The 57,671-nt window shown below is 61.3% G+C and carries 53 protein-coding genes and 3 tRNA genes (2 of these 56 only partly in view); 24 read left to right on the top strand and 32 right to left on the bottom strand.

What is annotated here, in order from left to right:
* On the top strand, nucleotides 1-330 hold the 3' portion of the coding sequence (locus tag WDU96_RS01570; RefSeq protein ID WP_337336725.1) for a bifunctional lysylphosphatidylglycerol flippase/synthetase MprF. Its footprint begins 1,767 nt before the window's first position; 330 of the gene's 2,097 nt are visible here — the last part of the coding sequence; its start codon lies off the left edge, out of view; the stop codon is at nucleotides 328-330.
* On the opposite strand, the gene WDU96_RS01565 is transcribed toward WDU96_RS01570, so the two are convergent.
* The 5 genes from WDU96_RS01565 to WDU96_RS01545 are packed head-to-tail and all read right to left on the bottom strand — an operon-like array spanning nucleotide 307 to nucleotide 6,369.
* The gene (locus tag WDU96_RS01565; protein ID WP_337336724.1) at nucleotides 307-2,388 is read right to left on the bottom strand and encodes a glycosyltransferase; all 2,082 of its coding nucleotides are present in this window, start codon (nucleotides 2,386-2,388) and stop codon (nucleotides 307-309) included. The genes WDU96_RS01570 and WDU96_RS01565 overlap by 24 nt on opposite strands.
* Nucleotides 2,385-2,954, bottom strand: coding sequence for an acyltransferase (locus tag WDU96_RS01560; protein WP_337336723.1), 570 nt, complete (start codon nucleotides 2,952-2,954; stop codon nucleotides 2,385-2,387). The genes WDU96_RS01565 and WDU96_RS01560 overlap by 4 nt, the downstream gene beginning before the upstream one ends.
* Nucleotides 2,951-4,297, bottom strand: coding sequence for a wax ester/triacylglycerol synthase domain-containing protein (locus WDU96_RS01555; RefSeq protein WP_337336722.1), 1,347 nt, complete (start codon nucleotides 4,295-4,297; stop codon nucleotides 2,951-2,953). The genes WDU96_RS01560 and WDU96_RS01555 overlap by 4 nt, the downstream gene beginning before the upstream one ends.
* Nucleotides 4,290-5,213: a glycosyltransferase family 2 protein gene (locus WDU96_RS01550; protein ID WP_337336721.1), complete on the bottom strand. Its 924-nt coding sequence runs from the start codon at nucleotides 5,211-5,213 to the stop codon at nucleotides 4,290-4,292. Before WDU96_RS01550 ends, WDU96_RS01555 begins: the two co-directional genes overlap by 8 nt.
* Entirely contained in the window at nucleotides 5,197-6,369 is a 1,173-nt protein-coding gene (locus WDU96_RS01545) for a glycosyltransferase family 4 protein (protein ID WP_337336720.1), read from the bottom strand. The genes WDU96_RS01550 and WDU96_RS01545 overlap by 17 nt, the downstream gene beginning before the upstream one ends.
* Before the next feature lie 241 nt (nucleotides 6,370-6,610).
* On the opposite strand from WDU96_RS01545, the gene WDU96_RS01540 reads away from it, so the two are divergent.
* The 5 genes from WDU96_RS01540 to WDU96_RS01520 are packed head-to-tail and all read left to right on the top strand — an operon-like array spanning nucleotide 6,611 to nucleotide 12,463.
* Entirely contained in the window at nucleotides 6,611-7,624 is a 1,014-nt protein-coding gene (locus WDU96_RS01540; RefSeq protein WP_337336719.1) for a YveK family protein, read from the top strand.
* A 12-nt stretch (nucleotides 7,625-7,636) separates the two neighbouring features.
* Nucleotides 7,637-9,199 (top strand): O-antigen ligase family protein, encoded by a 1,563-nt coding sequence (locus WDU96_RS01535; protein WP_337336718.1) that lies wholly within the window; start codon nucleotides 7,637-7,639, stop codon nucleotides 9,197-9,199.
* A 38-nt stretch (nucleotides 9,200-9,237) separates the two neighbouring features.
* The gene (locus tag WDU96_RS01530; RefSeq protein ID WP_337336717.1) at nucleotides 9,238-10,080 is read left to right on the top strand and encodes a glycosyltransferase family 2 protein; all 843 of its coding nucleotides are present in this window, start codon (nucleotides 9,238-9,240) and stop codon (nucleotides 10,078-10,080) included.
* Entirely contained in the window at nucleotides 10,077-11,573 is a 1,497-nt protein-coding gene (locus WDU96_RS01525) for a lipopolysaccharide biosynthesis protein (RefSeq protein ID WP_337336716.1), read from the top strand. The genes WDU96_RS01530 and WDU96_RS01525 overlap by 4 nt, the downstream gene beginning before the upstream one ends.
* Nucleotides 11,570-12,463, top strand: a complete 894-nt coding sequence (locus WDU96_RS01520) for an SGNH/GDSL hydrolase family protein (protein ID WP_337336715.1) — start codon at nucleotides 11,570-11,572, stop codon at nucleotides 12,461-12,463. The genes WDU96_RS01525 and WDU96_RS01520 overlap by 4 nt, the downstream gene beginning before the upstream one ends.
* Here the strand turns inward: WDU96_RS01520 and WDU96_RS01515 are convergent.
* The 8 genes from WDU96_RS01515 to WDU96_RS01480 all read right to left on the bottom strand — a co-directional run bounded on the left by WDU96_RS01515 (nucleotide 12,452) and on the right by WDU96_RS01480 (nucleotide 20,196).
* The gene (locus WDU96_RS01515; protein WP_337336714.1) at nucleotides 12,452-13,402 is read right to left on the bottom strand and encodes a glycosyltransferase; all 951 of its coding nucleotides are present in this window, start codon (nucleotides 13,400-13,402) and stop codon (nucleotides 12,452-12,454) included. The two genes, WDU96_RS01520 and WDU96_RS01515, sit on opposite strands and share 12 nt — an antisense overlap.
* A 12-nt stretch (nucleotides 13,403-13,414) precedes the next feature.
* Nucleotides 13,415-14,890 carry a sugar transferase gene (locus tag WDU96_RS01510; protein ID WP_337336713.1) on the bottom strand — a complete coding sequence of 492 codons (1,476 nt, stop codon included), beginning with the start codon at nucleotides 14,888-14,890 and terminating at the stop codon, nucleotides 13,415-13,417.
* A 187-nt stretch (nucleotides 14,891-15,077) separates the two neighbouring features.
* Entirely contained in the window at nucleotides 15,078-16,262 is a 1,185-nt protein-coding gene (locus tag WDU96_RS01505; protein WP_337336712.1) for a glycosyltransferase, read from the bottom strand.
* Nucleotides 16,259-16,492, bottom strand: coding sequence for an acyltransferase (locus WDU96_RS13605; protein WP_420063936.1), 234 nt, complete (start codon nucleotides 16,490-16,492; stop codon nucleotides 16,259-16,261). Before WDU96_RS13605 ends, WDU96_RS01505 begins: the two co-directional genes overlap by 4 nt.
* A gap of 323 nt (nucleotides 16,493-16,815) precedes the next feature.
* Entirely contained in the window at nucleotides 16,816-18,066 is a 1,251-nt protein-coding gene (locus tag WDU96_RS01495) for a polysaccharide pyruvyl transferase family protein (RefSeq protein WP_337336710.1), read from the bottom strand.
* Nucleotides 18,063-19,310 (bottom strand): hypothetical protein, encoded by a 1,248-nt coding sequence (locus WDU96_RS01490; RefSeq protein WP_337336709.1) that lies wholly within the window; start codon nucleotides 19,308-19,310, stop codon nucleotides 18,063-18,065. Before WDU96_RS01490 ends, WDU96_RS01495 begins: the two co-directional genes overlap by 4 nt.
* A 212-nt stretch (nucleotides 19,311-19,522) precedes the next feature.
* Complete coding sequence (locus WDU96_RS01485; RefSeq protein ID WP_337336708.1) at nucleotides 19,523-19,729, bottom strand: cold-shock protein; 207 nt, start codon at nucleotides 19,727-19,729, stop codon at nucleotides 19,523-19,525.
* A 383-nt stretch (nucleotides 19,730-20,112) separates the two neighbouring features.
* Nucleotides 20,113-20,196 (bottom strand) — tRNA-Leu (locus WDU96_RS01480).
* Between the two features lie 169 nt (nucleotides 20,197-20,365).
* On the opposite strand from WDU96_RS01480, the gene WDU96_RS01475 reads away from it, so the two are divergent.
* From WDU96_RS01475 to pknB, 7 genes are read left to right on the top strand one after another with little or no spacing between them, the layout of a single operon-like run.
* The gene (locus WDU96_RS01475) at nucleotides 20,366-21,109 is read left to right on the top strand and encodes a DUF3662 and FHA domain-containing protein (RefSeq protein ID WP_337336707.1); all 744 of its coding nucleotides are present in this window, start codon (nucleotides 20,366-20,368) and stop codon (nucleotides 21,107-21,109) included.
* A complete protein-coding gene (locus WDU96_RS01470) occupies nucleotides 21,106-21,633 on the top strand; it encodes an FHA domain-containing protein FhaB/FipA (protein WP_337336706.1) in 528 nt (175 codons plus the stop codon). Before WDU96_RS01475 ends, WDU96_RS01470 begins: the two co-directional genes overlap by 4 nt.
* Nucleotides 21,634-21,651: 18 nt before the next feature.
* Nucleotides 21,652-22,890: a PP2C family protein-serine/threonine phosphatase gene (locus WDU96_RS01465; protein ID WP_337336705.1), complete on the top strand. Its 1,239-nt coding sequence runs from the start codon at nucleotides 21,652-21,654 to the stop codon at nucleotides 22,888-22,890.
* A complete protein-coding gene (locus WDU96_RS01460) occupies nucleotides 22,887-24,284 on the top strand; it encodes an FtsW/RodA/SpoVE family cell cycle protein (protein ID WP_337336704.1) in 1,398 nt (465 codons plus the stop codon). Before WDU96_RS01465 ends, WDU96_RS01460 begins: the two co-directional genes overlap by 4 nt.
* On the top strand, nucleotides 24,285-25,742 hold the full coding sequence (locus WDU96_RS01455) for a peptidoglycan D,D-transpeptidase FtsI family protein (protein ID WP_337336703.1): 1,458 nt from the start codon (nucleotides 24,285-24,287) through the stop codon (nucleotides 25,740-25,742).
* Nucleotides 25,739-27,484 (top strand): serine/threonine-protein kinase, encoded by a 1,746-nt coding sequence (locus WDU96_RS01450; protein ID WP_337336702.1) that lies wholly within the window; start codon nucleotides 25,739-25,741, stop codon nucleotides 27,482-27,484. Before WDU96_RS01455 ends, WDU96_RS01450 begins: the two co-directional genes overlap by 4 nt.
* Nucleotides 27,481-29,178, top strand: coding sequence for a Stk1 family PASTA domain-containing Ser/Thr kinase (gene pknB / locus WDU96_RS01445; protein ID WP_337336701.1), 1,698 nt, complete (start codon nucleotides 27,481-27,483; stop codon nucleotides 29,176-29,178). Before WDU96_RS01450 ends, pknB begins: the two co-directional genes overlap by 4 nt.
* Here pknB and WDU96_RS01440 read toward each other — a convergent pair.
* The 3 genes from WDU96_RS01440 to WDU96_RS01430 are packed head-to-tail and all read right to left on the bottom strand — an operon-like array spanning nucleotide 29,160 to nucleotide 30,782.
* Nucleotides 29,160-29,807, bottom strand: a complete 648-nt coding sequence (locus WDU96_RS01440; protein WP_337337634.1) for an anthranilate synthase component II — start codon at nucleotides 29,805-29,807, stop codon at nucleotides 29,160-29,162. The two genes, pknB and WDU96_RS01440, sit on opposite strands and share 19 nt — an antisense overlap.
* Nucleotides 29,808-29,820: 13 nt before the next feature.
* Nucleotides 29,821-29,976 (bottom strand): hypothetical protein, encoded by a 156-nt coding sequence (locus WDU96_RS01435; RefSeq protein WP_337336700.1) that lies wholly within the window; start codon nucleotides 29,974-29,976, stop codon nucleotides 29,821-29,823.
* Nucleotides 29,976-30,782 carry a class E sortase gene (locus WDU96_RS01430; RefSeq protein ID WP_337336699.1) on the bottom strand — a complete coding sequence of 269 codons (807 nt, stop codon included), beginning with the start codon at nucleotides 30,780-30,782 and terminating at the stop codon, nucleotides 29,976-29,978. The genes WDU96_RS01435 and WDU96_RS01430 overlap by 1 nt, the downstream gene beginning before the upstream one ends.
* Nucleotides 30,783-30,836: 54 nt before the next feature.
* On the opposite strand from WDU96_RS01430, the gene WDU96_RS01425 reads away from it, so the two are divergent.
* Complete coding sequence (locus WDU96_RS01425) at nucleotides 30,837-31,076, top strand: cell division protein CrgA (protein WP_337336698.1); 240 nt, start codon at nucleotides 30,837-30,839, stop codon at nucleotides 31,074-31,076.
* Between the two features lie 133 nt (nucleotides 31,077-31,209).
* Here WDU96_RS01425 and WDU96_RS01420 read toward each other — a convergent pair whose 3' ends face one another.
* Together WDU96_RS01420 and WDU96_RS01415 are read right to left on the bottom strand one after the other, a co-directional pair.
* Nucleotides 31,210-31,863, bottom strand: coding sequence for a rhomboid family intramembrane serine protease (locus WDU96_RS01420; protein ID WP_337336697.1), 654 nt, complete (start codon nucleotides 31,861-31,863; stop codon nucleotides 31,210-31,212).
* A gap of 246 nt (nucleotides 31,864-32,109) precedes the next feature.
* Nucleotides 32,110-32,682, bottom strand: a complete 573-nt coding sequence (locus WDU96_RS01415) for a peptidylprolyl isomerase (RefSeq protein WP_337336696.1) — start codon at nucleotides 32,680-32,682, stop codon at nucleotides 32,110-32,112.
* Between the two features lie 95 nt (nucleotides 32,683-32,777).
* On the opposite strand from WDU96_RS01415, the gene WDU96_RS01410 reads away from it, so the two are divergent.
* Nucleotides 32,778-33,338 carry a DNA helicase gene (locus WDU96_RS01410; protein ID WP_337336695.1) on the top strand — a complete coding sequence of 187 codons (561 nt, stop codon included), beginning with the start codon at nucleotides 32,778-32,780 and terminating at the stop codon, nucleotides 33,336-33,338.
* A 235-nt stretch (nucleotides 33,339-33,573) separates the two neighbouring features.
* Here the strand turns inward: WDU96_RS01410 and WDU96_RS01405 are convergent, their stop codons facing one another.
* From WDU96_RS01405 to dnaA, 10 genes are all read right to left on the bottom strand, one after another.
* Nucleotides 33,574-34,653, bottom strand: a complete 1,080-nt coding sequence (locus WDU96_RS01405; RefSeq protein WP_337336694.1) for a linear amide C-N hydrolase — start codon at nucleotides 34,651-34,653, stop codon at nucleotides 33,574-33,576.
* Between the two features lie 308 nt (nucleotides 34,654-34,961).
* A tRNA-Ala gene (locus tag WDU96_RS01400) sits at nucleotides 34,962-35,034 on the bottom strand.
* 16 nt (nucleotides 35,035-35,050) lie between these two features.
* Nucleotides 35,051-35,124 (bottom strand) — tRNA-Ile (locus WDU96_RS01395).
* An 87-nt stretch (nucleotides 35,125-35,211) separates the two neighbouring features.
* The gene (locus WDU96_RS01390; protein WP_337336693.1) at nucleotides 35,212-35,616 is read right to left on the bottom strand and encodes a DUF3566 domain-containing protein; all 405 of its coding nucleotides are present in this window, start codon (nucleotides 35,614-35,616) and stop codon (nucleotides 35,212-35,214) included.
* Nucleotides 35,613-38,171, bottom strand: a complete 2,559-nt coding sequence (gene gyrA, locus WDU96_RS01385; RefSeq protein WP_337336692.1) for a DNA gyrase subunit A — start codon at nucleotides 38,169-38,171, stop codon at nucleotides 35,613-35,615. The genes WDU96_RS01390 and gyrA overlap by 4 nt, the downstream gene beginning before the upstream one ends.
* Before the next feature lie 43 nt (nucleotides 38,172-38,214).
* Nucleotides 38,215-40,251, bottom strand: coding sequence for a DNA topoisomerase (ATP-hydrolyzing) subunit B (gyrB, locus tag WDU96_RS01380; protein WP_337336691.1), 2,037 nt, complete (start codon nucleotides 40,249-40,251; stop codon nucleotides 38,215-38,217).
* Nucleotides 40,252-40,374: 123 nt separating this feature from the next.
* On the bottom strand, nucleotides 40,375-40,866 hold the full coding sequence (locus tag WDU96_RS01375) for a DciA family protein (protein ID WP_337336690.1): 492 nt from the start codon (nucleotides 40,864-40,866) through the stop codon (nucleotides 40,375-40,377).
* Nucleotides 40,859-42,016 (bottom strand): DNA replication/repair protein RecF, encoded by a 1,158-nt coding sequence (gene recF, locus WDU96_RS01370; protein WP_337336689.1) that lies wholly within the window; start codon nucleotides 42,014-42,016, stop codon nucleotides 40,859-40,861. Before recF ends, WDU96_RS01375 begins: the two co-directional genes overlap by 8 nt.
* 50 nt (nucleotides 42,017-42,066) lie before the next feature.
* On the bottom strand, nucleotides 42,067-43,218 hold the full coding sequence (dnaN, locus tag WDU96_RS01365) for a DNA polymerase III subunit beta (RefSeq protein ID WP_337336688.1): 1,152 nt from the start codon (nucleotides 43,216-43,218) through the stop codon (nucleotides 42,067-42,069).
* A gap of 428 nt (nucleotides 43,219-43,646) precedes the next feature.
* On the bottom strand, nucleotides 43,647-44,960 hold the full coding sequence (dnaA, locus tag WDU96_RS01360; protein WP_420063935.1) for a chromosomal replication initiator protein DnaA: 1,314 nt from the start codon (nucleotides 44,958-44,960) through the stop codon (nucleotides 43,647-43,649).
* Between the two features lie 427 nt (nucleotides 44,961-45,387).
* Here dnaA and rpmH point away from each other — a divergent pair, with 427 nt between their 5' ends.
* From rpmH to WDU96_RS01315, 9 genes are all read left to right on the top strand, one after another.
* The gene (rpmH, locus tag WDU96_RS01355; RefSeq protein WP_013584598.1) at nucleotides 45,388-45,525 is read left to right on the top strand and encodes a 50S ribosomal protein L34; all 138 of its coding nucleotides are present in this window, start codon (nucleotides 45,388-45,390) and stop codon (nucleotides 45,523-45,525) included.
* 8 nt (nucleotides 45,526-45,533) lie between these two features.
* Entirely contained in the window at nucleotides 45,534-45,869 is a 336-nt protein-coding gene (gene rnpA, locus WDU96_RS01350; protein WP_337336686.1) for a ribonuclease P protein component, read from the top strand.
* The gene (gene yidD / locus WDU96_RS01345; RefSeq protein WP_337336685.1) at nucleotides 45,866-46,222 is read left to right on the top strand and encodes a membrane protein insertion efficiency factor YidD; all 357 of its coding nucleotides are present in this window, start codon (nucleotides 45,866-45,868) and stop codon (nucleotides 46,220-46,222) included. Before rnpA ends, yidD begins: the two co-directional genes overlap by 4 nt.
* Nucleotides 46,223-46,230: 8 nt before the next feature.
* The gene (yidC, locus tag WDU96_RS01340) at nucleotides 46,231-47,382 is read left to right on the top strand and encodes a membrane protein insertase YidC (RefSeq protein WP_337336684.1); all 1,152 of its coding nucleotides are present in this window, start codon (nucleotides 46,231-46,233) and stop codon (nucleotides 47,380-47,382) included.
* A gap of 19 nt (nucleotides 47,383-47,401) precedes the next feature.
* Nucleotides 47,402-47,911 (top strand): Jag family protein, encoded by a 510-nt coding sequence (locus tag WDU96_RS01335; RefSeq protein WP_337336683.1) that lies wholly within the window; start codon nucleotides 47,402-47,404, stop codon nucleotides 47,909-47,911.
* 30 nt (nucleotides 47,912-47,941) lie between these two features.
* Nucleotides 47,942-48,577, top strand: a complete 636-nt coding sequence (rsmG, locus tag WDU96_RS01330) for a 16S rRNA (guanine(527)-N(7))-methyltransferase RsmG (protein WP_337336682.1) — start codon at nucleotides 47,942-47,944, stop codon at nucleotides 48,575-48,577.
* Nucleotides 48,578-50,462: 1,885 nt separating this feature from the next.
* Nucleotides 50,463-51,395, top strand: coding sequence for a ParA family protein (locus WDU96_RS01325; protein ID WP_420063922.1), 933 nt, complete (start codon nucleotides 50,463-50,465; stop codon nucleotides 51,393-51,395).
* Nucleotides 51,395-52,381: a ParB/RepB/Spo0J family partition protein gene (locus WDU96_RS01320; protein WP_337336680.1), complete on the top strand. Its 987-nt coding sequence runs from the start codon at nucleotides 51,395-51,397 to the stop codon at nucleotides 52,379-52,381. Before WDU96_RS01325 ends, WDU96_RS01320 begins: the two co-directional genes overlap by 1 nt.
* Before the next feature lie 29 nt (nucleotides 52,382-52,410).
* Nucleotides 52,411-52,758 (top strand): tryptophan synthase subunit alpha, encoded by a 348-nt coding sequence (locus tag WDU96_RS01315; RefSeq protein ID WP_337336679.1) that lies wholly within the window; start codon nucleotides 52,411-52,413, stop codon nucleotides 52,756-52,758.
* Nucleotides 52,759-52,836: 78 nt separating this feature from the next.
* On the opposite strand, the gene trxA is transcribed toward WDU96_RS01315, so the two are convergent.
* The 4 genes from trxA to WDU96_RS01295 form a co-directional block, all read right to left on the bottom strand.
* Nucleotides 52,837-53,217, bottom strand: a complete 381-nt coding sequence (gene trxA, locus WDU96_RS01310; protein ID WP_337337633.1) for a thioredoxin — start codon at nucleotides 53,215-53,217, stop codon at nucleotides 52,837-52,839.
* Nucleotides 53,218-53,235: 18 nt separating this feature from the next.
* Complete coding sequence (gene trxB, locus WDU96_RS01305; protein WP_337336678.1) at nucleotides 53,236-54,219, bottom strand: thioredoxin-disulfide reductase; 984 nt, start codon at nucleotides 54,217-54,219, stop codon at nucleotides 53,236-53,238.
* 152 nt (nucleotides 54,220-54,371) lie between these two features.
* On the bottom strand, nucleotides 54,372-55,985 hold the full coding sequence (gene murJ / locus WDU96_RS01300; protein WP_337336677.1) for a murein biosynthesis integral membrane protein MurJ: 1,614 nt from the start codon (nucleotides 55,983-55,985) through the stop codon (nucleotides 54,372-54,374).
* Nucleotides 55,982-57,671 carry the 3' portion of a DUF6049 family protein gene (locus WDU96_RS01295; protein ID WP_337336676.1) on the bottom strand. Its footprint extends 557 nt past the window's final position, so 1,690 of the gene's 2,247 nt are visible here — the last part of the coding sequence; its start codon lies off the right edge, out of view; it ends in the stop codon at nucleotides 55,982-55,984. The genes murJ and WDU96_RS01295 overlap by 4 nt, the downstream gene beginning before the upstream one ends.

Here is a 57,671-nt window from a genome sequence, read left to right as displayed (position 1 = left end):
TCTTCTGCAAAGCTGTTCTCTGAAGAGGGAGCCCAGATCATGTCGCTGTCTGGTGCACCGCTCGCCCATGACTACCCGGCAGACGCCGGCATGATTGCCGCACTGAGCAAAAAGCTCGCTGACGCTCTTGAACCGGTCTACGGCTTTGCATCACTGCACCGCTTCAAGCAGAAGTTCCACCCCCGCTACGAAACGATGTATCTGCTCTTCCGCGATGAAGCCGACCTCACCCGTGTCGGCGGGGCCCTCACGCGTGCGTTCCTGCCCGACGCGACCGTGCGCCAGTTCGCGGGGGCAGGATTCGAGCTACTGCGGGGAGAGAAGGACTGAGCCGGTACCGCTCGCGCGCCACGACTGTGACAAGCGCCGCCGGTTTCTTTGCCTTGTTGCCCGAAACAGTCGGTACGCATCAAGAGTGTGCTCACCGATAACATCCCACTCCAACGGCGCGAGGTTGGGGCGCGCATCCTGACGAGAGGTCGTCGCCCATTCGATCGCGGCCTTGAGATCTTCGGCGGTGAGTTCACCGTCGAAGAGCTGAACCCATTCCTCGCCGAGTTGAGTTTGCAGCTCACGCATTGCACCAAGGTCGGGCACGAGTACCGGCCGGTCTGCCGACGCGGCGAGAATGGCTGAACCGGAGTTCTGGATGCGACTGTAGGGCAACACCACCAGATCGCTCGCGGCCAACACGACGGGAATATCCTCGTCTGGCACGAACCGCAGATCGAGAACAACGCGCGGGTCGTCGCCCGCGGCCTCGCGGATCTGCTGCTCGAGTTCTATGGGCGACGGCTTGCCTGCAATCAACAGGGTCGCGTCGGAGTCCAGCGAACGGAACACCTCAATCAAATGCGGGATGTTCTTGTATGGGCGAAGTTGACCGATGGCGACTATGACCGGGCCGTCAGCGGGCAGGTTGAGAGACTTCCGCGCTTCGTCGGGCCGCACTGCGAAGTCATATTCGTTCCGATAATGGCCATGTGCAGTCACCGCCGCGGGCACGTCGACGAGCTGCGGATACGCTTGCCGCGCAGCGTCGATCCCTTGCTCTGACAGCGCGATGATGCCGTCAACGTTGCGAATAAGCAGCCCTTGCGCCACTCGGCGAATGTGCGGCGAAGATCGCTCTTCGTGCGACGTGACGTTGTGCACCGTCCACACGAGCACCGTGCCGCGAAGCCGCGCAAAAGCCAAAGCTGAATAGAACAACGCCAGCCGAACAATATGCAGACTGCAGCGCGAACCTGACAAGAATGACAACTCGGGCCAGTGCAGATGCACGACATCGGTGCGGTGGGTGACCAGTCGCCAGTATTGGAGATCACGCACGTGCGCGCCGTGAACTTGGATCGAGCGATACAAGCTGCCGTTGTAGGGATTTGCCCCCTCCGTGCGAAATGCGGGTTCGGCCTGCACCCGAAGCTGCCGCGACACCAGACGCGGCTGGCGTCCGAAGAGAGTTCGCTCCGCGCTCGGGTAACCCTTGCGCCACGCCCGGCGGTTCGCCCAGACGTCTCGCCATGTACGTTTTGCGCTTCGAGTGGCCACTTCGAGACCGGCCCGCAAGCCTGCCCCGGCTTGCAGCAAGAGCACTCCAGCGAGCGCTGCTGGTGCAGTCCACACACACCAGAGATACGTCACCTTGCCCGCCATCACCATCGCCATCTTTCGACCGGTCGAGCCCGTCGAGCCGCCGACATCGTGCTGGATCACGGCCTCTGGGACGATGACGGGTCGATACCCCGCGGCGCGGGCTCGAGCCGAAAACTCGGCGTCTTCTCCGTAGAGGAAGAAGCGCTCGTCCATACCGCCGATTCTCTGCCAATCGGCCCGGCCGACCAGAAGCAGGCATCCGGTAACGACGGGGACCTCGCGGACCGTGTCGCGCGCCCATCCCCCCAACGACTCGGGGTCTAGCGCAGCAGACTGCTTGAACGCGGTGCTTGCCCCTGTCGCGAAGCACGCAAGGGACCAGAGCGTGGGAGCGCCCCAACACGACGAAGGATCGAGTGAGCCATCCTCGGTGACCGTGCGCCCACCGTAGATGCCGTACTCCGGGTTGAGTTCTGCAAAAGCGACCAGCGCTTCCAACGAACCTGAAAGAACAGTCGTGTCGGGATTCAACAGCAGCACGTACACCGCATCGGACTCCGCAACTCCGCGATTGACCCCGCGCGCGAATCCTATGTTCTCGCCGACATCGATGATCTTCACGTCAGGACACGCTGCGCCGATCCGTTCGACGCTGCCATCACTGGAGCCGTTGTCCACCAAGATCACTCGAAAGGCAGAATTCGCGCCACGCGGCACCGACTCGATGCACTCGATCGTGCGCTCGCAGGTGTTGTAGTTGACGATGATGACGTCAACTCGTGGAGCGCTCACGGTTCTGTCCGAGAGGTAAGGGAGTCGACGGTCTTGGCTGGCAGCGCATCGGGGCGCCAGCCAAGCACCCGTGCCGGAACTCCACCCGCGATGGCGTTGGCGGGAACGTCCTTGGTCACGACCGCGCCAGCAGCGACGATCGCGTCGTCTCCGACGGTCACTCCGGCCAGAACTACCACGTTCGCGCCCAGCCAGGTGCGTGCACCGATCACAATGTCTTGTTCGAGCTTTTCTTGGTCCATCGGTGCCGTGCCCCTCACGATCGCGTAGTTAGAGGCGGTGAGCGTCACGCGCGGTGCTAGAAGTGCCTTTTCTCCCACAAAGATCTGTCCGCTTGAGTTTCCGGCCCAGAGGGTCGAGTGCTCTCCGATGTGGGTTCCGCTGCCGAGGTGGATTCGCTCAGCATTTCGAAACGACACGTTCGGCGCGAACGAGACGTTGTCGCCGCGATCGAGCTTGCGGACCTGGCTCACGTAGGAGTAGCCGTAGAAGTGCAGAACTCGCAGCCCGTGCAGATATGTGCGCGGGTCAAGCACCGAGGCGATAGCGCGCAGGATTCGGGTCATGCTTGTGAAGTCCTGTCTGCTTGGTTGCCACCCGGCATCTCGCTCGTGGCTCCTGCCTCAGCAGAAGCAGGTGCCAATGCGTCGCGAACACGATCTGCCATCGCGTCGACGTCGAGCTCAAGACGCGAAACCACTGTGACAGAGAGCGTGTCGCCGTAGACGGTGCCGAACACCGAGACCTCGCTGCGCGGATCACCTGCCGGAAGAATGACGACGCGATCGACCTTTGCCTCACCAAACCACACCGGCTGCTCTGCCAACGGCATCAGCGTGGCGTAGCCAACCAACCGGCCTGGAGCTATGTCGTCGTCGCTCTCGCCGCGGACGATCTTGCGCACGATCGAGCGCACCGCGGCGACGCGCGTCTTGAGATCGGATTCGGGTTCTGCGTGAGCCCTCACCATCGACACGTGGTTGCGTGCATCGACGCCCGCGTTGCCGCGCCGATGCGACACCGGCACGAGAACATCCACACCGCGATCGTCATCATCGACAGCGCCCATCGCTGCGGCGACGAGCAAGTCGGTCAACGATCCGCGCAGCTTTGCGGCGCGGCGCACGGTCGACGACACTTCGACGTCGAACAGCGCGAGGTGAGTTCGCGGCAGCATGCGTGCGCGAAGGCCGGTGCGACGGATCCAATACTCCTTGGCGAATCGGGCATTGCGAGCGGCCAGCCGCTTGACGCGCTTGCGCATCGGCTTGCGCCAGTATTCATGCCACACACCGCGTACCGAGTCGCGGGACTTGACCAGTTCACGTGCGGCGTGCACTGGAATGGCAAACGAGCTCGCGGGGGCCCTGCCGAGCGTCAATACTTCGCGCTCTGCGTCAGCGGGCTCAGCCTGCGCTGTCGTGAACCGACGGATCACGCTGAAACCCCACTCGCCGTCGCCGACGGCGTGGTGCATGCGCGACCCGAGCGCAATCTGACCCGTGGTCAACACGGTGAAGCGCACATCCCACAACGGACGATCGTCGGGCAACACTGCCTCACCGAAACCCGCCACCTGAGCGACAGTGGCTGCCGAGAGGTCCGTTGGGGTGTCGTCGAAGGTCACATGAGACTCAAGTGCGAAGTTCGCATCTGGTACCCACGCGGGTGTGGTGAGCCCCAGCGGTGAAGACATGAGCTTCAGGTGAAACTCCGGCACACGATCAATCGCGCGTGCCAGCTGCTCAAGAACCTTGGGACGATCGATGCCGCCATCCGCCCTCAGGTATGGCGCGCCGTCCATCACAAGCACCGCTCCGGTATGCATTGCCTCGAACGCGATGCTGGAATTGATGTTCTGCTCATCGAGCGTGCGCATCAGGTCGATCTGTAATGGCGGCTTACTCATCGGAAACTCCGTCTGCTCTCAGAGTCGGCAGCCCATCAGGCGACCATGCGGGCACGAAACGTTCTCCCAGCAGTGGAATCGCACGCGCCTCCCGGATGCCTTCAAACACGCCCGTGATGAGCGCTCGATCCTGCGGCGAGGCACGACCGCCGCGTTTGGCGCGCGCGATCCGCGCCAGCGACCTGCGCAAAAGAGTCCAAAACACGCGCACCCCGAACAGAAAGTCGAGCCGAAGCCACTTTCCAACCAGCGCGCCGAGTCCGAGTCCGTAGCCGTGATGCAAGTGGACATACGCCTCACCCACGCGCGTGTTTGCGTGGGTGACGACACACGCGCCGTCATGCACGATCGTTGCCCCCGCGCGCAGAATTCTTATGAAGATATCGAGGTCTTCGGCGCCGGCCAGTCGCTGTCCGGCACCCATCACATCGTCAAACCCGCCGAGTCGCAACAGAACCTCACGACGAAACGCCATCACCGCCCCGTGGCCGGCGTCGAGTCCACTGAGTGGCGCGTCGTACCGCCGAGGCCGAGCGTATGGTGTGTCAGCACTCACCGTGTGATCCAGCATCCGCCCGGTCACCGCGGCAACTGATTCGGAGTCGAATCCCGAGAGCAGATGCTCTATCCACCCCGGGGAAGGCAAGCAGTCGTCGTCGGTGAAGACCACAATCGGACGCGCCGCCGTGGTGATGCCGACATTGCGGGCGATGCTCAGTCCTTTTCCTGATCGCGCGTAGTGAGCGTTGCGTTCCAGTGCGACCTGGCGCGTGTCGTCGGTGTCGCTTGCGCTGTCGACCACCAAGACTTCGATCTCTGGCGGTGACGTCGTACTGATCGCGGCGAGCGCGTCGGCGAGCATGTCGGCGCGGTTACGCGAGCAGACGATCACAGTCGTGTCACTGGCCGACGGCATCGGATCTCCCCGCCATCTGAACGGCAACCTGATAGGCCGCCAGCAACTCGATGGCGGCCGCGTCCCACGTCAAGTGCGACGCGTGCTCAAGCGCTGCTTTGCTGAGGCGCGCAAGTACAGCGCGATCGCTGGCAAGCAGATCGAATTGACTGGTGAGCGTTGCCACATCACCCGGCGTGTGGAGCAACCCTTGCACGCCATCTTCGATCACCGCCCCCGCGGCGGTCGAGACAAGCGGAACGCAACCCATCGCCTGGGCTTCATACGTCACGAGAGCGCTGCCTTCTTCGACTGTCGGCAAGACCAGCGCATCGGCCGAAGCGAGAGCGGCTTCGACGTCGTCGCTGAAACCGACAACGCGGACGCTCGGCTGGGCGAGATCACTAGCGATCGCGCGGGAGTACGCGGGAAGCATGCGTCCGATGACCGTGAACGTGCCATCCACGCTGGCGCGCGATGCGCGCCACGCCTGCAGCGCATGGTGAAGCCCTTTTCTGGGCTCTCCGAGACCCACATAGACCACGCGAAGTGGTCTCGGATCCGCTGAACGAACACGCGGCCGTCGCGTTCCCGGGCGGTATCCGTAGCGGTGACGCAACACCCTCTCAGGCGAAAAACCTTCGGCAACGAACGAATCCCGCACGGCCTGTGAAGGGGCGAGGATGGCTGTGGATGCAGCCCATTCAGCGCGCTCCATCCGGAGGTGGCTGGCAGAGGGGGTGTGCGCGGTGGGCTCGGCCACGATGCCGAGCCGGTGCGTCTCAGCACCGACAGTTCGCCATGCTCGCTCGGTGTGGGTATTCGGCGCTTCTCGCACCACCGCGACCCCCGATGCCCGAGCAGCGGCTGCCGTCAGTCCCTCGCCCAGCGGCCACAGGTGCGCAACATCGACCGGGGTGCGCGCCAAGGTGCGGCGAGCCTGCAGGTCGTGCCAGCGAAATGCGCGCTCTCGACCGATCGCACGATGCGGCACACGCAAACGACGAGCCGACAGCGTCGTGGTGACAGATGCCGCGCCAACGATCGGACGCCCGACACTCGCCGCCACCACGTGGACTTCGTGTCCTGCTCTGATCAGTGAGTCCGCCTGATTCCAGGCAGACCAGCCAATCCCCGTCGCGCCGAGCGAGTGCGGGAAAGAAATCAGTATCCGCATCCGCGACCCCCCAAAAGTCGTCAATCCGGGTAAGAGCTAAGGTCGCCTGCACTCAGGCCACGCCCAGTCCCCGCCACCACTTTGCGGCTTCAGACAGTGTAGGGGCAAGCAGTCGATGGCCCTCGCACCGAATCGTCGCGCACCATTAACATCCTGGCAACATGCGAACGACCTTCCGCGCCCACTATGGTCATTGGGTGCCGACTTCGCGTTCAGCGGATTTCGTTCCGAAGAGCGGCGCATGCAATCGATCATTGCCCGCTGGGGTGGGCTGGGGGAGCGAACGATGGATGTACCTAGGTATCTGCAGGTGCTGTGGGAGAGCAAGTGGCTGCTGATTGTGGGAGCCGTGGTCGCAGCGGTCGTGGCATTTTTCGCCGGTTTCACAATCACCGATGGAGAGGTGAAGTCCCGCGCGACTGTTGAGTACTCCGCAGAAACAACGCTCCTGCTCTCTAATCCGACCGCCGATATGTTCCAAGCGGTCATTCCGGGCCAGCAGCTTGTTGAGGGACAAACACAACCTGAACAAGTCGACCTGCCCTCCAAAGCGATTCTGTTCGCATACATTCTCAGCAGCTCGCCCGTGCAGAGCGAAGTAGAGAGCCAGATAGGCGAGTTCTCTGACACCGAGAGCCTTCGCGCGGTGAGGCGCACGACGCAGCCAGGCGGAAGCGAAGCGTTTCCCGGTCAGTATTCACTGCCCCTCATCGGCGTCATCGGTCTAGCCACCTCTGAAGAACGAGCCGAAGAGATCTCGGCGACAGCTGCCAACGTCTTCATCGACGACATGATCACGCAGCAGGATGAGGCCAACATCCCGGATTCTGATCGTGTGGTCGTGAGCGTGCTCGACACCCCCGTCGCAACAGAGCTCGAGGGAAGCAACCCTGCAATCCCCGTAGCCGTCGCATTCTTGGGCGTTTTCCTGCTCTTCGTCGTAGCCGCCTTCATCATTGGCGGCGTGCGATCATCACGCTTGCAGAAGAGGGATGCCGACGATGAGGCAACGTCGAACGAGTCGCACGGCGATCACCCCGCGGCGCCCGCCGACACGAACGAGGCCATCGATGACGCCGAAGAAGAGACTATCGATGACGCGCCAGAAGAGACCGTCGATGACGCGGATGAATCTGTCGATAGCGAGGTTCATTCAGGCTCTGTGAAGGGCCGGCGCGCGCGACGGCCGAAGCGCGCCACAACCCACGCACCAACCGCGGAAGATCCGTCGCTCGCCAGCGAACCTGCACCCTAAGGTGCGGGCCGCATGAGCATTTCTTTGCCACCGCAGCGGAGTAGTCCCGATATCGAGCGGGATGAATCAGACACGCGCGCGCCGATTCCGGTGCGTCGCCAGATTGTCGCGGCATTGATCGTCGCGGCGATCGGGTTCGCGGCAATCTTGCTACTGCCCCCGCTGGCGGCGGCCGGAATGCTGGTCTTCGTGTCGATCCTGTACCTCGCCCGGAGGCTGGTCTTCACCTGGGTCGCCGGCCTCACCATGCTCGTCGCGGTCATCATGTTCATACCCGTGCGGCGATACGCAGTTCCGATTCCGCTGCCGTTCGAGCTCGAGCCGTATCGCATCATGCTCGTGTTGCTCGTGCTCGCGTTGGTTGCCGCGCTGGTGCTCGATCGCAATCGGGTCTGGCAACCCGTAGCATTCGGTTGGCCGATTGGCATCTTTGTAGCGTCGCTCGTCATTTCCATCGTGGCCAACGGCACAAGCCTTGTCGAAGACGGCCTCGCCTCATCGGCTGTCGGCGCGCTCATCAACGTGTTGCTGCTGCTTTCGACGTTCTATATCGTGCGTCAGCTGCTCACTACCGAACGCATCGTCACAGGACTGCTGCTCGGACTGGTGTGGAGCGGTGTGGCAGTCGCCGTCATGGCGATGTTCGAGCGCGCCACGAGAGTCAACCTCTTTTGGCGGTTGAACACGATTCTTCCGCTCGAACTGCTCACCGACGAAAGCGAATCATTTCGCGCAGGCGGCTATCGCGCATACGCATCGTCGCAGCATCCCATCGCCCTGTCTGTGATGTTCTGCATGCTGATTCCGCTCGCCATCTACTTGGCGCGCTACGGCAAGCGGCCGATGAACGAGATATCTCGACGAATCGTCTACGGAGCCGCCGTGCTGGTGTTGCTTGGCGGCGTGCTTTCTGCTGTGTCACGCACCGCCGTGATCGTGCTCGGGGTCATGCTCTTGCTCACGATCGTGCTGCGCCCCAACCTGGGTATCGCGCTCTTACTGCTTGCAGTTCCCGGCCTTCTCGTCGGCCTGGTCGCATTGCCTAAGGTGTTCGACACGCTCGTGCTTTCATTTCTCGATATTGACGGCCTCATTGCTTCCCAGCAGACGTCGCCAGGGTGGGGTGGAGCCGGGCGACTTGCCGACCTCGGGCCGGCGATGGCCGAAGCGCAGATGAGCCCATTCTTCGGAACGGGCATCGGAAGCAGAATCGTCGTCGGTGACGACAGCAATGCATTCATCTTGGACAACCAGGTGCTCGGCACTCTTCTTGAAACCGGTGCGGTGGGGGTGCTCGGCCTTGCTGTATTCACGCTGGCACCGGCGAGCATGCTGCTTCGCTTTGCATTCACCACATCGAAGGACGACACCCGATTCGCTCTCCTGGCGTTCGCGGTCGCAGTGTCGATGAGTGGCTACATCGCCGCCCTGTTCTTCTACGACGCCTTCGGGTTCTATCAAACGTTCTTCATCTGGTGCCTGCTCCTGGCGATCGGAGCATGGCTGCTGACCGCTAGTCCTCCCGCTCTGACCGCACGAAGCGCCGTTTCGCGCAACCGATCCGTGAACGTATGAGTGCCGATAAGCTGCATTTCTCGCCGACGCGCCCGACGATGAGCATTGTCGTCCCCGCGCACAACGAGGGCGCGCTCGTCGCGAAAACGCTGCGTTCCTTCCTGAACGATGCATCCGTGGGAGAGTTCGAAGTGATCGTGGTGGCCAACGGCTGCAGCGATGACACCGCATCTCAGGCGCGAGCAGTGCCGGGCGTTCGAGTGATTGAGATCGCAACTGCCTCGAAGATCGCCGCGCTCAACGCGGGAGACCGCGTCGCCACGAGCTTTCCGCGCGCGTACATCGACAGTGACGTGAGCGTGTCTGCATCGGCGGTGCGCGAACTTCGGCACGCCCTCGCCTCAGAAGATCGTGCCCGCGTTGCATCCCCCCAGATGGTCGTCGACTCGACGAAGAGCACCTGGCCGGTGCGCGCGTACTATCGCGTCTGGGAACAGTCCGACTACCTCACTGACGGCCACATCGGCTCAGGAATCTATGCGGTGAACGCCAGCGGCCGTTCCCGATGGGACGAGTTTCCTGACCTGATTGCAGACGATCGATTCGTTCAGCAGCGATTCACCGCTGAAGAGCGAATCAAGCTCGACGACGTCTTCGTCGTGACCGCCTCGCGCAGCATGAGTGCCCACATCCGCCGCGGAGTGCGAATTGAACGCGGCAACCAGCAACTTCCTTCCCATGTGCAGCGTGCGTCGCAGAAACCCGCTGCAAGCCGCTACCTGAGCCTGCTGCGCAAAGTGGGTGCCCGACCCGCCCTCTGGCCCAGCCTGCCCGTGTATCTGTTCGGATTCGCCTCGGTGAAGCTGCGCGCGCGACGCGACCGCCAGCGACCAATCACCTGGGCTCGCGATTCGTCGTCGAGGGAAGCCGTGACCCGATGAGCGACAGCTCGACCAACAACCTCAGTCACAAGGCGTCCCGCGGGGCCGCGGTGACGGCGGGCGGACTCTGGCTCAAGACCTTGATCCAGCTTGGGTCGACGATGCTTCTCGCACGCCTGCTTGATCCAGCAGACTTCGGGCTCGTCGCGATGATCATGGCGATCGTCGGAATCGCCGACCTCGTTCGTGATTTCGGGTTGACAGGGGCGATCATTCAGGCACGCGATCTCACGAGCAAGCAGTGGTCGGGCCTGCTGTGGTTTTCGACGTTGTTGGGCGCCGTGCTTATGGTCGCCGTTGCGGCGTCGGCTCCGCTGATCGCAGCTCTCTACGATGAGCAGCAACTGATCGTGCTCACGCTCGCGATCGCGCCGACACTGCTCGCCAACGGCGTGGCCATGCCCATGCAGGCGGCGGTGCAACGACGCATGCAGTTCGGCACGCTTGCACAGATTGATGTGATGGCGATGGCGATCGGCGTGGGGCTTTCGGTGCTTGCCGCACTCGCTGGCTGGGGGGTGTGGTCACTGATCGTTCTCGCTGGCGCCGGCCAGGTGTACCGACTCATCGCTCTCTGGGTCGCGGCCAAGCCCAAGTTCGGGCGCCCGTATATCGGTCGAGACATCCACCCCTTCGTGAGCACCGGCGGAAGCATCTTCGGCGTTCAACTGCTCAACTATGCGGTGCGCAACCTCGACAACGTCATAATCGGTCAGCAACTCGGCCCGGCCGCGCTCGGGCAGTACACACGCGCCTATGCCCTATTTCTTCTCCCCCAGCAGCAATTGACCGCACCCCTCGGGCGTGTGGCCTTGCCCGTCCTATCTCGACTGCAAGACGATGCCGAGCGCTATCGCCGTTATGTGCGTAGTGCGCTCACCGTCATCGGCTACCTGGCACTGCCCACCTACGCCATCGCCGCCGCCGTGGCGGAACCCCTCATGCTGGTGTTGCTTGGTCCAGGGTGGGATGCTGCGGCGACGATATTCGCGCTGCTCGCGATCGCGGGCGTGGCGCAGGCCGTGGGCAACGTTCAAGGGTGGCTGTACATCAGCCTCGGGCGAGCGCACCGGCAACTCGTTTACTACATCGTCACCCGGCCGTTCGTCATCGCGGCATTCTTCGTCGGAATCTGGTGGAACGGAATGGACGGACTGGCGCTGCTCTATGGGCTGGTCACGATGGTGTTGCTGGTGCCCGGATTCGCCGTTGCGATTCACGGCACATTCCTTCGCGGATGGCACGATATCGCGGCGCCGCTCGTGCGCCCAGTCCTGCTGGCGATTCTCATCTTTGGCGTCGCGCACACCACCGCGTCTCTCGTCACGGCCTGGCCGGCAATCTTGCAGATCGTCACCGCAACGCTCGCAGCCGCCGCCGTCGCAGCTGCTGCCGCGGCTATTCCCGCTGTTCGCCGCGACTACGCGATGATGATTGACTTCGTCAAGCGGGCCCGCAAGCCTCGAACCGCCCCAACCCCGGAGCAACAATGATGAGCTATCCTCGCACCCTCGTCGGCGCCATGACCGGCTTTATGATTCTCGCGCTTTCGGCGTGCTCAACGCCTGAGCCCACGCCTACAGCTGAGCCGGTCGTGACCGAGACCGTAGAGACGCCGAAAGCAGAAGTAGCGGACTCTCTGGCAGTCATCGGCGACTCGATGTCTCTGGCAGTCGCCGCATGCGACACCGCCAAGGCATGCGTAGAGGCCTCGTGGGCGGTCGGCACCGACCCAGAGGTGAATTCGATCGCGGAGCGCCTCTCGGCGGTGACCGGCAAGCAGCCGCAGACGACCGCGGTCGCCCGCATCGGAGCTGGAGTCGCTTACGCCGAACAGGCGGTGCTGTCGATCCGCGCCACGAAGGCCGACATCGTGCTCGTTCTGCTCGGTGCCAACGATGCGTGCGCCGCATCCACCGATGATGTCACCACGCCAGAGGAGTTCGACGCCTCATACAGCGAACTGCTCTCAGGCGTTCACAACGAGCTTCCCGATGCAGAACTGGTCGCATACTCGGTGCCCGACCTGTTGTGGCTGTGGCAGCTTGGCCGCGATGACCCCGAGACGGTCTCACTGTGGGGCCAGAGCCCTTCGTGCCGATCCCTGCTGGCCGACGCCGATTCGGACGAACCCGAAGACGTAGAGCGACGTGACGCAATCGACGCGGTGATTGACGAATACAACGCATCAATTCAGGAGGCCTGCTCACTTATCGAGCGGTGCACGTTCGACGACTACGCGGTTCACGACGTCGAGTTCACCGCGGAGGATGTGTCGCCGCTCGATCACTTCCATGCGTCGTTGTCAGGGCAGGCAACGTTGGCAGAAGCTGCCTGGCCGGCCGCCGAAGTCGCTCTGGAGAAATGGGACTCACGCCGATAGCTCCATGGGTGAGGGATGGACAGTGCTCACCGCACGGTTTGCCGCATTCAGCAGCGTTCGCGGCGTGATTGATTCAGGTGTGCGCATGAACGCGAGCTTGCGCCTTTGCATCTCGCGAGCGATCTGCACCTGATGATCGTCGACGTGTTCGCGGTAGCGGGCTAGCCGCGGAACAAGAATCGGGCACTTTCCCTGCTCGAAGGCGGTAAGCGCCGAGCCCGTGCCAGCGTGGGAGATCACCACATCGGCTTCACGCATGGCGGCGCAAAGCTCCTCGTGGGGCACCCGGTTTCGTCCCTCGATTCCCCAGCGCGACGTGTCTTGAGGTCCTACCTGCCAGAGCACTTCGTCGACGTCATGGAGCAGCGGAACAAGTGCATCAAACAGCCGGTCGAAGCCGTAGCCCTCTTGAGTGCCCACAGTGACGACCGCTCTGCTCACCCGCCTCGACGGCACCACTGCGGGCGCGTTCGGCACAAACTCATCGAAGATCGAGCCCGCATACGACCAGCGTTTGCTCTGCCAGGCCGGATACTGCGTGTAGGTCTGCACGGCGGGTAGCTGCTGCAGGATTCGGCCAGTCATGCTGGGACCGTCCGCGCGCGCGGCGCTCTCTATGTAATAGGTGCGGGCGCCACTGCTTGCGGCCATGGGAAGCACCGCGACCGCTGGGCTTGAACCGGTGCTGAATGCCCTGTCATAGGTGTGTGCTTTCATCACCTTTCTGGCCACGGAGTACAGTTTTGCGAGATTGACGAGGTCGCGTGGTGCGACAAAAGGCGCATAGTGCACCTCCCGATCGGCCAGCAACGAAGACGATAAACCATTCTCGAACGTCACCCAGACTTGATCCGCTGGGTCGACTCCCAGTCGACTCGACAGTGTATAGAGCTGCTTGAGATGGCCGCCCCCAGAGCAGACCATAAGTGTTTTCGCCATTTCATTCCCCAATTAGTAGGCGCCATCGTGCTTGAACATTTGAACGAGCGTTCTGCCGATAATCAGCAGATCCCCGGTGAGTGACCAGTTCTCGACGTAGTACAGATCGAGTCGAATGCTCTCGTCCCAACTGAGATCACTGCGGCCACTCACCTGCCAGAGACCCGTGATACCGGGTTTAGATATCAGACGTCGAGTCTCGTGACCCTCGTACTCCTCTACTTCGCTGGGCAGCGGCGGTCGCGGGCCGACCAAGCTCATCTCTCCGCGAAGCACGTTCCATAGCTGAGGCAGCTCATCGAGTGAGTAACGCCGAAGAACTCGCCCCACGGCAGTCACGCGCGGATCATCCTTGACCTTGAAGAGCACGTCGTTGCCGAGGCGCTTGCTTTCAAGGAGTTCTCGTTGCGCTTCGGCATCGACGACCATGGAGCGAAACTTCAGCATGGTGAAGGTCTTGCCGCCTACGCCAATTCGTTGCTGCCGAAACAGCACCGGGCCGTCGTCGCCAGCGCGGATCAGGATCGCGATTATCGCGAGAACAGGGGTGATGAGCAGGAGGCCGCCGAGAGTGGCGACAACATCGAAGAGCCTCTTGACCGAGTGCGCAAAGCCAGAGTACTGGGGCAGCTGCACATGGACCATCGGCAAACCCGCTACCGGACGCAGATGGATTCTCGGGCCGGCCACATCGGTCAGTCGTGAGACCAAGATGAGTTCAGCGCGGGAGTTCTCCATCGCCCACCCGAGCTTCCGGATCTGGTCGCGCCCGCCGGGAAGTTCGCCCGCGATCATCACCGCTCTGATCCGTGAAATGCGTGCGGTTGACACAGCGCTTTCGTACGACACGCGCGGAAGCGAGTCGAGGATCGCTTGGTCGGACGGCGAGGCCTTGTGGAGGGGCGAACTCAGCGAGACCGCCACCGGCCGATAACCGGCCGCGAGATTGCGCCGCAGCTCGACAACCGTGCGGGCAACGTCGTCAGGTGCGCCAACCACCATGACTCCGGTGGCACATCGACCGCTACGCCGAAGCAGAATCAGCACCCTGCGCCACGCCAGCCGGCCCACAAGAAGCAACACGATCCCCACGGGGAGCGCGACCGCGACGTAGCCGCGAGCGAAGTCGATCTGCGCCACGTAGCAGACGACCGCCACCGAGCCGAACGCGACAAGGGTGCCGTTGATCACGCGGGCGTACTCGGTGAGGCCCTCACCGAACAAGCGCTTGGCGCGACTTCTCACGGCCCACAGCGCGATCAGCCACACCAATCCGATCGCAGCCGCCGCGATCGCGAAATACGCGTCGATTGGTTCACGCCAAGTCGGGATCACCCCGAAGCGCACGGTGCTCGCCAGCGCCAGAGAAGCCATGATCGCCAGTACGTCGCCAATCAGCACGCCCGCGGCGAGGCGCTGATACCACCCGGGTGAACGCGGCTGGCGCGGAACCACGTCGAAGTCCGCAGAGACCGTTCTCGGTTCCACGAACTCAGCTTGATTCAACATGCTCACAGTGCCCCCAGGCACAGCAGTCGGACGAATGGTGCGGCCTGATTGCCAGGCCGCTGGATTCCCAGTTTCACAGCGGATGAAGCGATACTTCTATGCCTTGGCTCTAAAGCAACCCCCCAGGCAACACCAAAGGTAGGGGGCGCGGGTCACATCTGTAAAGTCAGCGCCGAAACACTTCACTTCGATGTAACAATGGCGATCGCATCAACAGATCGAGAATCACGCGATGGCGCGACTCCCAACTGTGTTCGCTCACGAAATCCCGTCGCTCGGCCTCGCTCATGGGCCCGATCTCAAGCGCCCGGTCAATCAGCGGTCCCATTCCCGCGGCAGTGGGTGCCACGAGAACTCGGTCGTTGATTCCGCGCACGGGCGGCAGGTCGATCGATACGACGGGAAGGCCTGCTGCAAGATACTCGTAGATCTTCAGAGGGCTCATTGCCTCGGTGAGCGCTGTACGGCGATGGGCGAGCAGCGACAGCTGGCAATTGCGCAGTGTTGCCACGAGCTCATCGCGACCGACTCCCCCGTGGACATGCACGTTGGCAAGTTCGCGCAGCTGGCTGACGTAGTCAGGGTCAGGAGACGGGCCGAGCAAAATGAAGTGCATGTCTGGCCGGCTGTGCGCGAGCGCCGCGACCGCGTCGGTGTCGAGCCGCTGATCAATCGTGCCCGCATAGACCGCTCTTGGTTTTGGAAGCGCTGCCAGCCACTCCGGTTCCGGCGGCAGCGGCGCAAGCCATTCCGCGGGCGAAACACCGTTAGGAACAACCATCGACGGGCCCAACGGCCTGATGCGATCGATGATCTGCTGGGACACCGCGGCAACGGCTATCTCGGACTCTCGTATCTGCTGGTAGGCCATTTGGTATGCCGGCCAGTACTCCTGCCGGCTGGTCGAGCTGAGCCAGTCATCACGCCCGAAGTAGAGCACACTCGATGCCCACGCGAACGGGCAGAAAGCGGCCACGAGAGGGTTTGCTGTCACGATGACGGGAACGCGCAGACCCAGTTGCTCAGAGCGTCGTTTGAGAACGGAATCGTATCGGCGGTATTCACCGACGATCGCGCCGAGCTTCGTAGGATCAGCACGACGCATTCGAGCTGGGGTGATCAGCGCTCCCCGTTTGCTGGCGGCAAACCTCGGGCCGGTCTCGGGCGAGAACCCAGCGCGCAGCACGCTAGGAATAGATCGGTACGGGTTCGCCACCAACAGACCCGCGACCTCGTCCGCATTGAGCAGCGTCTGAAGAATGCGATCCGGCGGGCGCATCATTCCGCGGGCTTCGGCGTCTGCGTACGTCTCGTAAGAGAACGTGAAGACAACGTCACGGCCCGTCGTCATTGCGGTAACTCCCGGATCACACGCGCAGGCGCGCCGACCGCGATGGTGCGCGGCGGGACATCGCTAGTGACCACGCTGTTCGCACCAATAACGGCACCCGCACCGATCTCGACCCCTGGCATGACGACGACGTTCTGACCGAGCCACGCGCCGCGTCGAATGCGCACGGGTGCGATTCGGGTCAGCGCCTGGTCACGGATGGGAATGGTCGGATCGTCGAAGCCGTGCATGTGGTCGGCAATGTAGACCCCCCGCGCCATGGCTACCGCCTCTTCGATCACCACTTCCTGCACGGCCGCGATTGAGACCTGGTTCATCCGCACGCGGTCTCCGATGTGAATCACGGTGCCGGGCGTATCCAATCGAGGAACCATGAACCACGATGAAGGCCCCACGAGAACGTTGCGGCCGATGGAGACCTTGTGCGGGTTGCCCGCGCGAAATGGCAGCATGATTCGGCTGCCCCGACCAATATGCGCGAAGCCGCCTCTCACGAAGGCTGTGAAGGCGGCGTCACGCACACGCATCACATTCTGAATCAGCTTCATGCCGTTCATGCGGCGGCTCCGTGAGCGCCATCGCTCGAAGTGACTCTCGCGCCCGCGGGCAGCATCCCATCAAAGTTCTTGCTCGCGAGGCTGGTGACGGTCGGGAGCGCGGCCAGGATCGCACCTCGAAGCTCGGGCTCGTTCTCGATGAGCATCGACACCGCCTCTGGCAGGCGCTGTTCCAGTCCCGGTCCGGGTTCGAGGCAGAGCTGCGGGGTGCCCAACAGGTTCATGAGGCCTTCGACCTTCCCTTGCGTGGCCAGTGTGAGAGCGGGCGTGCCGCTCATCGTTGACATCACGGCGAGATGCATGCGGCCTGTGACCGCGATACTCGCTCGCGCACCCAATCCGCGAATCTCGGGCGGGGTGAGAAGAGCACGCAGCGCTCTCACGCCCTCGTCGTTCGAGAACCGCGCCGCGAGCTCGTCACAGAAGGGCAGGTCGTCAGCGCCCGGTCGCGACACGTGCGGCACGATCAGCACCTTCATGCCGCTCGAGCGCAGGGTTTGAATCGTCGCGACATAGGGCTCGATGCCGGCTTCGACGAGACCGGAGGCATTGACGAGCGCAAGTCGATCGGAGTCGACAAGAGTCGGCCAGACGCGCGCCAAAGCCAGCGAATCGCCGCCCTTCGCGACAAAGACGATATCTGCCGTCTCGGTGACCTCAAGGCCATCGCGACGAGCGCGTTCCGCCGAGAGCGGGTCGCGTACGCATAGCAAGGCGCCGGCGCGGGCAGCTCTTCGCAGCTGATCCAACGCGACCGGGTGAGGTGAAGCGTTCCAGCTGAACCCAAGCACACGGGTGTTCCACCCGAGCTCCGCAAAACGGCGTGCCAGCAGCGCGCGATTCACCGACGCCCGTGGCACGTATGCACCGTCCATAATGTCTGCACCGACGATCGAGAACGTCGTCGCGTCCGATGCCGCCGCCGCGAGACGACGCAGGTCTCTGGCCCTTCCCATGGCCGAGCCATACACAAGAGCCGGAAGCTCGATCAACTGCATACGGCCGGCAAAGCGTGGCGCAACTGCGATGTCTCTCGTCGATCGCACCGCGACGATTACGTGACCTTCGACCGTTTCGACGAACGCTTCCACGAGGGCCTGATCACCGATGTTGCCGCGACCAGGTGGCGCGACCAGCACGTGTGCTTCTCCCCCCGGCGCGGGTTGCAGACGCATGAATACGCGGTCCACGAATCGGATCACTCGCGGATGGCGCAGTGGCTTCATGACCCATGCCGGAAGCTTCATTCTTGTTCGCTTCCTCCCCAGATCGACAGCAACCGCTCGTCGGTCGGCATTGGTGTCTTGCTCTCCAGCCACGCGGTATCGATTGATGCCAAGGCGAAATCCGTCGTGAACGAACCGTTCTGTACGACCATACGAGACGCATCGGCCGAGATCATAGTGTTTGTCACCGTCGCCCACTCGCCGCGTAGGTTGCCGATCAACGTCGAGTTGCGCGCCGACAGTATTCCGACGCTACCCGCGCCGTTGACCGCGGCCGGCAGCCCGGATGTGAACGCATTCGCTTCGGCAGATAACGGATACCGCTGAAGCATGCGGTCGCCCGCAACGATCAACGTGTGATCGAATACGACATTCCGCGCGTTGCTCGAGGGGATGAATGCTGCGTTCGTCGATGCGAAGATCACAGAGTCTGTGATCGTGATGCCGTCTTGCAGCGGGTTGCCCGAAAGCTGCAGGGTGTCGCAGTGCGACTTGGATCCGTCGGGCTTGTACGAAGGCGCGATGTAGCACCCCACTACGCTGATGCCCTCCACGGCGTTGTCACCAGTGCGAAAGGCCCATGCATCCGACTCGGTGACCTGTGCTTCGGGCGTGACACACTCGACGAGCTCGACCTGCTGGGCAGGCACGTAGTCACCGCCGGTGATGTTGAACGCACGACCCTTCGATCGCGCCCAGGCGAAGTCTTGCACCGAAGTGAGCACCAGGCTATTGGGGAAGGTCCAGAACCCGATGAAAGAGACGCCGATCACGCGGTCAATGCGAATGGAGTCTTCCAAGCTCACACTCGAGATGCCATCACGGGGTGTGACCACCACTCGCGATGATCTTCCGGCCGAACCGATCAGTTGGAGCACTGGAGAACTTGATGATCCCGCTCCGAAACCAGGCAGAACCCCCGGCTTCACCAGCACGCACCCGGTCAGCTCACGCGAACGCTCATCGACGTACTTGATGGCATTTCCAATGGCGGTCCAGTTGCAATCCGCTTCGACCACGACGTCGAAGTCATCTGTGAGCAGCGGCGTCCGAGTCGGCCAGTGCGCCCCGGTGGGACCGAATTCCGCATTGACCAGCGACCCACGAGGCGCGCTGGTTGCCGCCAAACTGGTCGGCGTCGGCGTCGGCGTCGGAACAGCGGTCGGGGTCTGAGCGACCGGCGAAACAGGCGCACATGAAATCAGCGTCACCGGCGCGGCGGCGAACAGCAATGAAAGCGCCGTTCGTCGTGAGATATCACCCAATGTGTGGTCCGTTCTTTTCAATCGGACGTCTTCGGCCCACGCGTGCGGAGTGAGCGCGCGTCATTCAACCGTATGGGCGACGTGCTTCTCCCAGGTTACGGCGAGAATAATTCCCCCGGGTAGTAAAGGTCTCACACCACGCGCACATAAGCCGCCCTCACACCTGTGCGAGAGCGGCTTATGTGGATGAGATATTGAAATCTCAGCGAGAATCAGAGGGGGCGGATGTCTTCCGCCTGGAGGCCCTTCGGGCCCTGCGCGATTTCAAACTCGACGCGCTGGTTCTCTTCGAGCGAGCGGTATCCACTCGCGGTGATCGCTGTGTAGTGGGCGAAGACGTCTGCGCCGCCTTCATCCGGAGCGATGAAGCCGAAGCCCTTCTCCGAGTTGAACCACTTGACGGTACCCTGCGTGCTCATTACTTGCCGTTCTTTGGTGTGCTAGCGCCCCGTGCGCTAATCACTTCCACGCTATATAACTGGGGCGATGATCGCGAGGAAATTACTCGTTGTGACCCAAATGTTGCACAGCCGTACTCCTGACGTGCGATCAAAGTCCCCAACACCATCGGACGCCCGGGCTGAGCAAACTCGAAGCCCGGACGTCGACGGATCCCCCCGGATAGGCCACGCCATGCGTGACATCCACATGGTATCGATTTATCGACGCCCGAACCAGCAATCCCGGGCGAGATCATGAGCGGCTATGCTGCGCGCATCCGGGCCTTGCCTACGTCAGAACCGACAAAAAAGTCCTGAGCCGCGACTCGTTCGTAAACGATGCCGCGACTCAGGACAATGTGTGCGCGAGGGGGGACTTGAACCCCCACGCCCTTGCGGGCACTGGCACCTGAAGCCAGCGCGTCTACCTATTCCGCCACCCGCGCATGTTGACAAGGCCAAAAAGAACCTCGAACTCAACTTCCCGAGGATATCACGCCTCCTGCACTAGCCTCGAACTGGTGGGCATGAGCTCAACTACACAAGAGGGTTCTTCGCCGACTCAGACTCTGCAACTAGCATGTACCAACCGGCACCCCCCGTCCGAGGAGCTCCGTGGGACTACTTGACAGTTTCGAGAAAGGTCTCGAGCGCGCCGTAAACAGCGCATTCGCGAAGACCTTCCGCAGCGGCATTCAGCCCGTCGAAATCGCCTCTGCGCTACGCAGCGAGCTCGACAAGAAAGCTGCCGTCGTCTCCCGCGACCGCATCCTGGCTCCGAACACCTTTACTGTGCGGCTCTCGCCCGCCGATGACGCGAATATGGCGTCGCTGGGCAACGCCCTCAACGACGAACTGCTCACGCTTGTCAACAAGCACGCGACATCACAGGGGTACTCCTTCGCGGGCAGCGTCAGTATCACCCTGACCGGTGATGAGCAGGTATCCACCGGCACGTTGCGGGTGGACTCCTCCACTGCCCAGGGCGGCACAGTGGCATGGCGTGGCGTGGTCGACGTTGAAGGCAAGCGGCATCCGCTGGTCAAGGCCCGAACCGTGATCGGACGCGGCAGCGATGCCGACATCACCATCTCCGACGCTGGCACCAGCCGCAAGCACGTTGAGATTCTGTGGGACGGCGAGCGCGCCATGGTCCGCGATCTCAACTCGACCAACGGCACGATGCTCGACGGCCATAAGATCACCGAAGCTGCGTTGCCGCCCGACTCCACGGTGACAATCGGACGCACGGCGATCGTCTTCCGCGTGGTGGCTCACTCCGCTCCTCCGAAACCCAAGCTCTCTGCCGACGACGCGACTCGCGCCTACAACCTTCGAGATGGTGGTCCCCTGGCATGAGTGAACTCACCCTGCTCCTGCTGCGCATCGGGTTTCTGGTGTTGCTGTGGGCGTTCGTGTTCGCGGTCGTCTACTCGCTTCGAGCGGATCTGTTCGGCGTGAAAGTGCGGCGGATGCCCGATGCCGCACCAGCTGGAGCGGATTCAAAAAAGTCCGCACCCTCTAACAAGACGGCTCCCGTGGCGCCGCCTGCGGCCGCGCCGCCCTCGAAAGCGGGCCCAGCCACCACCACCACGGTAGAACGCATCGTCATCACCAGCGGCCCCAAGGCGGGTCTCGAGCTGCCACTGGGTCACGAGCCGCTCACGATCGGGCGTTCCAGCGAATCTGGCCTGGTGATTCGCGACGACTACACGTCGAGCCATCACGCGCGTCTCGTGCTGTGGGGCGAGCAGTGGATGCTGCAGGATCTCGATTCGACGAACGGATCGTGGCACAACGGCACTCGCGTAACCACGCCCGTGCCGGTGATCGTGGGCGCTCCGATCAAGGTTGGCGCCACTACTTTCGAGTTGCGAAAGTAACGGGGCGGGCCCACCCATATGGTCTTTCAAGGCTCCAGCACCGCCATCTCGCACACCGGGAAGGTGCGCTCGAACAACCAGGACTCCGGCTACGCCGGCTCTAATCTGTTCGTGGTTGCCGATGGCATGGGCGGACACGCTGGCGGCGATGTGGCATCAAGCCTCGCCGTGTCTCGGCTTCAGCAACTCGACGTGCCTTACGAGTCCACCACGGTGGCCGAACGCGCACTGCAAGACGCTATTACCGAATCAGCAACCGATCTGATCGACACCGTGCACGTGCGCCCCGAGCTGGCCGGCATGGGAACGACGGTGAGCGCACTGCTGATGGTCGACGAGTACGCGGTCATCGCGCACATCGGCGACTCGCGCATCTATCTCTTTCGCGATGGCAATCTCACCCAGATCACCACCGACCACACCTTCGTGCAACGTCTCGTCGACTCTGGGCGCATCACTCCAGAAGAAGCGCGCTATCACCCTCGCCGATCGGTGCTCATGCGTGTGCTCGGCGACATGGATCCCAATCCAGAGCTCGACACCTTCATCATGCCGACTCAGCCAGGCGATCGGTGGCTGCTCTGCTCAGACGGTCTGACCGGAGTTGTCGACGACCCTCATACGAGCAAAACGCTGGCGCTCGGCCTCGCTCCCGGACGCACCGCCGACAGCCTGCTCAAGCAGGCCCTCGATGGCGGCGCTCCAGACAACGTGACGATCGTGATTGTCGACGTCGGCGGGCAGCATCCACTGTTCTCAGGCACACCCACCATCGTCGGATCAGCTTCGAACCCGACCGGCATCGAAGTTCCCGCGGCCAAGCCGAGCCGCACCAGTTGGCTGCACCCGAATCGTCAGGCCGCCAATGAACCCACTCACTTCGAGCCCGCGCCGGAGTTTCTCGAAGAGCTCATCGAAGAAGACAAACGCCGCAATCGCCGACGGCGCATCGGCTGGATCGTGGGTGTGATTCTCGTGCTCGGCATGATCGGCACCGCGCTGTGGTTCAGCTACGAATGGACTCAGACTCGGTACTTCGTGGGGGCGGACGAAGACTCCGTGGTGATCTTCCAAGGGGTGCAGCAGAATATCGGTCCGATCTCGTTGTCGACCCCGTACGAAGACACCGAGATTCCGTTGGATTCGCTCTCGGACTTCGCGCTGGCGACTGTTGAGCAGACGATCTCGGCGAGCTCTCTCACAGACGCACGCCGTATCGTCACTTCAATCAGCGAGATCGCGGGAGGAGGCGAATGAGCAACATCACCAAACCTGCCGGCGACGTCTCAACCGACACGGCGGTCATCCGCGCCCTGCGCAAGATCCGCGCACCTCAAACGCAGCGCAACCGCGAACTGGGACTGTTGATCTTCGTCTTCCTCATCAACGGGGCAGCGGTCGCACTTGTGCAACTGGGCGCCACTGATGCCCTCGACTGGACGTTCCTGATCTACTGCGGCACGCTGACGGCGATCGTATTGGCTCTGCATATTCTGCTGCGGCTGCGTGCGCGCGACGCCGATCCGTTCGTTGTGCCGATCGCCACTCTGCTCACCGGACTCGGCATCGCCGAGATCTACCGCCTCGACATCTATTGGGACCGCCACGGGTGGGATTCCTTCTCCACCCGACAGCTCGTGTGGGCAGGAATCGCCCTCGGCTGTGCGCTCATTGTGGCTTACGCGCTGCGCAACTATCGCGTGCTGTTTCGCTATACGTACATCTTCGGCTTCGTGGGAATTGCACTGCTGCTGCTGCCGTTCATTCCATTCCTGAGCACCAATGCCAACGCCAACGTGTGGATATCAGTCGGCATCTTCTCGTTCCAACCGGGAGAACTGGCAAAGATCGCGCTAGCGATCTTCTTCGCTGGCTATCTCGTGCGCACGCGAGAGAGCCTCACCTCGGTGGGAACGAAATTCCTCGGACTCACCTGGCCGCGTGCCCGCGAGCTCGGCCCCCTGATGGTGGTCTGGCTGATCTCGCTCGCCATCATCGTGTTGCAACGCGACCTTGGTACTGGCGTGCTGATATTCGGCATGTTCGTCGTCATGCTCTACGTCGCGACGGGCAAAACCAGCTGGGTGCTTATGGGCCTCGTTCTTGTGGTCGCGGCAGCACTCGTCGCCACGCAGATTCTGCCTTATGTACGCAGTCGGTTCGAGAACTGGATCTACGCGTTCGATCCCGCTGTCATTGAAGCGCCGGGCGGCAGTTACCAGCTCGTTCAGGGCATCTTCGGCATGGCCAATGGTGGCCTGCTGGGCACAGGCCTGGGACAAGGCCGCCCGTATCTCACCCCCGTCGCCGAGAGCGACTACATCTTCCCCAGCCTCGGTGAAGAGCTCGGCTTGATCGGAGCGTTCGCGATCCTCTGCCTTTACATCATCTTCACGAGTCGAGGCATTCGTATCGGGCTGGCCGGTCAAGATGACTTCGGCAAGCTCCTCGCAACGGGACTGTCATTCACGATCGGTTTGCAGGTATTCATCATGGTTGGCGGCGTAACGCGAGTGATCCCGTTGACGGGCCTGACCACGCCCTTCCTTGCAGCGGGCGGATCGTCGCTGGTTGCAAACTGGATCATTGTGGCCATCCTGCTGCGCATCTCAGATGCCGTGCGCAGTCGACCCCGGGTGGTGATCGGCTAGATGACAAAAGAACTACGCCGGGTGAGCTTGGTGCTCCTTGCCATGGTGATCGCTCTGTTTGCCTCGACGAGTTGGATTCAGGTCATCGACGCTGATGCACTCGCCGAGAATCCTGACAACAAGCGCGCACTCTACGACTCGTACGAGGTGCAACGAGGCTCGATCATTGCGAGCGGTTCGGCTATCGCGTCATCGGTGAGCACCGACGACGTGTACAGCTGGCAGCGCGTCTACCCCGACGCCGAGATGTGGGCGAGCGTCACAGGCTGGATCAACCCGGTACTCGGGTCTGCCACCGGCATGGAGCAGTCGATGAATCAGGTTCTCAGCGGCACGGCCGGATCTCAGTTCTTCTCGCGCGTCGAGCGCATCTTCACCGGTCAACCGCCGCGCGGGTCGAACGTGGTTCTGACCCTGGATGCCGCAGTGCAACAGGTTGCGTACGAGGCCCTGGGAGACTTGGAAGGCGCCGTGATCGCGTTGAATCCCGAAACTGGCGCCGTGATCGCAATGGTGTCGAGTCCTTCGTTCGACACCAACCTGCTCGCGCTTCACGATGCCGATGCGACGAACGAGTACTACGACTCTCTCGTCGCGGATCCGTCCAATCCCCTGTACAACCGCGCAATTGCTGGTGACCTCAACCCTCCTGGGTCGACCTTCAAGCTCGTGGTCGCGTCGGCGGCACTGTCGTCAGGCGACTACACCCCAGAATCCACGTTGCCCAACCCATCGACGTACACCCTGCCGCAATCCACCAGCGTGGTCTACAACGCAAGTAGGGGCACGTGCGGCGATGGCGACGAAGTGACGATCGCAGACGCCCTTCGCCTCAGTTGCAACATTCCCTTTGCTGAGCTCGCTGTCGAACTCGGCGACGACGTCATTCGCGAAGAGGCGGAGAAATACGGTTTCAACTCTTCGGTCGAGATCCCGCTGGTTTCTACCCCGTCGGTGTATCCCCGAGCACTCGATGACGCCCAGACAGCACTCACCGGCTTCGGTCAAGGTCAGGTGACAGCAACTCCGATTCAAATGGCTATGGTCTCGGCAGGAATCGCCAACGAAGGTGTCGTGATGACGCCCAGGATGCTTTCACGCGTGATCGGCCCCGACCTCACCTCGCAAGAGACATTCGAAAGCACCGAGTTCGCCCAAGCATTGGAAGCTGATGTTGCAGAGGAAATGGTCGCGATGATGGTCGCTAATGTCAGTGATGGTGCTGCGTCGGGTGCAAGAATAGACGGGGTCGAGGTGGGCGGAAAGACGGGAACGTCAGAGAACGGTGCGGATGATCCGTACACTCTGTGGTTCACCGGATTTGCTCCGGCTGATGACCCTCAGGTAGCCGTGGCCGTCGTCATTGAAGATGGTGGCGGGCAGGGACAAACGGGCAGCGGTAACTCCATCGCATCGCCCATCGCGAAGAAGGTCATGGAGGCGGTGCTAAGCAAATGAGACCAACGCAGGGTGTGACCTTCGGTGGCCGCTATGAGCTTGATTCCCGAATCGCGATCGGCGGTATGGGCGAGGTCTGGGAAGCGACTGATCATGTGATCGGCCGCACTGTCGCCATCAAAATTCTTAAAGACGAGTACATGGGCGATCCGGGCTTCCTCGAGCGCTTCCGCGCCGAGGCTCGCCACGCGGCGCTCGTCAACCACGAGGGCATCGCCAGTGTCTTTGACTACGGCGAAGAAGCGGGTAGCGCGTTCTTGGTCATGGAACTTGTTCCTGGCGAAGCGCTGTCGACAATTCTCGAGCGTGAAGGCGCACTGTCGACGGACAAAACGCTCGACATCGTGGCGCAAACGGCGGCAGCGCTGCAGGCTGCCCACGCGGCAGGTCTGGTGCACCGCGACATCAAGCCCGGAAACCTTCTGATCACGCCCGACGGTCGGGTCAAGATCACTGACTTCGGCATTGCGCGAATTGCCGACCAGGTGCCGTTGACGGCCACCGGACAGGTCATGGGCACGGTGCAGTACCTATCACCGGAACAGGCGTCTGGCCATCCCGCGTCTCCGGCGACTGACACCTATTCGTTGGGAATCGTCGCTTACGAGATCCTCGCCGGCCGACGTCCGTTCACGGGCGAATCGCAGGTCGCGATCGCGATGGCGCAGATCAATGAGCAGCCGCCGCCGCTTCCGGCTACGGTCGCGGAACCGGTGCAGAACCTCGTCATGGCGATGATCGCCAAGAAACCCGAGGATCGTCCGGCTTCATCAGCGGCAGTCGCCAACGGCGCTGCGGCCCTGCGACGCGGCGACGTCGCGGCAGCCATCGTGGCCATTCCCGCGATTGCTGGCGGCCTCGATGACTCGACGAAGCTATTGACTGCTTCAGGACAGACCTCGGCGACCACTCAACTGCTGTCTGCAACAGATCTTCCTGTCGATGCCGACGGTGAGCCCGAGAAGAAGAAGCGCAGCCCATGGACCTGGCCGCTCATCGCGCTGATCGTCTTGTTGTTGCTCGTTCTCGGTGGCACGGTATGGGCACTGCTGGCTGGGGGCGGCGACGCCGAACCTACGCCGTCAGCGAGCACGACCACGGCGACACCGACGCCCACTCGGAGTCAGACACCCACACCGACGCCGACGCCCACCTCCGAGACAGTCGATGTGAACGCTCTCGGGCTCAACGGCATGAGCTGCGACGATGCCCGAAACACCGCGCTCGAGGCTGGCATCGAGACGGTAACGTGCACCGAAGGCAATGCGGCAACTTCTGAAGATCAGGTCGACACTGTCTACTCCTTCGAACCGCAAGGAAACGTTCCCAAGGAACGCGAACTCGTGTTGACCTACTACGGCCCGATGACGGCTATCGGCGCACCCAGCGCACCCACCATCGAGGTCGGCGGTTCGGCCGCTGGATCCGTAGAAGCCGGCGCCACCGTGCAGGTCAATTGGAGCGCGTTCACGTGCCCATCTGGCACCGGGACCGTGAGCGCCTACAACCTCAAAGCAGTGAACGGCACGTTCTCGACTACCGGTGGCTCAGAAGCATCGTTCTCGCCCACCGATCGCCCGGTTGATCTGGTGGTCGCGGATCAATCCGGTCAATCGCTGTTCGTCACCTACACGGTCTCGTGCACCGGCAACGGCACGAGCCGCGATTCTGATGCATCCAGCCAGGCTCAAGCCACGATTACCGACCCAGCACCAGACCCGACGCCGACACCCACGCCGTGACCGCCGAACCACGTGTGCTGTCAGGTCGCTACCGCATCGATGAAGTCATCGGTCGCGGCGGCATGGCGACGGTGTTCCGCGGCGAAGACCTCACGCTCGGCCGCGAGGTCGCGATCAAGGTGCTTGATCGCGACTTGGCGAACGACAATGCATTTCGCACGCGGTTTCGGCTAGAAGCCCAAGCAGCCTCACGCATGGCGCACCCCACCATCGTGCGTGTCTACGACGCGGGTGAAGATGCTGCGGTCGGTGACGACGGGGTCACCCGCCCGGTTCCGTACATCGTGATGGAGCTCGTCAAGGGCAGGTTGCTCAAGGACATAATCGCGGCCGGGCCGGTGCCCGTCGCTGACACAGTGCGGTACATCGACGGCATTCTCGAAGCGCTCGAATACTCGCACCGCGCCGGGGTGATCCACCGCGACATCAAGCCCGGCAACGTCATGATCACCGAGGCCGGCGGCGTCAAGGTCATGGACTTCGGCATCGCGCGGGCTGTTTCAGACGGGTCGTCGACCGTTGCTGAAACGACAGCCATCATCGGCACCGCCTCTTATTTCTCTCCCGAGCAGGCCAAAGGCGAACCGGTCGATGCACGCGCTGACGTGTACTCCACCGGCGTGGTGCTATACGAACTGCTCGTTGGTCGACCGCCCTTCCGCGGCGAAACACCGGTTGCTGTTGCCTACCAGCACGTAAGCGAAGCGCCGATCGCTCCTTCCGAGGTGAACGACACGGTGCCGCGCTCTCTCGACGCCGTCGCCCTGCGCGCCCTGGCGAAAGACCCGTATCAGCGCTACCAAGACGCAGCGTCGTTCCGTGACGCCGTCGACGCAACGGTCGATGGTCGATCACCTTCAAAGCGACAGGTCAGCACGCTCACCAGCGAACTCTACGGCCCGAATCCGCGTCATGCGGCCGAGACAGCTCGGTCACTTCGCCAGCTCAGCACCGACACCACGATGACCCGCACTCAGGCAGGTCCCCCGGTCGCATGGATTTGGACGGGCGTCGGAATTCTGGCAGTACTGCTAATTTCGATCGCGTTCTGGGTGTTCTCGATTCGTCCAGACGAAGCTCCTCCAACGTCGGCGAGCACGGTGCCCGACGTCACGGGCATGACGTATGAACGCGCAATTGAGACCTTGGCAGAAGCGGAGCTGCTTGCAGTGCGCATCAACGAAGAAAACGCCCAGGTCGCCGAGGGCAACGTCATCCGCACGGACCCCGAAGCAGACGAGACCCTCGTTCCGGATTCAGAGGTGCGTGTCTACGTCTCCGAGGGCAAAGAGACCGTCACCGTCCCGACGCTCGACGGTCTCGGTCAAGACGCCGCAACCGCTGCGCTTGAAAGTGCGGGGCTGGAGTTGGGAATCGTCACTCAGCGCAACGATCCTTCGTTGCCTGGAGGCACCGTGATCTCGGCTGACCAGCCTGAAGGTGCCGTCGTGCCGATCGGATCTACGGTCAATCTCGAAGTCGCCTCGGGTCGAGTAACCATCACCGACGTGACCGGCTACACCGTCGATGCCGCCACTCGTGATCTTGAAGCACTCGAGCTCGCGGTTCTGACGCAAGAAGACACCTCGTGCCCGTCATCCAACGCGGACCCCGTCGTCGCCTCGCAGTCCTTGGCTCCCGGAGATGTACCGATCCACTCCGAAATCACACTCGTTTACTGCTCTGGCACGTAGCCTGCCCCGCGGTGGGGTCGCAATGCCGCGCCGCGAACCGCAGCATCCGCAAAGCCAATTGACGCGAGCCAGTTGCCCAGCAGCCGATAGCCGCCCTGTGTGAGCACACTCTCAGGGTGAAACTGCACGCCGTGCATGGGCGCAGTCATGTGCGCGATGCCCATGATCACCCCACCCTCGGTGCGACTCGTCACGACTAGTTCGTGCGGCAATGATCGGGGGAGGATGGCCAGCGAATGGTACCGCGTTGCGGTGAATGGGTCGGGCAGTCCGGCATAGATCGGGTCACCATCGTGATGCACGAGCGACGTCATGCCGTGCATGAGCTCCGGTGCACGCTCGACGGTGGCGCCGAACGCTTCTGCAATAGCTTGGTGGCCCAGGCAGACACCAAGAAGCGGGATGCTGGCAGTTGCTGCCGCGCGCACGATGGCGATTGACGCTCCCGCATCGAGGGGAGTCCCAGGACCCGGCGAGATGATGATGCCCTGGTACTGCGAGACCAGATTTTCGGGATCGTCGACAGCGTCTGCTTCAACCAGGTCTGTCGCGACGCCGAGTTCGTTGACGTAGCCGACCAGGGTATGAACGAAGCTGTCGTGGTTGTCGATCACGAGAACTGGCGCGATCGGGTCCGAAGCGTCAGCCAACAGTGACTTCTTGCGGAACGATAAACGGACTCACCCACGGAAAGACGCAGAAGAAGAGCCCGTAGACGACCGCTGCCGCCAGTATGAGCAAGAAGAAGACCCGCAACCACCAAGGTCCGGGCAGAACATGCCATAGCGCTGCGTACATCAGACGCCTTCCGTCAACGAAGTGGGTGGGCCCTCGGACCGCGGGGTAAACGACTCGAAGAGTCCGTACCCGACGATTCTCTCTGCCAGCGAATACATGGGGCTACAGCTTGTCATCGTGATGTAGTTGCCGCCAGCGGGAACGTCCGGTGCTTGCGGCACGGGCAGCAACACTTCCACTTCGCTCGGGGTCACATACTCAAGGGTGCGAAAGCGGTACGTGTACCAGCCTTCTTCCACCTCGACGACGATGGCATCGCCGACGTGCAGATCTGCGATGGCGTTGAAGGGTGCGCCGTAGGTGGTGCGGTGTGCTGCGACAGCGAAATTGCCTTCTTCGCCGGGCATCGCTGTACCGGGGTAGTGGCCGATGCCGATCGGGTCGAGCGTTGTCTCTCGCGTAACTCCGCCGGCAATCGGCACAACGTAGTCATCGCCGAATCGCGGGACGTACATGTTCGCGAAGATCTCGCCGTCAGCAGGTTCGGAGAGAATGACCGGATCTGCCGTCGACGGAGCGTCGTCGCCATCCTCGCTAGGAGTGGGCGTCGTTGCGGGCGGTTCGTACTCCTGAGCCCACTGTTCTGACAGTTCTTGACCAGCGGCGTTTCGCTCTGCGCCATAGATGATGTCGCCGATCCACAGCTGCCACGCAACGAACAGCAGTGTCACGGCACCGAGAGTGATCAGAATCTCACCCACAACGCCCAAGAAAGTGGCGCGTGGACGCTTCTTGGGCGCACGTCGTGATCGATCACGCAGCCCATCAGCACTGGCATTCGTGTCGAAAAAGGCCGCTTCACTCACAGGGAGATTCTAGAGGGGCAACACTGTGCTCTCCCTGGCAGTTAGACTGTGCCAATGGCAAGATCCGGCAAAGACGACGACTCGTTGATCGAGCGCGCAGAAGGCGAAGCGGCACCCAATCCGGTGTGGTTCAAGCCCATCATGCTCGGGCTGATGCTCCTTGGCCTCGTGTGGGTGCTTTTCTTCTACTTGAGCGGCTCCGCAGGTCCGATCCCTGACATCGGCGCGTGGAACCTCGTGATCGGATTCGGGATCGCCTTCATCGGCTTCTTGATGACGACGCGCTGGCGCTAGCGCCCAGCACTATTAGGCACTGAGCTGCCCGCCTCGGCGGAGCAGCTCTTTTGCGTGTCTGCAAGAAGGTGCCACGGGCGAATTACACGGGTGTGATTCATCCCCAGCTGTGGATGAACCTGTGGATAACTCGCTAGCCGTAGATGAAGGCCGGCACGAAGAGCAGTCCCACAAGTCCGGCTCCCACCGCGATGAGCAACCAGATCTGGGATCTGCGCTGACTCGCCATTCGGGTGCGCGTGAAGATGAATGCCACCAACAAGCCGGTGAGCAGACCACCCACATGCGCTTGCCAAGAGACGTTGTAGCCCGGCAGAAATCCGATCACCAGGTTGATTCCGAGGATGATCGCGATACTCATCACATTCGCGCCGAGATGACGCCCGATGATGAGCAACGCGCCAAAAAGCCCGAAGATCGCGCCAGAGGCTCCCACGACCGGTGTTGCGAATGAGAGCAGTGCGACCGCTACCGAGCCGCCGAGCGTGCTCAGCAGGTAGAGCGTGACAAACCGTGCGCGTCCCAGAATCGGCTCGAGAGTTCTCCCAATCATGAACAACGCCAACATGTTCAGGCCGAGGTGCCAGAGCCCTGAATGCACCAGCGCGACGGTGAAGAGTCGCCAGGGCTGGAACGTTCCTGAGATCTCCGGGTAGAGGTAGGGCGCCCAAAACAGCATCGCGGGCTCATAGATGTCAGAACCGAAACCCGGGATCAGCTGAAGCAAAAATGACAGCGCCGTAATGCCGACGATTGCGTATGTGGCAAGCGGACGTGAGTCAGCCACGACCGCACGAGACCGAGACCACCGGCGCTGCGCGGTGCGCTGCGCCGGTGTCTGGGCCTTCTGCTGATCACGCAAGCACTCCGGGCACACCACGCCAACGGCCGCAGGCGTTTGGCATTCCGCGCACACCGTCCGCAGGCATCGCTGGCAGAGCACAAAGCTCTGGCGATCCGGATGCCGGTAGCAGAAGTTGTCGCGATTGCGCTGGAACTCGTTCGTGCTCACGTTTACGCTTATGCGCCGGTATTAGACGGCGACGATGTCGATCGATTCGATGACGACAGGCTCCACTGGACGGTCACCAGCACCAGTTCGTACCTCGCTGATCGCGTCGACGACCGCCTTCGAAGCGTCGTCGGCAACTTCACCGAAAATCGAGTGCTTGCCCTGCAGCCACTCGGGGCCGCGGCCACCCTGGCCAGGAACGGTGATGAAGAACTGTGAACCGTTGGTACCTTCGGCCTGGCCGGTGATGGCGTTGCGGCGAAGTCCAGCGTTTGCCATAGCAAGCTTGTACGGATCCGTGAAGGTCAGTTCGCCGTGGATCTCGTCGTTGAAGTTGTACCCGGGACCGCCGACGCCCTGACCGAGGGGGTCGCCACCCTGGATCATGAAGCCGGGGATGATGCGGTGGAAGATCACGCCGTTGTAGAGCGCTCCTTCACCGGGCTTTCCAGTAGCGGGGTCAGTCCATGAACCGGTTCCATCGGCGAGACCGATGAAGTTCTGGACGGTGCGAGGTGCGTGGTCACCGAAGAGGTTGACAACAATGTCGCCGTGATTGGTGTGGAACGTTGCGACAGCAGTGTGAATCGTCATTGTGCCATTCTCTCAGAGTTCGCGCCAGGCTCTGCCGATACGCTGACCATCTGGCAAGATAGGGAGACAGACATCCCCAAGACAGGGAGGGCATTGTGAGCCTCAGCCGTAAGCGCACGAAGGAACTCAAGAAGCTTCAGTCACAGGCGAACAACCTGTGGGAGTCGCAGCAGACGTTGGTGGGTGAAGCCGCCGACATTGCACGCGAAGCAAGTCGCCAGCTCAACCACTATGGTCGCGAGCAGGTCGCACCGCAGGTGCAGGCTGGCTACGCGAAGAGCGTCGACTATTCAAAGCAAATCTTGTCGGATCGCGTTGTTCCGGCCGCCGGCGCCGTCGTGGGCTCCGCGCTTTCGGTGTGGGACGCCGCCAACGACACTCGTTTGCGTCTCGCCGACGGCAAGGGTCTCGGAAAAGTCGACTCGGCGGCATACGCCAAGAAGGCCGACAAGTACTCGAAGGATGCCACGAAGAAGCTCGCTGCAAAGCTGTCGCTTCTGGAGCCCGAGAAGAAGCGGATGGGTGTGGGCGGAACGATCGCCATCATCCTCGGTGTAACCGCCGCACTGGGTGTGCTTTACGCCGCTTGGCAGACGTTGCGCGCCGATGACGAGCTTTGGGTTGCCGACGACCCGCTGCGTGCACCTGACGCCTGAAAGCACGACGCTGGTTGACCCCGTTTCGGTGCTCAACCGTGTATTCGCCGCCGGGCTCTCCCTATTGAGAGAGCCCGGCGGCCTTTTTCTTTGGGACAGCCAGCCGGTTGCTTTGATCTCGCGTCCATCGCTTTGATCGTCTCCCCGACCTGCACCAAGAAGACTGCCCCTCTGCTCATTCCAGAGCAGAGGGGCAGTCTTGTCGTTCTATCGAACCGGCTGTCGCATCCGTTTTCTACTTGGACGAACCGACCAGATCCTGCACGGCGACTTTGATGGCGGCGAAGTCGTCTTGCTTCTTTGCGATGAACTCGAGGGCTTCAACACCGGTCGCGAGAACCTCGTTGGCTGCTTCACCCACATCTGAGAACTTGTGGCTGACGTCTCCGGCAAGCCCGCCTTCCAACATCAATCGGCTCACCAGATCCAGCCTGAGCACCTTGGTGTCTTTGTTGAAGCTCAGCTTGTCGAGGTCGATCCACACCATCCCGGGTCGCGTCGTGGACTCGAAGACGTAACGCTTGTTCGTCAGGTCGAGCACCACCTGCCAGATCGTCTGCGATGCGTCTGGTTTACCCGGCTCCGGGGTGCGGAACGGCTGTGCAGCGTTGCGAATGATGCTGAACATCGCTGCAATCGCATCGACCTGCGTCTTGGGCGGCACCTGGTGCTCGACGTAGAACGAGGCGCGTGCGAACCGATCGCTCGCGAGTGTAGAGCCGGGGAGCGGAGTGTCGCCGCCGAGGCCCGCCACCGTCTTCACAAGCTCAAGCTGCTTGTCGAAGGTGGGGGAGTTGGTCATGACCTTGTAGTCACGGCTGTGATACACCCGCGGCTTGCCATCGGTGTACTCGATGATGGCCGAGTCGCCAGAGGGATCGTTGATAGCGAGGTGCAGCGTAGGTACCAGGTGACCGGTCGGATCAAACAGCTGTGAGATCTCTACCTGCGTGTCGTTCGTCCATGCGACCGCCTCTTCCACGGTCTCGAAATTGTCGAGATAGTACTGCAACCACACTGCCTGACTCAGCTGAGTTGCGGTTGCTTCAGGCTTGCCATAATCAGACTCCGCAAGCCACAGGATGTGTCCTGCAAAACCCTGCTCATTCATGCCGTCTGTGGCGATCAGATCGAATGCCGTCGCGACGATGCTTCCGTACTTCGATGTCCAGGAAAGGTTTCCGTCAACGCCGTCGGTGCGCTCCATGCCACGCGGGTACTTCCAGATGTTGGAGAGCAAATCCATGTGGAAGTCCATGTTCCGACCAACGATGACTGACCCATTGGCATCGGGCCAAACAACTCGCGTGCACATACTCGTTACCTTTCCTTGAGAGGCATCTCAGTCGGCGCCGGTCGTCATACCCGCTCCCTTGCCTCACGCTTTCTATGCATGTTGGCACGGGAGAATCACGCGTCGCGGGCTCGAGGCGAAATCTCACCCCCAGATCACCCGCCGCGGGCAGAGAGCTTCACACTCGAATACCCAGCGCCTCACCCAGCGCCGGGTTGTCGCCCACAAGAGTCGATGCTGCCTCGGGCGACGCGCTCGCGGCGCAGATCGCGCAATCAACTCAAAAGAGAAGACGCCGACCCATCGGGTCGGCGTCTTCATGTAATTTGTGGAGCCTAGGAGATTCGAACTCCTGACATCCTGCTTGCAAAGCAGGCGCTCTACCAACTGAGCTAAGGCCCCGTGAGGGGGTACTGCGTGGGGCTACCTGGACTTGAACCAGGGACCTCTTCATTATCAGTGAAGCGCTCTAACCGCCTGAGCTATAGCCCCGTTTTCGTTGCTGTCCTTGCGTCGGCAACCTCCAAGACTTTACCCGATTTGGCATGATTTCTGAAATCGAGTCGTCATTGCAAACCGTCAGTTGGATGTGAACCCGACCAGCAGCCCACCAGTCACCTTGACCGCAAGGTTGTAGATGCCGGCGACAACCGCACCGAGCACGGTGACCACGATCAGATTGAGGATCGCGATGACCGCCGAAAACGCAAGCACCTGCGGCAAGCTGAGGTACTGCTGCAGGGTGAAACTGCCGTCAGAAAGCGTGCCAACCAGCTCGTCAACCTGAGTGATCAAACCAGTCGTCTCGACGACGAAATACACCATGACCATCGATACAACGGTGACGATCGCGATAGCGATCGCTGCCAAGAACGACATCTTCACTGCCGACCAGAAGTCAATGTAGACCAGGCGAAGACGCACTTGTTTGTTGCTCGACTTGGAGCTCGATTTTTTTGCGAGCTTGTCCGCTACTGTGCTCATTCGTCAGTACTTTCTTCGGGGTTCTCGGGAGACGCTTCGTCAGAGGTGGGCTCGGGCTCAACCGCTTCTTGTGCGGCCTCGGCCAAGCTCCGCTCGCCGTTGCGCGCAATCGCGATGATCTTGTCATCGTCGCCCGCACGAGCAAACACAACACCCATGGTGTCGCGACCCTTGGCAGGCACCTCGGCCACGGCAGAGCGTACCACCTTGCCGCTGGCAAGAACCACAAGGACCTCGTCCAGCTCCGAGACGATCAAACCGCCCGCCAGCTCACCTCGATCGTCGTTCAGCTTGGCAACCTTGATGCCAAGTCCGCCACGGCTCTGGGTTCGATACTGATCGACTGCCGTGCGCTTGGCATAGCCGCCCTCTGTCACGACGAAGACGTAGCCCGCGTCGCGCGCGAACGATGCGGAGAGCAAACTGTCACCCTCGCGGAACGACATTCCCTTTACACCCTCGGTGCTTCGGCCCATGGGGCGAAGGGCCTCATCGGTCGCGGTGAATCGCAACGACATGCCATGACGGCTGATGAGGAGAACATCATCGCCTTCGTCCACGAACAGCGCACTCACTACTTCGTCGCCTTCACGCAGACGAATAGCGATCACTCCGCCCTGGCGGTTGGTGTCGTACTCGGTGAGACGGGTCTTCTTCACCAGACCAGCCCGAGTTGCCAACACCAGGTAGGTGGCGACGGAATAGTCGCGGATGTCGAGCACCTGAGCGATTTCTTCGTCTGGCTGGAGTGCCAAAAGGTTCGCAACGTGCTGTCCCTTTGCGTCACGACCGGCTTCTGCAACGTCGTACGCTTTCGTCCGGTAAACGCGGCCCTTGGTGGTGAAGAACAGCAGCCAGTGGTGCGTCGTCGTGACGAAGAAGTGCTCGACGACATCATCGGCGCGCAACTGCGCACCCTTCACACCTCGCCCGCCGCGATGCTGCTGGCGATAGTTGTCGCTGCGCGTGCGCTTGATGTAGCCGTCGCGGGTAACCGTGATGACCATTTCCTCTTCTGGAATGAGATCTTCGTCGGTCATGTCACCGTCGAAGCCGTGCATGATCTGCGTGCGACGATCGTCGCCGAACTTGTCGACGATCGCAGTCAGCTCATCGCGAATGATGGTGCGCTGGCGGGTCGGATCGGCCAGAATCGCCTTGAAGTCGGCGATCTGAGCTTCAAGCTCGGTCGCCTCATCGATGATCTTCTGACGTTCCAGTGCTGCCAGACGACGCAGCTGCATCGCGAGGATGGCGTCAGCCTGAATGTCGTCGATCTCAAGAAGCACTTTGAGGCCCGCGCGTGCTTCGTCGACGGTCGGTGAACGACGTATCAGCGCAATCACTTCATCAAGCGCATCGAGGGCCTTCAGGTACGCCCGCAGAATATGCATGCGCTCTTCGGCTTTGCGCAGACGGTACGTGGTGCGACGCACGATCACTTCGATCTGGTGGTCAACCCACAGCGAGATGAAACCGTCGATCGGCAGAGTGCGAGGGATTCCATCGACGATCGCGAGCATGTTCGCGCCGAAGTTCTCTTGCAGCTGGGTGTGCTTGTAGAGGTTGTTGAGCACAACCTTCGCAACAGCATCACGCTTGAGCACGACGACGAGGCGTTGGCCGGTTCGGTCGCTGGTCTCGTCGCGGATGTCTGCGATTCCCGTGATCTTGCCGTCGCGCGCGAGGTCGCCGATCTTCACCGCGAGGTTGTCGGGGTTGACCTGGTAGGGCAGTTCGGTGATCACCAAGCAGGTGCGACCCTGCAGTTCTTCAATCGACACGACTGCGCGCATCTTGATCGATCCGCGGCCGGTTCGATAGGCCTCACGAATGCCATTCGTGCCGAGAATCTGCGCACCGGTCGGAAAATCGGGCCCGGGAATGCGCTGCATGAGCGCTTCGAGCAGTTCTTCGCGAGTTGCCTCTGGGTTCTCCAGTGCCCATAGAGCTCCCGAGGCGACTTCGCGCAGATTGTGCGGCGGGATGTTCGTTGCCATACCCACTGCGATTCCCACGGAACCGTTGACGAGCAGGTTCGGGAATCGGGCCGGCAAGACTGACGGCTCTTGGGTCTGGCCGTCGTAGTTGTCTTGAAAGTCGACGGTCTCTTCTTCGATGTCGCGCACCATTTCGAGCGCGAGCTGAGCCATCTTCGTTTCGGTGTATCGAGGCGCAGCTGCGCCCATGTTCCCTGGTGAACCGAAGTTTCCTTGCCCCTGTGCGAGTGGGTAGCGCATCGACCAGGGCTGCACCAGCCGCACCAGTGCGTCATAGATCGCAGTGTCACCGTGTGGGTGATACTGACCCATGACTTCGCCGACGACACGCGCGCACTTCGAGAACGACTTGTCGGGACGGAAGCCCCCGTCATACATGCCGTAGATCACTCGACGATGAACCGGCTTTAGACCATCGCGCACATCAGGCAAGGCGCGGCCGATAATGACGGCCATCGCGTAGTCGAGGTAACTGCGCTGCATTTCGAGCTGCAGGTCGACCTGGTCGATCTTGCCGTGCTCGTGGTAGCTTTCGGGACGCTCTTCGTCAGTCATTTGTCACTTTCGGTGTTCGATTGCCGCGGGGCAGAATCGAGAATCAGATGTCGAGGAAGCGAACGTCTTTTGCGTTGCGCTGGATGAACCCGCGCCGCGACTCGACGTCTTCGCCCATAAGCACGGTGAAGATCTCATCCGCGGCCGCGGCGTCGTCGATCGTCACCTGTTGAAGGGTGCGAGTCGTGTGATCCATCGTGGTTTCCCACAGTTCTTTGGGATTCATCTCACCAAGACCCTTGTAGCGCTGAATGCCGGCATCCTTCGGGATTCGGCGGCCATTGGCGAGCCCATCCTTGAGAAGCGCATCGCGTTCCCGATCTGAATACACGTACTCGTGTGGCGCGTTCGTCCATTTGAGTCGATACAGCGGCGGCATCGCGAGGTAGACGAATCCTGCCTCGATCAATCCGCGCATGTACCGGAACAGCAAAGTCAGCAGCAGGGTCGTGATGTGCTGACCGTCGACATCAGCATCCGCCATCAACACGATCTTGTGGTAGCGAGCCTTGTCGATATCGAAATCTTCGCCGATGCCGGTGCCGAAGGCCTGAATCATCGCCTGGACTTCTTTGTTCGCGAGCGCCTTATCAAGGCGTGCGCGCTCAACGTTGAGGATCTTTCCTCGCAACGCCAGAATCGCTTGAGTGTGCGGGTCGCGTCCCTGAACGGCGGAACCGCCGGCCGAGTCACCCTCAACCAGAAAGATCTCACTGATCGCTGGGTCTTTGCTCGTGCAGTCCTTCAGCTTGTCGGGCATTGCAGCCGACTCGAATACGCTCTTTCGCCGTGCTGTTTCACGGGCCTTGCGCGCGGCGAGTCTCGCGGTAGCGGCGTCGATCGCTTTTCGAACGACATTCTTGGCTTGAACTGGATTGCGCTGGAACCAGTCACCGAGCTGATCACCCACCACCTTCTGCACGAACGCCTTCGCTTCGGTGTTGCCGAGCTTCGTCTTGGTCTGCCCCTCGAACTGCGGTTCAGAGAGCTTCACCGAGATGACGGCCGTGAGACCTTCACGAACATCATCGCCCGAAAGGTTGTCGTCCTTCTCTTTGAGAAGGTTCTGCGCGCGCGCGTACTTGTTGACGAGGGTGGTCAGCGCGGCTCGGAAGCCTTCTTCGTGCGTACCACCTTCGTGGGTGTTGATTGTGTTCGCGTATGTGAAGACGTTCTCGGTGTAGCTCGTCGTCCACTGCATGGCGACTTCGAGTGCAATCTTGCGCTCAGTGTCTTCGGTTTCGAAGTCAATGATCTCGTCGTTGACCACTTCAGCGTGGCGCACCTTGTTGAGGTGCTCGACGTAGTCAACGAGTCCTCGCTCATAGAGAAAACTGTCTTCGCGCGGACCCAGCTGTTCTTCGCCGGGTTCGCCGGTTTCGACAAAGAGCTCGACGCGCTCATCGCGCAAGTTGATGCGCAGTCCCTTGTTCAGGAACGCCATCTGCTGAAAGCGCGTGCGCAATGTGTCGTAGTCGAAGTCGACGGTGTCGAAAATCGTCGCATCGGGCCAGAACGTGATGGTGGTTCCGGTCTCGGAACTCTCTTCGGCTCGAGCCAGAGGCGCCTGCGGAAATCCACCATCCCGATATGACTGTCGCCATACGAAGCCCTGACGCTTCACGGCAACTTCGAGACGCGTCGAAAGCGCGTTGACCACCGAGGAGCCAACACCGTGCAGACCTCCCGATACGGCATAGCCGCCGCCGCCGAATTTTCCACCGGCGTGCAGCACCGTCAAAACGACCTCAACGGTCGATTTTCCCTCGGTCTTGTGCATATCGACAGGGATGCCTCGCCCATTGTCGATGACACGCACGGCGCCGTCTTCGAGAATCGTGACATCGATCGTGTCGCAGTACCCAGCGAGCGCCTCGTCGACGGAGTTGTCGACGATCTCTTGCACAAGGTGGTGCAGCCCACGCGCGCCGGTCGAGCCGATGTACATGCCTGGGCGCTTGCGGACCGCTTCGAGCCCCTCTAGCACCTGGATTTCATCGGCCCCGTACTCGTTCGGAACTGTCGCTTCTACTGGCGTTTCGGGTTCCGTGGGAACGCTTTCGGGGGTTTCAGACGTCATAAGGGTTCGAGCGCTCCACATCGATAGGCGAGGATGCTGACAGTCTACCAACCAGAGCCCGATCTTTGCGGTTCTGCGCCCCTGTGACGCGATCAAATTACCTAAGACAACCCAGATGGTGGTTTATCCGTAGGTATCGCGCGGGCCACGCCCTGGAATCGTTCTGTGGCCCCATTTCCAAGAGGGAACGTCGGGTCCGATGAAACGGATGGTCTCGACCCCCGCTTCAGGAAAGCGGCGAACGATCTCCGAGAGGATGTGCGCTCGCATCAGCTGGAGTTGTTTCGCCCAAGCCGTCGAATCAGCCTGAATGGTCAGGGTGGATTCCGAGAACGCGACCGGCCTGGTGCGTTCAGCAGTCTCTGCTCCCGCGACCTCTGCCCAGGCACGAACGACATCTTCACGTGCGAGCTGTGGCTCCCAGCCGGCCTGCCTCGTGAGATCTCCGAGGACGTCCGAGATCCCTTTGGGATCTCTGCCGGCAGAAAACGGAATGTTCTCTTCGTCGACGGCCCGCCGTTTGCGTCGCTTGAATGACCGCGCCGAAGGAGCAAGCCCGCGCAGCCGCAGATATGTGGCTACGGTTTCAGGAATCTCGTCGGAGGTATCAGTCATGGTGGGCGTCTGCTATCTGTCCCGCGTGCACGCGTACGACTCTCGCCCTCAACGCGGTCGGCACGTCTTCTTCAACCGCTGCGGTGACGACAACCTGTTCATACGCACCGGCCAGCGCTGCGAGTCTCGTGCGACGATCGGCGTCAAGTTCGGCAAAAACATCGTCGAGTATGAGCACTGGGTCGCCAAGTTGAGATTCCGCGCGCAACAGCTCGGCCGAAGCAAGTCGCAGCGCCAGAGCAACGGACCATGACTCCCCATGTGAGGCGTAGCCTTTGACCGGGAGTCCTCGCACTCGCAACAGCAGATCATCTCGGTGAGGTCCCACCAGGGTCACACCGCGGTCCAATTCTGAAGCGCGTTTGTCAGCAAGAGCGTTGCGAAACAGCTCCGCAGTGCGGCCCGGCGCAGCATCCACCGTCGAAAGTCCGCCGTCGTCTTCTGGATCAGCACCCGCAACAGAGAGTGCCCACTCGATCTGGGGTTGATGGTCGGCACCGGCGATAGATGAGTAGGCAGTCGCGAGTGGTCCTGAAAGCTCAACACCGAGTGCGACTCTAGCTTCGATCACCTCTGTGCCAAGGGTGACAAGTTTTTCGTCCCATACGTCGAGCGTCGCCAGCCCCTCACCCCGCACTCCTCGAGACCTCGCGGACTTGAGCAGGGCGTTGCGCTGTTTCAGAACGCGATCGTAGTCGGCGAGAACGCCCGCAAGCCTCGGTGAGCGCTGCACGAGCAGCTGATCGGCGAACCTGCGTCGGGAGGATGGATCTCCACGAACGATTTGAAGGTCTTCGGGCGCGAACAGCACAACCTGGGCATATCGTGGCAGCTCGTTCGGCTTCACAGCGGCACCGTTGACGCGGGCTTTGTTCGACCCCTGACGGTTGATTTGCACTTCGAGAAGCACACTTCGCTCACCATGTGCGAGTCTCGCGCGAACAATCGCGGCCTCAGAGCCATCCCTCACCATCGGTGCGTCAGTGGAGACCCGGTGTGAGCCGAGGGTCGCAAAGTATCCGATTGCCTCTGCGAGATTGGTCTTTCCCTGACCGTTTCGTCCCACGAAAACGTTGGGCCCGGGCGCCAAAGCGACATCGGCTGCCGCGTAGTTGCGGAAGTCGACGAGATTCAGCTGCTCGACAATCACCGGGTCAGACTACCCGGCGCCTTCGACAACGGCGATCGATCGAGTGCAGATCAGCGCAACAGCAGGTTGGGCTGGAGCAGATAGCGGAAGGACTCTTCACCCGACTTGTCTACAGACGTCTGCGGTGTGATGAGCACCGGGCTCAGCTTGTTCGCGTTGTCACTCGAGGTGAAGGTGATGCGAACGAACTCGCTCTTGACTGCGCTGAGGGATTCGAGCAGATACTGCGGGTTGAGACCCAGCGTGACATCTTCGCCGACCAGATTGGAATCAACGGACTCCGTGGCGCGAGCCTGTTCTGTACCTGATGCATCCATCGACACTGTGTCGGAGGTGAAGGTGAATCTCAGCGGTGCGGAGCGGTCGAGCACGAGTGAGACACGGCGAACAGCTTCGACAAGGTCAGCCGTGTTGACCACAGCGTGGTGTTCGGTCTGCTCGGGAAACAACCGTCGCACCGGCGGAAAGTTGCCCTTGATCAGCAGCGAGGTGACCGTCTTGTTGCCCGATGTGAAAGCGATGATCTCGCGGTCTCCAGAGCCAGAGAAAGCAATCGAGATGTTGCCACTGTGCGAGAAGGTCTTGCCCACCTCGGTAAGCGTGCGAGCGGGCACGAGTGCTGTCGTCGCCTCTTCATCGTCAACAGATCCGCCGTCCCACGGAATGTCGCGAAGCGCAACGCGGTAGCGGTCGGTGGCGACCAAGCTCAGACGGTTGCCGGTGACTTCAAGCTGCACACCGGTGAGCACAGGTGTCACGTCATCCCGAGACGCTGCGAATGCGACCTGTGCGATCGCCATGGCGAATTCATCGGCGGGAACAAGACCCGAATCCCCCGAGACCTCGGGGATGGCCGGGTATTCCTGAACAGGCATCGAAGAGAGCGTGAAGCGCGCGGAGCCGCAGGTCAGAAGGATCCCGCCGTCTTCTTCCACTTCGATCTGAATCGGAGCATTGGGAAGCCGGCTCGCGATCTCGGACAGCAGACGCCCGTGAACAAGAATCGTTCCTGGGCTGTCAACCGTCGCATCAATGGTGGTGCGTGCGGATGCTTCGTAGTCAAACGCTGAGAGTGAAAGCCCCTCGTCGGTTGCTTCGATGAGCACGCCAGCCAGGATTGGCTGCGGGTTTCGCTGTGGCAGGAGCTTGACGACGAACGACACTGCTTCGCTGAACACATCGCGATTGACGTGGAACTTCACGAATGCTCCCTCGAGTCCGGGTTGGGGTTCTCATGTTAGTGCCACTCGTGGCTGTGACAAGTGACGAACGTGAGATCGGTTGATCTGACAGCAGGTTTGTCTTTAGGTGATCGAATCCTTTTCCTCATTAGAACTATTTGTCATGGTGTTAACCGCTGTGGAAACTGTGGATAACTCTGTGGATCCCTGCCAGGTCAATGGAACTACACGAGTGTGAGTTGTGGAACCGCTGCGGATTGTGGCGTGAAAGTTGCGTCTTCGGCTTCGCGGCTTTTTTGACTCATCCACAGGCAACACTGTTTGTTGCACAGTGATTCCGCAGAGTTTTGAAGTTATCCACAGGTTTTCCACACTGTGAAGAACCGGAATATAAGGCCGCACTGGAGCGGGTGTCAAGTCAGCACGCGAATGGATGCTGCGCGCGACGCTCAGCGCCCGTTGCGGCCGAGTTGAGTCGTGATTTCGGAGACCTGGTTGTAGATCGAGCGGCGCTCTTTCATCAATTCGCTGATCTTCTTATAGGCGTACATCACTGTTGTGTGGTCGCGATTGCCGAAGAGCTGACCGATTTTGGGCAGCGACAGGCTGGTGCGCTCCCGACACAGATACATTGCGATCTGGCGAGCCGTGGCGACTGACTGCGAACGACTTGAACCATAGAGATCATCGACGGTGAGCTTGAAGTACTGTGCGGTCGCCGTGATGATGTCTGTCGGAGAGATGACATTCGCATCGTCCTGATCGATAATGTCGCGCAGCACAGTCTGGGCAAGTGCGATATCGAGCGACGATCGGTTCAGGCTCGCGAAGGCCGATACACGAATGAGCGCTCCTTCGAGTTCACGGATGTTTGATGACACCACGGTGGCGATGTATTCGAGTACCTCGTCAGGAATATGAAGTCGCTCGCTCTGAGCTTTCTTGCGGAGAATCGCGATGCGCGTCTCAAGGTCAGGCGCCTGGACGTCGGTGATGAGACCCCACTCGAACCGGCTGCGCATGCGGTCTTCGAAGCCGGTGAGGTGCTTGGGCGGCACGTCGCTTGTGATGACCACTTGCTTGTCGTGATCGTGCAAGGTGTTGAACGTGTGAAAGAAGGCTTCTTGTGTTTCGGCTCTGCCCTGCAGGAACTGGATATCGTCGATGAGCAGTATGTCAACGTCGCGGTAGCGCGCTTGGAATGCTGATCCGCGGTTGTTGGCAATGGAGTTGATGAAGTCGTTGGTGAACTCTTCGCTCGACACATAGCGAACTCGGATTCCGCTGTACAGACTCATGGCGTAGTCGCCGATTGCGTGCAGCAAGTGCGTTTTGCCGAGCCCGGAGTCGCCATAGATGAATAGCGGGTTGTACGCTTTCGCCGGCGCTTCGGCAACGGCGACAGCTGCGGCATGCGCGAAGCGGTTGGATTGCCCGATCACGAAGTTGTCGAACGTGTACTTCGGGTTCAGGCGCGTGTCGTTGCGGGAACCGGTGTGCTGAGTTTCCATGGGCTGTTCCATGGGTGATCGCGGGGCACCGGTGTTCAACTGCTGTGGTGCTGGCTCGTCCTGAATTTGCACTGGCGCCGTGAAACGCGGATCAGCGATCTCGGGGTTCACGACTACCCGAAACGTCGCGGTGGGCGGCTGATCTTTCTGTCCGACTGCCGCCAGCGCCTCCATGATTGGGGCGCGCATGCGTTTGGTGAACTGCGCGGATGTCAGATCGTTGGGCACATCGAGGTACAGAGTTCCCCCCATGACCCCCTGCGGAACAGCAAGGCTGAGAAATCCCTGAAGTTGCGGCGTAATGCGATCGTCGCTGGCGAGCACATCGAGCACTGCTGACCAGACCGGAACATCTGGAATATCGTGCGATGACATGGCCCCCCCGGGTTGTTGATGAGTCCACTCCAATCCGCGGAAAAATCACGGATTGCCTGTGGAAAACTGCCGGAGCAACGCTAGTTCGCTGGAGGTCCGGGAGCAAACTCCACTGTAGGTGCGTCCCGCGTGTCTTTCCAGTATCTTGAAGGGATTGGGCGTAATGCGGTTTCAGTGTTCTCAGTTTGAGTTATCGTCCGACAAGACGTAGCCTTAATCGGTTGACTTACGCCCTTTGTGGGCCGTCCCCATACACGAACGTCCCGGCAGAGCATCCCGGTGACATCTGATCCGGAGGATCTCCATGAGCAAGCGCACCTTCCAGCCCAACAATCGTCGTCGTGCCAAGAAGCACGGTTTCCGTGCTCGTATGCGCACTCGCGCAGGTCGCGGCATCCTCGCAGCGCGTCGCGCCAAGGGCCGTACCGAACTTTCGGCCTGACCCACACGGTGCTGGCGCGGCCTAACCGACTCACCCGCGGGACGGAATACAAGGCCGTTGTCCGCAGGGGTCGTCGTTGTGCCGGTGCGCACACGGTGACTTATGTCACACCAGCAGTTCTCGCGACGCCCACTCGGTTCGGCTTCATCGTAAGCCGCCAAGTGGGCGGTGCTGTTGTACGCAATTCTGTGAGACGTCGACTCAAAGCCGTGTGCGCTGAAGCGCTTCCTTCATTGCAGCCTGGAAACGACATTGTGATCCGTGCCCTTCCCTCAGCAGCGACCGCGACGTTTGCTGACCTTCGCGACGAAGTTTCTCGTTGTTTGAGTAGGCGAGCGGCATGAGTGTTCTGCCGGCATATGCCCTCGGAGATGCGGTGCTTGCACCAGCAGACCTTGCGCGCTCTGTTCCACTTATTCCGCGCAACGCCGCGCTAGCGCTGCTCCATGGATATCGCGCCACGGTGTCTCACACCTATGGCGACGTGTGCAAGTACTACCCATCTTGCTCGGCATATGCCGTCGGGGCTTATCAGCAACATGGCATCTTCAGAGGCTTTACTCTCACTGCAGCGCGACTGGCGCGTTGTCACCCCTGGGCTCAGGGGGGCGTCGACGACGTTCCGGCCCACAAGAACTTCCGGCACGCGCTGACTCCTCACGGATTCGTCGTGCCATCCCCCACCGGAAAGGACTGATCCACCGCATGGATCTCTTGTTGGCCGCTACTTCCACATCCACTGATTCGTCAGGCGGTGGGTTTGACCTTCTCGGAACTATCCTTTGGCCGCTGAAATGGGCCGTCGAGGCAGTGCTTGTTTTCTGGCATTGGTTCTTCACGCTTATCGGGCTACCTGCCGCTGATGGCATTACCTGGGTGCTGTCGATCGTCGGCCTCGTGTTGGTCGTGCGCACCGCTCTCGTTCCGCTCTTCGTGAAGCAGATCAAGAGTCAGCGCAAGATGATGGAAATCGCCCCTGAACTGCGGAAAGTTCAGGAAAAGTATAAAGGCAAGAAGGATCAGCTCTCGCGCGAGGCTATGAGTCGCGAGACCATGGCGCTCTACAAAAAGCACGGCACCACTCCGGTGGCGAGCTGTTTGCCATTGCTCGTGCAGATGCCCATCTTCTTTGCACTGTTCAGCGTGCTCAACGACGTGACCAAGCATGCTGCTGCGGGCATTGGTGGAGTCGGGCTGCTCAGCGCAGAACTCACGCAAGAGTTCTACAACGCCAAGCTCTTCGGTGTTGCCTCGCTACACGAGACCCTCATTGACGCGGTGAACACCGGTAACGTGCCGGCGATCGCGATCCTTGTGACGCTGGTTGTGCTGATGATTGCATCGCAGTTCTTCACGCAGCTTCAGATCATCTCGAAGAACCTTTCGCCCGAGGCCAAGACTGGTCAGGCGTATCAGATGCAGAAGATCATGCTGTACGTGCTGCCGTTCGCGTTCGTATTTTCTGGCGTATTCTTCCCGCTTGGCGTTGTCATCTACTGGTTTGTCTCAAACCTTTGGACCATGGGGCAGCAGTTCCTCGTTATTCGCGAGATGCCGACGCCGGGTTCTGACGCAGCAAAAGCCCGCGAGGAACGACTGGCTCGAAAGGGCAAGGCGCTCGACGCTTCAGGAAAAGTCATTCCCATGGAGAAGTACGAGGCTGAACAACAGCGGCTGTTCGAAGAAGCTGAAGCAGCACGTTTGGCTGCACCCAAGAGGCAGCAGCCTGTAAGTAAGCAACGCGCCAAGAAGCAACAGGCAGGCAAGAATCAATTGAACAAGTCACAGGCTGAGGGCAAATCAAACCCACCGAGTGACAAGCCTGCCGGCGACGACGGCAAAAACACGGCGTCCTAACCAACTTTCGAGAGGCATCATGACTACTGAAACTACGGAGTCTGCAACCGCCGAACGCGTTCCGGCAACCGTCGAGCAGCTTGAACAAGAGGGCGACATCGCAGCGGACTTTCTCGAAGGTCTCCTCGACATCGCTGATATCGACGGTGATCTTGACCTCGACGTGCGGTCAGGGCGCGCGTACGTTTCGGTGGAAGCTCCCGAGGACGGCTCTGTGGAATTGATCGCACAGCCCGACACCGTACAAGCGCTGCAAGAGCTCACGCGCATCGCCGTGCAGACCCGCACAGGTCGGTTCTCGCGTTTGATCCTGGATGTGGGTGGCTCTCGGCAAACCCGCGAACGTCAGCTCGCGACTCTCGTCGACCGGGCTATTGCGCGTCTCGATGAGGGCGCATCTCAAGCTTCGCTGCCGGGGATGTCGAGCTACGAGCGCAAACTCGTTCACGACATCGTGGCAGAACGCGGTTTCGTTTCGGAGTCGTACGGCGAGGGTGCTGAGCGGCACACCGTCATCCGGCGCGGGTGACCGTCAGGCGATGTTTCACGTGAAACTTTCATGATGGTCGTCGAGGACGAACCACCCGTCGCGCGCCAAGTTTTTGGCGACCGGCTGGAACTTGCCCGCCAGTTCACTGCGGCACTCGCAGCGCACGGCGAAGAACGCGGGCTTATCGGCCCGTTGGAGCCGCCACGCCTGTGGAGTCGTCACGTGCTCAACAGTGCAATCATCGCTCCGTTGTTCTCCCCCGGCCGCGTAGGAGACGTGGGTTCGGGAGCGGGCCTTCCCGGCGTTGTGCTTGCCATTGCACGTCCAGACATCGAATGGGTATTGATTGAACCCATGGAGCGTCGTGTCGCTTGGCTGTCTGAGCAGGCACAGGCACTCGGGCTAGATAATGTTGAAGTCGTTCGCGCGCGGGCCGAAGACTGGCAACACGGCGCGACCCTTGATGCCGTCACCGCTCGTGCCGTCAGCGCATTGCGCACTCTGTTGCCACTCACCGCCCCACTCGTGCGCGACGGTGGTGAACTGATCCTCTTGAAGGGCGCGAATGCGCCGAATGAGATCGCAGCCGCCGACAAGGTTCTACGTAAGTTTCGGCTGACTGATGCTCGCGTAGAGGTAGTCGGCGACGGCGTACTTGACGATCCCTCGCGTGTAATTCGAGCGACTGTTCGCGCCGCTCGATAGCTGCTTGGGGCCGGACCGCGCTGTGCGTGCAGATCGAGAGCGAAGGCTCTAGGCAGCGAGGGTGGTCACAACCCTCTGCAACGACCGCTATCGCCGGCTGCAGAGCCCATCTGTCGTGCGATTAGTGCAGAGCTGCGGGCGGGCAAGCGTCGCGCACATAAGTGTTCGGCGCTGATCACAATCCCGCTGCGCGGCGCGTTTCACGTGAAACATGTCGGATGCACCGTTGTGCGTCTTCCGCTTTGATCCCGACAGCCTAGGTCGTCTCGGCGGTGGAATCCAGGCATGCGTCCAATACCTGGGTTATCAGCTTGGACGAGCTGTCCTGCGTCTCGCCCGCACTGTGGCCGGAAATGCTGGGTAGTCGCGTGGATGATACCGACAGTACCGCGCGTTTCACGTGAAACATTGCGCTCCAGCTCGTGATGCGACGGCCTTCGAAGTCCGCATCGATGAACGTATCAAGTGACGCGCATTTTGACCCAGCCACGACCCATTCGATAACTGGGATTAGTGACCCGCCGCGAGCTTCGTGTGTTCTGACGCGGTGTGGTGACCGAGACGATGACACTCACGGTCTCGACGATGACGCTCACCGTAGCGGGCGTTTCACGTGAAACATCAGGCCCGATCCCCTGCGCAGTAGCGGATCAGTCCTTGCTCGCGCAATGCATCAACCGTGGGAGTTGCGAGCAGTTGGACGGCAGCGCTCCTGCACAATAATGAGGTTGCGGGATGACCGCCAGAGCCAATATTCACGCCAGTCACCACATGGGCACTGAGGAGACAGAACGCACAAAGCACAGTCGCCCGATGCCACGATCCGGAATGAGGCGACACGAGTGCGCGGTCACAGTGGGCGATCACGAGTGCGCTCATGAAGGGCCCCGAATGGAGCGATCCCGAGTGGATGGTCGTGAAGGCACGGTCACGAAGGAGTGGTCGTGAAGGCACGGTCACGAAGGAGTGGTCGTGAAGGCACGGTCACGAAGGAGTGGTCGTGAAGGCACGGTCACGAAGGAGTGGGACCGAGACGGTGGGAACCGAAGGGGTCGTACCGAAGGGGTAGTACCGAGGGGGTAGTACCGGAGGGATCGTCACGAAGGGTGGGTCGGGAAGGGGTGGGGACGGGGACCGAAGGGGTAGTACCGGAGGGGTAAGTACCGGAGGGATCGTCACGAAGGGGCGCTCACGAACGGGTGATGACGAGTGGGTGGTCACGAGTGGGTGGTCACGAGTGATTGCCGCAACCGGGTGAGCAGCTGGATCGCCGCGAGCGTTTCACGTGAAACGGCAGCACGCGTCGAGTGGGAAGTTGGTGTCTCGCGATACGTACTTACTTCGAGTTGCACTGCCGACGTGGCGCTTGATCCCCAGGCAGAAGCAGCCCAACTTCCGCGGCGCTCGTGCGATATCAGGAGCACTGAATAGTGCGGGGCAGCGGTGGGCCGGCTAGGCGAAGTTCGCGCGCGGCTAGGCGAAGTTCGCGCGCGGCTATCGGGGGTTCGCGCGCGCCTCGACTCCGTGACCGCAACGCATGCATGCATGAGGAGTCTGACCTCGAAGTCGTTCATGAGTGTTGGCTTGCAAGGTCGGATTGTTTCACGTGAAACCAAGATGGGGGCTTCGCGGGTGTAGCCCGCCGTTGAAGACGTGACCGGCTCTCCGTGCGGCAGACATCGACGGCAGTACGGCACCTGAGTATCTAACGTCGCGAAGCTCCTCGAATTCACTCCCGACGCTGAGTGCGCAGCGCTATGCGAGGTGCCAAGGCGCCGCGAGCGTGACGGCATTCGAGTATCGCGGCAACACGCGGGGAGTGGGGACAGGGGCGACTAGAGTGGAGAGCGTTGTTGCAGGCTCGCAAAAGAGAGAAGTGTTTCACGTGAAACAACCCGACGAGTCGGAGACTACGGAGACTTTTTCGTTAGACGACACCCCACTCGCCCGTGAAATTGCCGATCTCAGTGCACGCCGCCGGGCTTTGGCGTCGGCGAACGTGGTGCTTTCGGGTAGAACTCGTGTGCTCACCGTCTCGAACCAAAAAGGGGGCGTGGGCAAGACCACGACTGCGGTGAATACTGCCGCGGCACTCGCATCATTGGGCGCAAGGGTTTTGGTCATCGATCTGGATCCTCAAGGAAACGCATCCACGGCTCTCGGCGTGCCGCACACGGCCGATACTCCGAGTATCTACGACGTGCTCATCGACGAGTTTCCTCTGGCAGACATCATTCAAACCAGCCCAGAAGCAGAGAACCTGTTCTGTGCGCCGAGCACGATTCACCTCGCTGGCGCCGAGATTGAGCTCGTGTCACAGGTGGCTCGAGAGCACCGTTTGCGCACCGCGCTCGATGACTACCTTTCGTCAGCCGAGAACACGATGGACTTTGTTCTCATTGACTGCCCGCCGTCGCTGGGCCTGCTCACCATCAACGCCTTCACGGCTGCCAGTGAGTTGCTGATTCCTATTCAGTGCGAGTACTACGCGCTGGAAGGGTTGAGTCAGTTGCTGAGCACTGTGCGTATGATCCAGAAGCACCTCAACCCGCAGTTGGTGCTTTCAACGATTTTGCTGACGATGTACGACGGCCGCACGCGTCTAGCGCAGCAGGTTGCGGAAGAAGTGCGCGAACACTTCGCAAAGCAGGTACTCGATACGGTCATTCCCCGATCTGTGCGTGTCTCAGAGGCCCCGAGTTTCGGCCAGACGGTAATTGCCTATGATGGGCAGTCTGCTGGTGCGATCGCATACCGTGAAGCAGCAGTGGAAATCATTCGACGCGACAGTGCGTCCACGAAGGAAGGACGCGCCTGATGGCAAAGCGCACAGGACTCGGCCGCGGAATCGGTGCCCTGATCCCCACCAGTGAAGCAACCGACGATCGGCCTTCTGACGTATTCTTCCCGCGCACCAGCAGCGCGGACAAGTCCACTGAGTCGCCCGACACAGTTGAGGCTCCGGCCAGCGAGCAGACCGAAGATCTGGTCGTCGTTCCTGGAGCGAGACTGGTGCACATCGATCCGAACCAGATCGTGCCCAACCCGCGTCAGCCGCGAACCAATTTCAAGCCCGATGACCTCGCGGAACTCGTGCACAGTGTGCGCGAGTTCGGAGTGCTGCAGCCTGTGGTGGTGCGCGCCAAAGAAGACGGCACTTATGAGCTCATCATGGGTGAGCGCCGCACGCGAGCATCACGTGAAGCTGGTCTCACGTCGATTCCGGCCATCATCAGAGAGACTGCCGACGAGCACCTTCTGCGTGACGCCCTCCTCGAGAATCTTCATCGTTCGGAACTCAACGCCCTTGAGGAAGCCTCTGCGTATCAGCAGCTGCTCGAAGACTTTGGTATTACCCAGGAAGAGCTTGCCACCCGCATCGGTCGTTCGCGACCCCAGATCAGCAACACGATCCGCCTGCTCAAGCTACCGGTGCCCGTGCAACAGCGGGTTGCCGCGGGGGTTCTCACGCCGGGCCATGCGCGCGCGATCCTGTCGCTGGAAACGCCGGAATCGATGCAGCGCCTGGCCGACAAGATCGTCAACGAAGATCTCTCTGTCCGCGCCGCGGAGGCCGCTGCCAAGGGTTCGGACGGCGCAGCGCCTCGTGCGCCCCGACCCCAAGCAGGTTCACGGCGATCGCATCTCGACGAAGTGGCGGAACGACTGGGGGATCGACTCAACACCCGCGTCAAGATCTCTCTCACTGCTCGCAAAGGCCAGGTCAGCATCGATTTTGCAAGCATCCAAGATCTGAATCGAATTCTCGAAGAGTTGGGTGAGACTGGTTACGGGTCGGCCTGACCGCGGCGCTCGGAGCGTACCCTTGATGAGTGGGAAACGACCAAAACACGCCTAGACGCCGAGCCAGTTTGGAACTGCTCCGTGCTGAAGCAGCCGACGAGCTCTCCGTACTGGTTTCTGAGCGCCTGCGCGGTGGCGAAGATCCGTGGGACTTCATGGAAGACCTCCCCAGCGTTGACGAACTCGTCGTGTTCATTCTGCGAGCCGACAACATCGCCGAGAATGGGGGAGCCCGACCCAACGCGGCGCGTCACTACCGGGTACTGCGCCAGATAGCGATTGACTACCCGCCGTTGACGGAGGCTGTGTGGCGCCTACTGGGCGACGCCAACACTCATCGAGCCTGGGACTCTACCGTGCGCGCAGACATCACGTAGGCAATACCGCTGTTCATACTGAAAGGCCCCAGCACCCGTTGCTGGCAAACGAGTGCTGGGGCCCAAAAGGCTCAGCGATCAACCGATGTAATCGGCGAGATCCTGCTCGAGAGCGAACTTCGGCTTTGCTCCGATGATGGTCTTCTCGACCTCGCCCTTGTTGAAGACCTTCATCGCTGGGATCGACGTGATCTGGTACTTCATGGCAAGGTCAGGATTCTCATCGACGTTCAGCTTGAGTACCGTGATCTTGTCAGGGTGCTCGCTCTGAATTTCGTCGAGGACGGGAGCGACCATGCGGCAAGGACCGCACCAGACGGCCCAGAAATCGACGAGTACGGGCCCTTCTGCCTGAAGGACGTCTTGTTCCCACGTAGCTGAGGTGGTTGCCTGTGCGGTCATAGTTTCTGTCTCCTTTTTAAGACGCTTGCTCGAGGGGAACGTTCGCTCGCTGCGAATTGTTCCGTGCGGTCAGTTTTAGGCTTCGACGCCGGCGAGGTTGTCGATCTGTGAGGCATCCGACTCTGGCGAACCTGCTTCGTTCTTTCCTGCGAGAAAGTGCTCGACGTCGAGAGCAGCCACCGTGCCGCTACCAGCGGCGGTGACGGCTTGCCGGTAGGTCGGGTCGATGACGTCGCCGGCAGCAAACACACCCGATACGGAGGTTCGCGATGAGCGGCCGTCCACCCACACAGTCCCAGCCTCGGTGAGGTCTAGCTTTCCGTGCACGAGGTGCGTACGGGGGTCGTTTCCAATCGCGACGAAGACGCCCTCGACCGGCAGCTCGCGTCGCGAACCGTCGACAGTCGACTCAAGCACGAGAGCAGTTACAGCTTCTTCACCGACGACGTCGGCGACCATGCTGTTCCATACGAACTCGATCTTGTCGTTATCGAACGCACGTTGCTGCATGATCTTCGAGGCTCGCAACTCGTCACGACGGTGAACCAGGTAGACCTTCGATGCGAACTTGGTCAGGAATGTGGCCTCTTCGATGGCGGAGTCGCCACCGCCAATGACGGCGATCTCGCGGTCACGGAAGAAGAACCCGTCGCAGGTCGCGCAGTACGAAACACCACGACCTGAAAGACGCTCTTCACCTGCAACGCCGAGCTTGCGGTGCGCTGAGCCGGTGGCGTAAACGATTGCGTCGGCTTCGTACTCCTTGCCGCTGCCCAGTACGACCTTCTTGACCGGGCCGTCGACGTCAAGCGTGACGACATCGTCGAAAAGAACCTCGGCACCGAACCGTTCGGCCTGCTCCTGCATCTTTCCCATGAGCTCGGGGCCCTGAATGCCCTGAGGGAACCCAGGGAAGTTCTCGACGTCGGTGGTCGTCATCAGATCTCCACCCGCCTCTACTGAGCTTGCGACGACCAACGGCTCGAGGTTCGCTCGGGCGGCATAGATCGCGGCGGTGTACCCGGCAGGACCGGATCCAATGATGATGACATTACGCACGGGAGAACCTTTCAGAAGTCTTTGGCACGACGCTTCACTCGCGCCACTTGCCACAACACATGCTAGCCGTGGCTCATTCCCACGCGCTGAGAGCCAGTCACTCGAACGGGGCAGGGATGCCTATATGAAGACTTAACTTCATGAACGGCAGATCAACGGCTGGGCAAGAACCGCTTAAGCATCGTCATGGCTGGGCCGAGTTCCGGAGCGCGAAGGATCGCGAGCGCGGGAATGTAGACAACCAGTGCGACCACACACAACACCGCGGAGCCGACGGCGCCCATCAGCTGGCTAGAAACCATCCAGCCGTCAACTCCGCCACTCCACTGGTACACGAGCCACGAAACGATCGCTGCGGGCACCGCTGCCAGCGCGAATCGAACAAGCGCCAGCATCCATGATCGAATTCCAATATCACCGAGGCGTCGGCGCAACAGCCATGTGGCAATGATCACCTGAATCACCGTTGCACACGACTGACCCAGCGCAACCGCCGCAGCAAGCAAAGTGAGGGGGATCACCTCATCGATCGCCAGTTGGCGGGCAACGAGCGCGGCGACAACGACGAGCGATGCTTGGATCACCGTGAAGACGAACGGCGTGCGGGTGTCGTCGTAGGCGTAGAAGGTGCGCTGAATGACGAACAGCACGGCGAGAGGAATGAGACTGATCAGAAAGGCATTGAGCAGCGAACCTGCGTCTACGGCATCTTCACGACTGTTCGTCAGGATGCGTGAGGCGGGAACCGAGGCCACAGCCAGCGCGGCGGTCGCAATCACGATGAACAGTCCCAGGGTGCGGATGCTGCGCGGAATGTCAGCGCGCACCTCGTCGTCACGACCGGCCTTGGCATGTTCGCTGAGCTGGGTGAAGTACGGCGTACCGATCGAGAGCACGATGATCGAATACGGCAGCATGAACAGCAGCCAGGCGTTGCCCGAGGCGAAGTTGGACGGACCGACGCCCGACGCCAGCGACAACACACGTGACTGCATGAGCCCAGCCAGTTGACCCACGATGACCATCAGAAAGGTCCACCCAGCCAGGCGTCCCAGATGACGCAGACCGATGCCGCGCCAGTGGAAGTCGGGGCGCAGACGAAGACCGGCGCGGCGCCAGAACATCGCGAGAACGACTGACTGCGCAACGACGCTGAGGGTTGCGGTTCCCGCGAGAAGGGCAATCATCTGTGGCGTCCAGACAGCCACCGCGGTCTGATCGCCGCCGAACACCACGATGAACGCCACGAAACCCGCAATAGACACAACGTTGTTGATGATCGGAGCCCAGGTGTAAGGCCCGAACACCCTGCGGGCGTTGAGGGTTTCGCCGAGCAGGGCATACATGCCGTAGAACAAGATCTGCGGCAGGCACCAGTAGGCGAAAGCTGTCGCGAGGGCGAGCTGGTCGGGCGCGAACCCCGGGGCGTAGATCTGCACGAGCAGTGGGGCAGCCGCCGTCGCAATGACGGTGACAACGAGCAGCGCCACGGCTCCGAGCGTCATGAGCTTCGATATGAAGCTCTGGCCGCCGTCGGCATCGCGCGAGGCACGAACGATCTGCGGCACAATCACGGCGGCGACCAGACCGGTCGCGACAATGGCATAGATGTTGTTGGGCAGCTGGTTCGCCACCCCGAAAGCGTCAGCGGCCTCCGAGACCGAGCCCACAGCAGCAACGAGCACAGCCGAGCGAACGAAACCTGTCAATCGTGAGACGACGGTGCCCGCGCCGATCAGGACACTCGCGCGCCCGATCCCGCTCACTCGTCGTCCTTGCGATCGGGTGCTTCGTCTGATGCCAACTCACTCGCGGCCGCTTCAGGCTCTGGTTGATTGGTTGCCGAAGCCCGGGTGCGTTGCACCGTGCGAATGACACCCACGATCAGCAGCCCCCCGACCACGACGGCGAGGGCACCGATGCCGAATGCTTCCCATTCGGCGCGCACATTGACCTGAACATATTCGGCATCGCCGATAGCGACGTTCGTGCGGCTGCGCAGCTGGAGTGTCAGTGTCACCTCGCCATTTGCTACCCGCGCCTGCACGGGAACCTCGACGCGAGTATTGCTCGACGCGGTCGCAACGACAGGCGTGGCGCGTTGCACGTCAAGGCGCAGATCATCGGGAGAGGTGTAAAGCACGAGCTCTACCGGATACGGCAGATCGTTGCGCACCCAGAATCCGAGTCCGGCGCCGGCGCCGAGCAAGTTGATGGTGCTGCTCGGCAACAGGGCGACGGAGTCGAGCGTCGTGTCGGTCTGTTCACGGTGAGCGTCGACTTCTCTGCTCCACCCGCGATTTCCTATCCACGAGACGCTCAGCAGCTGCAGCAGCTCGGCTCGCTCGGGTCCGGTGAGCAACGTGGGGTCTTCAAGAATGCTCGCGAATCGGTTGATCTCGGTCTCGTCTTCGAGCAGCGCCTTAGCCTCGGCTACGCGCTCGGGCTCTTCTTCAGCCTCAACCAATTGCATCCGGCGCTCGCTCGCATCGATCAGGGCGGTGAGGTCGGTTGCGGTGAAGCCGGGAGCTTCAGCTGCAGCCAGGATCGCGGTGCGCAGTGCCACGCTGGATCGATCGGAATCGCGGTCTACGGTGACAAGCAGTGCCGCCCCGCCCGCGTTGGCACCGGCAAGCATCAACTGCGCGGTTGCCGCCGTCAACTCGGCGCTGCGCAGCGCCGAGTTGTCTTGCAACGATGCCGCATGCAACGCAGTTGAGATCTCGGTGTCGTACGCGAGGGCGTCGGCATCGTCGATGCCCACGCGGGCGCCCACTGTTGCCCCCGCGGCACCGGCCGCGGTTTCGTCAGAGCTCAGCAGCGTCACCGAAGCCACGTCGTCGATCATGACCGCACCAAGGGTTTCGAGGGTGTCGTCGTCGAGCGAATTCGGTGCAGGCCAATAGATACCCGAACTGCCCGCGCCGATGTCGAGCAGGGCCGACAGATCAGGTAGCAAAGGGTCGGTGTCGGTGTCGGTGTCGGTGTCGGTGTCGGTGTCGGTGGTTGGGGTTGGGGTTGGGGTCGGGGTCGGGGTTGCGCTCGGCGTTGCGCTGACGGGCTCTTCACCTTGACTCAAAAAATCCTGCTCTGACATGTATGGCGTCAGCGTTGTGGCCGCTAGCGGTTCAGACAGGCCGGCTTCAATCTGCACGGCGACGTCTGCGTCACCGAACTGCAAGGCGAAGCGTGAGTTCGGCAACGCCAGCAGGTTGTTCAGCCACTCGACGGCAGACTCTGGCGCGGCGGTGCCAAGCACGCGGATCGCGGCAACGATGGCCGGATCGATGGCCAGGATGGCTGGCGTGCCTTCAACAGCTTTCAGCTGGTTGGAGAGCGAGCCATTGGCCGAGGTCAGCTCTGCCAACTCGTTCGAAGTGAGCAGACCCCCGGTGAGCGAGGGTGCGGTGACGGGCACGATCACGCCGATGGCTGTGCCTGCGTCGGCTGAA

Origin of the sequence: Microbacterium marmarense, from assembly GCF_037204165.1 — a bacterium.
GTDB classification, from domain to species: domain Bacteria; phylum Actinomycetota; class Actinomycetes; order Actinomycetales; family Microbacteriaceae; genus Microbacterium; species Microbacterium marmarense.
The sequence above is the reverse complement of the archived record's forward strand: the minus strand, read 5'-3'. Positions and strand labels throughout refer to the sequence as shown.

Coding starts and splice junctions, on each gene's coding strand:
- WDU96_RS01505 (WP_337336712.1), bottom strand. CDS start 16,262: ATGACGACGGGCCGTGACGTTGTCTTCACGTTCTCTTACGAGACGTAC.
- WDU96_RS01435 (WP_337336700.1), bottom strand. CDS start 29,976: ATGTACGCAGCGCTATGGCATGTTCTGCCCGGACCTTGGTGGTTGCGG.
- WDU96_RS01535 (WP_337336718.1), top strand. CDS start 7,637: ATGAGCATTTCTTTGCCACCGCAGCGGAGTAGTCCCGATATCGAGCGG.
- WDU96_RS01390 (WP_337336693.1), bottom strand. CDS start 35,616: ATGAGCACAGTAGCGGACAAGCTCGCAAAAAAATCGAGCTCCAAGTCG.
- yidC (WP_337336684.1), top strand. CDS start 46,231: ATGGATCTCTTGTTGGCCGCTACTTCCACATCCACTGATTCGTCAGGC.
- WDU96_RS01335 (WP_337336683.1), top strand. CDS start 47,402: ATGACTACTGAAACTACGGAGTCTGCAACCGCCGAACGCGTTCCGGCA.
- WDU96_RS01465 (WP_337336705.1), top strand. CDS start 21,652: ATGGTCTTTCAAGGCTCCAGCACCGCCATCTCGCACACCGGGAAGGTG.
- WDU96_RS01485 (WP_337336708.1), bottom strand. CDS start 19,729: ATGAGCACGCAGGGTACCGTCAAGTGGTTCAACTCGGAGAAGGGCTTC.
- WDU96_RS01540 (WP_337336719.1), top strand. CDS start 6,611: ATGCAATCGATCATTGCCCGCTGGGGTGGGCTGGGGGAGCGAACGATG.
- WDU96_RS13605 (WP_420063936.1), bottom strand. CDS start 16,492: ATGCACGGCTTCGACGATCCGACCATTCCCATCCGTGACCAGGCGCTG.
- WDU96_RS01460 (WP_337336704.1), top strand. CDS start 22,887: ATGAGCAACATCACCAAACCTGCCGGCGACGTCTCAACCGACACGGCG.
- WDU96_RS01550 (WP_337336721.1), bottom strand. CDS start 5,213: ATGCCGTCGGCCAGTGACACGACTGTGATCGTCTGCTCGCGTAACCGC.
- dnaA (WP_420063935.1), bottom strand. CDS start 44,960: ATGGGGGGAACTCTGTACCTCGATGTGCCCAACGATCTGACATCCGCG.
- WDU96_RS01450 (WP_337336702.1), top strand. CDS start 25,739: ATGAGACCAACGCAGGGTGTGACCTTCGGTGGCCGCTATGAGCTTGAT.
- WDU96_RS01515 (WP_337336714.1), bottom strand. CDS start 13,402: ATGGCGAAAACACTTATGGTCTGCTCTGGGGGCGGCCATCTCAAGCAG.
- WDU96_RS01375 (WP_337336690.1), bottom strand. CDS start 40,866: ATGACTGATACCTCCGACGAGATTCCTGAAACCGTAGCCACATATCTG.
- WDU96_RS01495 (WP_337336710.1), bottom strand. CDS start 18,066: ATGAAGCTTCCGGCATGGGTCATGAAGCCACTGCGCCATCCGCGAGTG.
- WDU96_RS01530 (WP_337336717.1), top strand. CDS start 9,238: ATGAGCATTGTCGTCCCCGCGCACAACGAGGGCGCGCTCGTCGCGAAA.
- WDU96_RS01415 (WP_337336696.1), bottom strand. CDS start 32,682: ATGACGATTCACACTGCTGTCGCAACGTTCCACACCAATCACGGCGAC.
- WDU96_RS01555 (WP_337336722.1), bottom strand. CDS start 4,297: ATGAGTAAGCCGCCATTACAGATCGACCTGATGCGCACGCTCGATGAG.
- rsmG (WP_337336682.1), top strand. CDS start 47,942: ATGATGGTCGTCGAGGACGAACCACCCGTCGCGCGCCAAGTTTTTGGC.
- rpmH (WP_013584598.1), top strand. CDS start 45,388: ATGAGCAAGCGCACCTTCCAGCCCAACAATCGTCGTCGTGCCAAGAAG.
- WDU96_RS01405 (WP_337336694.1), bottom strand. CDS start 34,653: ATGTGCACGCGAGTTGTTTGGCCCGATGCCAATGGGTCAGTCATCGTT.
- WDU96_RS01525 (WP_337336716.1), top strand. CDS start 10,077: ATGAGCGACAGCTCGACCAACAACCTCAGTCACAAGGCGTCCCGCGGG.
- WDU96_RS01470 (WP_337336706.1), top strand. CDS start 21,106: ATGAGTGAACTCACCCTGCTCCTGCTGCGCATCGGGTTTCTGGTGTTG.
- WDU96_RS01455 (WP_337336703.1), top strand. CDS start 24,285: ATGACAAAAGAACTACGCCGGGTGAGCTTGGTGCTCCTTGCCATGGTG.
- yidD (WP_337336685.1), top strand. CDS start 45,866: ATGAGTGTTCTGCCGGCATATGCCCTCGGAGATGCGGTGCTTGCACCA.
- WDU96_RS01545 (WP_337336720.1), bottom strand. CDS start 6,369: ATGCGGATACTGATTTCTTTCCCGCACTCGCTCGGCGCGACGGGGATT.
- WDU96_RS01520 (WP_337336715.1), top strand. CDS start 11,570: ATGATGAGCTATCCTCGCACCCTCGTCGGCGCCATGACCGGCTTTATG.
- WDU96_RS01320 (WP_337336680.1), top strand. CDS start 51,395: ATGGCAAAGCGCACAGGACTCGGCCGCGGAATCGGTGCCCTGATCCCC.
- gyrA (WP_337336692.1), bottom strand. CDS start 38,171: ATGACTGACGAAGAGCGTCCCGAAAGCTACCACGAGCACGGCAAGATC.
- WDU96_RS01425 (WP_337336698.1), top strand. CDS start 30,837: ATGGCAAGATCCGGCAAAGACGACGACTCGTTGATCGAGCGCGCAGAA.
- gyrB (WP_337336691.1), bottom strand. CDS start 40,251: ATGACGTCTGAAACCCCCGAAAGCGTTCCCACGGAACCCGAAACGCCA.
- WDU96_RS01560 (WP_337336723.1), bottom strand. CDS start 2,954: ATGACCCGAATCCTGCGCGCTATCGCCTCGGTGCTTGACCCGCGCACA.